Annotated in this window: 54 protein-coding genes, 1 pseudogene and 1 riboswitch (1 of these 56 only partly in view); of the genes and pseudogenes, 32 read left to right on the top strand and 23 right to left on the bottom strand. The window is 71.8% G+C overall.

Going from position 1 to position 56,246, the window contains the following annotated elements; translation table 11 throughout:
• The 3 genes in view from O7631_RS03040 to O7631_RS03030 are tightly spaced (at most 30 nt apart) and all read left to right on the top strand, a layout consistent with a single transcriptional unit that may run on beyond the window.
• On the top strand, window positions 1-1,840 hold the 3' portion of the coding sequence (locus tag O7631_RS03040; RefSeq protein ID WP_278142921.1) for a BTAD domain-containing putative transcriptional regulator. It extends 1,010 nt beyond the left edge of the window; only the last 1,840 of its 2,850 coding nucleotides appear in the window; its start codon lies off the left edge, out of view; it ends in the stop codon at window positions 1,838-1,840.
• Window positions 1,841-1,870: 30 nt separating this feature from the next.
• On the top strand, window positions 1,871-2,860 hold the full coding sequence (locus O7631_RS03035) for an ATP-binding cassette domain-containing protein (RefSeq protein WP_278142920.1): 990 nt from the start codon (window positions 1,871-1,873) through the stop codon (window positions 2,858-2,860).
• Window positions 2,857-3,642: an ABC transporter permease gene (locus O7631_RS03030; RefSeq protein WP_278142919.1), complete on the top strand. Its 786-nt coding sequence runs from the start codon at window positions 2,857-2,859 to the stop codon at window positions 3,640-3,642. The genes O7631_RS03035 and O7631_RS03030 overlap by 4 nt, the downstream gene beginning before the upstream one ends.
• On the opposite strand, the gene O7631_RS03025 is transcribed toward O7631_RS03030, so the two are convergent.
• A complete protein-coding gene (locus O7631_RS03025; RefSeq protein WP_278142918.1) occupies window positions 3,621-4,886 on the bottom strand; it encodes an APC family permease in 1,266 nt (421 codons plus the stop codon). The genes O7631_RS03030 and O7631_RS03025 overlap by 22 nt on opposite strands.
• An 11-nt stretch (window positions 4,887-4,897) precedes the next feature.
• Window positions 4,898-5,635: a phosphatase PAP2 family protein gene (locus O7631_RS03020; protein ID WP_278147822.1), complete on the bottom strand. Its 738-nt coding sequence runs from the start codon at window positions 5,633-5,635 to the stop codon at window positions 4,898-4,900.
• Between the two features lie 120 nt (window positions 5,636-5,755).
• Here O7631_RS03020 and O7631_RS03015 point away from each other — a divergent pair, with 120 nt between their 5' ends.
• Window positions 5,756-6,979, top strand: a complete 1,224-nt coding sequence (locus tag O7631_RS03015; protein ID WP_278142917.1) for a DUF4032 domain-containing protein — start codon at window positions 5,756-5,758, stop codon at window positions 6,977-6,979.
• A gap of 239 nt (window positions 6,980-7,218) precedes the next feature.
• Here O7631_RS03015 and nagA read toward each other — a convergent pair whose 3' ends face one another.
• Genes nagA through O7631_RS03000 form a run of 3 tightly spaced genes read right to left on the bottom strand, consistent with a single transcriptional unit; the run spans window position 7,219 to window position 10,222 of the window.
• Window positions 7,219-8,328, bottom strand: coding sequence for an N-acetylglucosamine-6-phosphate deacetylase (gene nagA, locus O7631_RS03010; RefSeq protein ID WP_278142916.1), 1,110 nt, complete (start codon window positions 8,326-8,328; stop codon window positions 7,219-7,221).
• Entirely contained in the window at window positions 8,325-9,296 is a 972-nt protein-coding gene (locus tag O7631_RS03005) for an ROK family protein (RefSeq protein ID WP_278142915.1), read from the bottom strand. Before O7631_RS03005 ends, nagA begins: the two co-directional genes overlap by 4 nt.
• A complete protein-coding gene (locus O7631_RS03000) occupies window positions 9,293-10,222 on the bottom strand; it encodes an SIS domain-containing protein (RefSeq protein ID WP_278142914.1) in 930 nt (309 codons plus the stop codon). The genes O7631_RS03005 and O7631_RS03000 overlap by 4 nt, the downstream gene beginning before the upstream one ends.
• Window positions 10,223-10,422: 200 nt before the next feature.
• Here O7631_RS03000 and O7631_RS02995 point away from each other — a divergent pair, with 200 nt between their 5' ends.
• The 16 genes and pseudogenes from O7631_RS02995 (at window position 10,423) to O7631_RS02920 (ending at window position 20,906) form a co-directional block, all read left to right on the top strand.
• Entirely contained in the window at window positions 10,423-11,208 is a 786-nt protein-coding gene (locus O7631_RS02995; protein WP_088987368.1) for a DeoR/GlpR family DNA-binding transcription regulator, read from the top strand.
• A 121-nt stretch (window positions 11,209-11,329) separates the two neighbouring features.
• The gene (locus tag O7631_RS02990) at window positions 11,330-12,340 is read left to right on the top strand and encodes an ATP-binding cassette domain-containing protein (protein ID WP_278142913.1); all 1,011 of its coding nucleotides are present in this window, start codon (window positions 11,330-11,332) and stop codon (window positions 12,338-12,340) included.
• Window positions 12,337-13,353, top strand: a complete 1,017-nt coding sequence (locus O7631_RS02985) for an ABC transporter permease subunit (protein ID WP_278142912.1) — start codon at window positions 12,337-12,339, stop codon at window positions 13,351-13,353. The genes O7631_RS02990 and O7631_RS02985 overlap by 4 nt, the downstream gene beginning before the upstream one ends.
• A gap of 105 nt (window positions 13,354-13,458) precedes the next feature.
• Window positions 13,459-13,860, top strand: coding sequence for a DUF3263 domain-containing protein (locus O7631_RS02980; protein WP_278142911.1), 402 nt, complete (start codon window positions 13,459-13,461; stop codon window positions 13,858-13,860).
• 160 nt (window positions 13,861-14,020) lie between these two features.
• Window positions 14,021-14,857, top strand: a complete 837-nt coding sequence (locus O7631_RS02975) for a hypothetical protein (protein WP_278142910.1) — start codon at window positions 14,021-14,023, stop codon at window positions 14,855-14,857.
• Window positions 14,858-14,988: 131 nt separating this feature from the next.
• Window positions 14,989-15,498, top strand: coding sequence for a GNAT family N-acetyltransferase (locus tag O7631_RS02970; RefSeq protein ID WP_278142909.1), 510 nt, complete (start codon window positions 14,989-14,991; stop codon window positions 15,496-15,498).
• Between the two features lie 278 nt (window positions 15,499-15,776).
• Window positions 15,777-16,184, top strand: a complete 408-nt coding sequence (locus O7631_RS02965; RefSeq protein WP_278142908.1) for a hypothetical protein — start codon at window positions 15,777-15,779, stop codon at window positions 16,182-16,184.
• A gap of 2 nt (window positions 16,185-16,186) precedes the next feature.
• A complete protein-coding gene (locus O7631_RS02960; RefSeq protein ID WP_278142907.1) occupies window positions 16,187-17,425 on the top strand; it encodes an SRPBCC family protein in 1,239 nt (412 codons plus the stop codon).
• Window positions 17,422-17,640: pseudogene (gvpJ, locus tag O7631_RS33245) on the top strand (gas vesicle protein GvpJ); the annotation flags it as partial. The gene O7631_RS02960 and the pseudogene gvpJ, both read left to right, overlap by 4 nt.
• Window positions 17,641-17,776: 136 nt before the next feature.
• Window positions 17,777-18,532, top strand: a complete 756-nt coding sequence (locus tag O7631_RS02950) for a GvpL/GvpF family gas vesicle protein (RefSeq protein WP_278142905.1) — start codon at window positions 17,777-17,779, stop codon at window positions 18,530-18,532.
• Between the two features lie 3 nt (window positions 18,533-18,535).
• On the top strand, window positions 18,536-18,847 hold the full coding sequence (locus O7631_RS02945; protein ID WP_278142904.1) for a gas vesicle protein GvpG: 312 nt from the start codon (window positions 18,536-18,538) through the stop codon (window positions 18,845-18,847).
• Window positions 18,813-19,145 (top strand): gas vesicle protein GvpO, encoded by a 333-nt coding sequence (gene gvpO, locus O7631_RS02940; RefSeq protein ID WP_278142903.1) that lies wholly within the window; start codon window positions 18,813-18,815, stop codon window positions 19,143-19,145. The genes O7631_RS02945 and gvpO overlap by 35 nt, the downstream gene beginning before the upstream one ends.
• 1 nt (window position 19,146) lies before the next feature.
• A complete protein-coding gene (locus O7631_RS02935) occupies window positions 19,147-19,530 on the top strand; it encodes a gas vesicle protein (RefSeq protein WP_278142902.1) in 384 nt (127 codons plus the stop codon).
• The gene (locus O7631_RS02930) at window positions 19,514-20,329 is read left to right on the top strand and encodes a GvpL/GvpF family gas vesicle protein (RefSeq protein ID WP_278142901.1); all 816 of its coding nucleotides are present in this window, start codon (window positions 19,514-19,516) and stop codon (window positions 20,327-20,329) included. The genes O7631_RS02935 and O7631_RS02930 overlap by 17 nt, the downstream gene beginning before the upstream one ends.
• Window positions 20,326-20,556 (top strand): gas vesicle protein, encoded by a 231-nt coding sequence (locus O7631_RS02925; RefSeq protein WP_278142900.1) that lies wholly within the window; start codon window positions 20,326-20,328, stop codon window positions 20,554-20,556. Before O7631_RS02930 ends, O7631_RS02925 begins: the two co-directional genes overlap by 4 nt.
• Window positions 20,553-20,906 (top strand): gas vesicle protein K, encoded by a 354-nt coding sequence (locus O7631_RS02920; protein WP_278142899.1) that lies wholly within the window; start codon window positions 20,553-20,555, stop codon window positions 20,904-20,906. The genes O7631_RS02925 and O7631_RS02920 overlap by 4 nt, the downstream gene beginning before the upstream one ends.
• A gap of 47 nt (window positions 20,907-20,953) precedes the next feature.
• Here O7631_RS02920 and O7631_RS02915 read toward each other — a convergent pair whose 3' ends face one another.
• The 8 genes from O7631_RS02915 to O7631_RS02880 form a co-directional block, all read right to left on the bottom strand.
• Window positions 20,954-21,886, bottom strand: coding sequence for a superoxide dismutase (locus tag O7631_RS02915; protein ID WP_278142898.1), 933 nt, complete (start codon window positions 21,884-21,886; stop codon window positions 20,954-20,956).
• 93 nt (window positions 21,887-21,979) lie between these two features.
• Window positions 21,980-24,193, bottom strand: a complete 2,214-nt coding sequence (locus O7631_RS02910; RefSeq protein ID WP_278142897.1) for an AAA family ATPase — start codon at window positions 24,191-24,193, stop codon at window positions 21,980-21,982.
• Between the two features lie 36 nt (window positions 24,194-24,229).
• Complete coding sequence (locus O7631_RS02905) at window positions 24,230-24,736, bottom strand: hypothetical protein (RefSeq protein ID WP_278142896.1); 507 nt, start codon at window positions 24,734-24,736, stop codon at window positions 24,230-24,232.
• A 38-nt stretch (window positions 24,737-24,774) separates the two neighbouring features.
• Window positions 24,775-25,533 carry an ATP/GTP-binding protein gene (locus O7631_RS02900; RefSeq protein WP_278142895.1) on the bottom strand — a complete coding sequence of 253 codons (759 nt, stop codon included), beginning with the start codon at window positions 25,531-25,533 and terminating at the stop codon, window positions 24,775-24,777.
• A complete protein-coding gene (locus O7631_RS02895; protein ID WP_278142894.1) occupies window positions 25,511-25,996 on the bottom strand; it encodes a DUF742 domain-containing protein in 486 nt (161 codons plus the stop codon). The genes O7631_RS02900 and O7631_RS02895 overlap by 23 nt, the downstream gene beginning before the upstream one ends.
• Entirely contained in the window at window positions 25,993-26,469 is a 477-nt protein-coding gene (locus O7631_RS02890) for a roadblock/LC7 domain-containing protein (RefSeq protein WP_278142893.1), read from the bottom strand. The genes O7631_RS02895 and O7631_RS02890 overlap by 4 nt, the downstream gene beginning before the upstream one ends.
• Window positions 26,466-29,045, bottom strand: a complete 2,580-nt coding sequence (locus O7631_RS02885) for a nitrate- and nitrite sensing domain-containing protein (protein WP_278142892.1) — start codon at window positions 29,043-29,045, stop codon at window positions 26,466-26,468. The genes O7631_RS02890 and O7631_RS02885 overlap by 4 nt, the downstream gene beginning before the upstream one ends.
• Window positions 29,032-30,210 carry a hypothetical protein gene (locus tag O7631_RS02880; RefSeq protein ID WP_278142891.1) on the bottom strand — a complete coding sequence of 393 codons (1,179 nt, stop codon included), beginning with the start codon at window positions 30,208-30,210 and terminating at the stop codon, window positions 29,032-29,034. Before O7631_RS02880 ends, O7631_RS02885 begins: the two co-directional genes overlap by 14 nt.
• A 373-nt stretch (window positions 30,211-30,583) precedes the next feature.
• Here O7631_RS02880 and O7631_RS02875 point away from each other — a divergent pair, with 373 nt between their 5' ends.
• Together O7631_RS02875 and O7631_RS02870 are read left to right on the top strand one after the other, a co-directional pair.
• On the top strand, window positions 30,584-33,448 hold the full coding sequence (locus tag O7631_RS02875) for an alpha/beta fold hydrolase (RefSeq protein WP_278142890.1): 2,865 nt from the start codon (window positions 30,584-30,586) through the stop codon (window positions 33,446-33,448).
• Entirely contained in the window at window positions 33,448-34,311 is an 864-nt protein-coding gene (locus O7631_RS02870) for an ABC transporter permease subunit (RefSeq protein WP_278142889.1), read from the top strand. Before O7631_RS02875 ends, O7631_RS02870 begins: the two co-directional genes overlap by 1 nt.
• Here the strand turns inward: O7631_RS02870 and O7631_RS02865 are convergent.
• The 5 genes from O7631_RS02865 to O7631_RS02845 all read right to left on the bottom strand — a co-directional run bounded on the left by O7631_RS02865 (window position 34,301) and on the right by O7631_RS02845 (window position 37,866).
• Window positions 34,301-34,930: a DUF4232 domain-containing protein gene (locus O7631_RS02865; RefSeq protein WP_278142888.1), complete on the bottom strand. Its 630-nt coding sequence runs from the start codon at window positions 34,928-34,930 to the stop codon at window positions 34,301-34,303. The genes O7631_RS02870 and O7631_RS02865 overlap by 11 nt on opposite strands.
• Before the next feature lie 164 nt (window positions 34,931-35,094).
• Window positions 35,095-36,642, bottom strand: a complete 1,548-nt coding sequence (locus tag O7631_RS02860) for a plasmid pRiA4b ORF-3 family protein (RefSeq protein WP_278142887.1) — start codon at window positions 36,640-36,642, stop codon at window positions 35,095-35,097.
• A 56-nt stretch (window positions 36,643-36,698) separates the two neighbouring features.
• A complete protein-coding gene (locus tag O7631_RS02855; protein WP_278142886.1) occupies window positions 36,699-36,953 on the bottom strand; it encodes a hypothetical protein in 255 nt (84 codons plus the stop codon).
• Window positions 36,941-37,204, bottom strand: coding sequence for a hypothetical protein (locus O7631_RS02850; RefSeq protein WP_278142885.1), 264 nt, complete (start codon window positions 37,202-37,204; stop codon window positions 36,941-36,943). Before O7631_RS02850 ends, O7631_RS02855 begins: the two co-directional genes overlap by 13 nt.
• Window positions 37,205-37,311: 107 nt before the next feature.
• Entirely contained in the window at window positions 37,312-37,866 is a 555-nt protein-coding gene (locus tag O7631_RS02845) for a hypothetical protein (RefSeq protein WP_278142884.1), read from the bottom strand.
• 227 nt (window positions 37,867-38,093) lie between these two features.
• On the opposite strand from O7631_RS02845, the gene O7631_RS02840 reads away from it, so the two are divergent.
• Both O7631_RS02840 and O7631_RS02835 read left to right on the top strand, forming a co-directional pair.
• On the top strand, window positions 38,094-38,327 hold the full coding sequence (locus O7631_RS02840; protein ID WP_278142883.1) for a winged helix-turn-helix domain-containing protein: 234 nt from the start codon (window positions 38,094-38,096) through the stop codon (window positions 38,325-38,327).
• 1,069 nt (window positions 38,328-39,396) lie between these two features.
• A complete protein-coding gene (locus O7631_RS02835; protein WP_278142882.1) occupies window positions 39,397-39,846 on the top strand; it encodes a DoxX family protein in 450 nt (149 codons plus the stop codon).
• A 60-nt stretch (window positions 39,847-39,906) separates the two neighbouring features.
• Here O7631_RS02835 and O7631_RS02830 read toward each other — a convergent pair whose 3' ends face one another.
• On the bottom strand, window positions 39,907-40,212 hold the full coding sequence (locus O7631_RS02830; protein ID WP_088987382.1) for a metalloregulator ArsR/SmtB family transcription factor: 306 nt from the start codon (window positions 40,210-40,212) through the stop codon (window positions 39,907-39,909).
• Between the two features lie 91 nt (window positions 40,213-40,303).
• On the opposite strand from O7631_RS02830, the gene O7631_RS02825 reads away from it, so the two are divergent.
• The 4 genes from O7631_RS02825 to paaN all read left to right on the top strand — a co-directional run bounded on the left by O7631_RS02825 (window position 40,304) and on the right by paaN (window position 45,783).
• On the top strand, window positions 40,304-41,272 hold the full coding sequence (locus O7631_RS02825) for a DMT family transporter (RefSeq protein WP_278142881.1): 969 nt from the start codon (window positions 40,304-40,306) through the stop codon (window positions 41,270-41,272).
• Between the two features lie 68 nt (window positions 41,273-41,340).
• Window positions 41,341-41,476, top strand: a riboswitch (SAM riboswitch).
• A 10-nt stretch (window positions 41,477-41,486) separates the two neighbouring features.
• Window positions 41,487-42,773, top strand: a complete 1,287-nt coding sequence (gene thrC, locus O7631_RS02820) for a threonine synthase (RefSeq protein ID WP_278142879.1) — start codon at window positions 41,487-41,489, stop codon at window positions 42,771-42,773.
• 266 nt (window positions 42,774-43,039) lie between these two features.
• Window positions 43,040-44,059 (top strand): GNAT family N-acetyltransferase, encoded by a 1,020-nt coding sequence (locus O7631_RS02815; RefSeq protein WP_278142878.1) that lies wholly within the window; start codon window positions 43,040-43,042, stop codon window positions 44,057-44,059.
• Between the two features lie 50 nt (window positions 44,060-44,109).
• Window positions 44,110-45,783 carry a phenylacetic acid degradation protein PaaN gene (gene paaN / locus O7631_RS02810; protein WP_278142877.1) on the top strand — a complete coding sequence of 558 codons (1,674 nt, stop codon included), beginning with the start codon at window positions 44,110-44,112 and terminating at the stop codon, window positions 45,781-45,783.
• Window positions 45,784-45,890: 107 nt separating this feature from the next.
• On the opposite strand, the gene O7631_RS02805 is transcribed toward paaN, so the two are convergent.
• Window positions 45,891-46,424, bottom strand: a complete 534-nt coding sequence (locus tag O7631_RS02805; protein ID WP_278142876.1) for a GNAT family N-acetyltransferase — start codon at window positions 46,422-46,424, stop codon at window positions 45,891-45,893.
• A 311-nt stretch (window positions 46,425-46,735) separates the two neighbouring features.
• Here O7631_RS02805 and O7631_RS02800 point away from each other — a divergent pair, with 311 nt between their 5' ends.
• From O7631_RS02800 to groL, 3 genes are all read left to right on the top strand, one after another.
• On the top strand, window positions 46,736-46,939 hold the full coding sequence (locus O7631_RS02800; protein ID WP_088991357.1) for a cold-shock protein: 204 nt from the start codon (window positions 46,736-46,738) through the stop codon (window positions 46,937-46,939).
• A 374-nt stretch (window positions 46,940-47,313) separates the two neighbouring features.
• Complete coding sequence (locus tag O7631_RS02795) at window positions 47,314-48,264, top strand: hypothetical protein (protein WP_278142875.1); 951 nt, start codon at window positions 47,314-47,316, stop codon at window positions 48,262-48,264.
• Window positions 48,265-48,536: 272 nt separating this feature from the next.
• The gene (gene groL / locus O7631_RS02790; RefSeq protein ID WP_145778699.1) at window positions 48,537-50,159 is read left to right on the top strand and encodes a chaperonin GroEL; all 1,623 of its coding nucleotides are present in this window, start codon (window positions 48,537-48,539) and stop codon (window positions 50,157-50,159) included.
• A 58-nt stretch (window positions 50,160-50,217) separates the two neighbouring features.
• Here the strand turns inward: groL and O7631_RS02785 are convergent, their stop codons facing one another.
• From O7631_RS02785 to O7631_RS02775, 3 genes are all read right to left on the bottom strand, one after another.
• Window positions 50,218-50,466 (bottom strand): hypothetical protein, encoded by a 249-nt coding sequence (locus O7631_RS02785; RefSeq protein ID WP_278142874.1) that lies wholly within the window; start codon window positions 50,464-50,466, stop codon window positions 50,218-50,220.
• A gap of 79 nt (window positions 50,467-50,545) precedes the next feature.
• On the bottom strand, window positions 50,546-51,478 hold the full coding sequence (locus tag O7631_RS02780) for a GNAT family N-acetyltransferase (protein ID WP_278142873.1): 933 nt from the start codon (window positions 51,476-51,478) through the stop codon (window positions 50,546-50,548).
• A gap of 16 nt (window positions 51,479-51,494) precedes the next feature.
• Window positions 51,495-54,128, bottom strand: a complete 2,634-nt coding sequence (locus O7631_RS02775; RefSeq protein WP_278142872.1) for a S8 family serine peptidase — start codon at window positions 54,126-54,128, stop codon at window positions 51,495-51,497.
• A gap of 281 nt (window positions 54,129-54,409) precedes the next feature.
• On the opposite strand from O7631_RS02775, the gene O7631_RS02770 reads away from it, so the two are divergent.
• The gene (locus O7631_RS02770; protein ID WP_278142871.1) at window positions 54,410-56,239 is read left to right on the top strand and encodes a glycerol-3-phosphate dehydrogenase/oxidase; all 1,830 of its coding nucleotides are present in this window, start codon (window positions 54,410-54,412) and stop codon (window positions 56,237-56,239) included.
• The last annotated feature ends 7 nt before the right edge of the window (window positions 56,240-56,246 follow it).

The raw sequence follows: 56,246 nt of genomic DNA, 5'->3' as shown, positions 1-56,246 counted from the left end.
GCCGGGTCGGCAACCCACCGACCGGCTGGTCGAGGCGCTCGCCGAGCGCCGGCTGCTGTTGGTGCTCGACAACTGCGAGCACGTCATCGCCGACGCTGCCCGGCTGGCCGCCCGGTTGTTGGGCGCGTGCCCGGCGATGCGTGTCCTGGCCACGAGCCGTGAGCCGCTCGGGTTGGCCGGCGAGGCGTTGTGCGCGCTGTCCGGGCTCACCGTGCCACCACCGGGTGCGTCCGCGCGGCACGCCGACGACTTCGCCGCCGTCCGACTCTTCGCCCAGCGGGCCGCCGACGTCGCGCCCGACTTCACCATCACGCCCACCAACGTCGACCTGGTGCTGCGGATCTGCCGCACCCTCGACGGCCTGCCGTTGGCGATCGAGTTGGCCGCCGCCCGGCTGCGTGCGCTGCCGGTCGCCGAGGTGGCCGCCCGCCTCGACGACCGGGTGCGGCTGCTGTCGATGGGCAGCCGGGCCGCGCCGCCGCGACACCGCACTCTCCGGGCGGTGGTCGAGTGGAGCTGGGACCTGCTCGACGACGCCGAACGCAGACTGGCCCGCCGCCTCACCGTCTTCGCCGGCGGCGCGACGCTGGAAGCGGCCGGGCAGGTGTGCGGCATGTCCGGCGAGGACTTCGTGGAGGCGCTGACCGGTCTCGTCGACAAGTCCTTCGTGGAGATGTCAGGTGGTCGCTACCGGATGTTGGAGACGGTCCGTGCGTTCTGCGCCGAGCGTCTCGCCGACGCGGGCGAGGCCGACGACCAGCGTCGCGCGCACGTCGCGTACTTCCTGGAGTTCGCCTGGACCGCCAGCGACCACCTCCGGCGCACGGAGCAGGTGCACTGGTTGCGACGGCTCGACGCCGAACGGGACAACCTCCACGCCGCGCTGCGCCGCGCCACCGTAGCCGGCGACGCGGCCGACGCGGCCGGGATGGTCGCGGCGCTGTCGTTCTACTGGTGGCTGCGCGGCATGCGGGGCGAGGGCGCCCGGCTGGCCGCCGACGTCCTCGATCTGCTCGGCGCCGAAGCGCCCCCGGGGCTACGCGAGGAGTACGCGCTCTGCGTCTACAACGCCTCGCTCGGCGGGTCCGGGCCGCTGGACTCACTGGGTACGCAGCGTTCCGTCATCCGAAGTCTCGACCGACCGCCCCGGCAACCCTTCCTGCTGTATCTGTCGGGAATCTCGGCCGGGCCGCCGTCGGGTGGATCCGAGCACGTCAACGAGCTGATGCGGGAGCTGCGGCGGCTGGTCGGCTCGGACATGTGGATCAACGCGTTGGGCGCGATGGGGAGCGGCTCGGCGCAGATGTGGAGCGGTCGGTGGGACCAGGCCGGGACAGAACTGAAGACCGCGTTCGACGGTTTCCGGCAGACCGGGGACCGCTGGGGATCCATGATCACTCTGGGTGCGCTCGGCGAACTCGCGGCCTGGCGCGACGATCCCGAAGCGGCGGGCGCCTACATGGACCAGGCCATGAGGCTGGCCGAAGAACTCGAATCGGTGGTCGACCAGGCCGACATGCTGCGTACCCGGGGCGAGATCAGGCTGCGCGCCGGTGACCTCCCCGCGGCGCGCGACGACTTCGCCGCGGCCCTGCTCCTCGCGCAACGCAGCGGCGCACCGGAGTTCGTCTCCGCCGCGCGGCTCGGCCTCGCCCAGGTGGCACGACTGAGCGGCGACCTGGTCGAGGCGAGGCGGTTCTGCGAAGCGGCGTTGACCGGCGGCCTCACCGGCTGGTACGTCGGCGAGGCCACGAGGACGGAGGTCATGTTCGTTCTCGAACAGATCGCCGAGGCGGAGAAGGTTGGGCCCGGTGCGCCGCCGTCAGCGGACGGTGCGTGACCCGTCAGCGCACCACCGCACCGTGGGGGCATGACGTCATTCGAAGTGGTCGCCGAGGGCCTGGGCAAGCGGTACGGCCCGACCCGCGCACTGGACTCGTTCGACCTGGCCGTCCCGACCGGCACGGTGTACGGGCTGCTCGGCCCCAACGGTGCGGGCAAGACGACGGCGGTACGGATCCTTGCCACGCTGCTGCGGTTCGACGCGGGCCGGGCCAGCGTGGCCGGGTACGACGTGCTGCGCCAGCCGGACGAGGTGCGCGCCCGGATCGGGCTGACCGGGCAGTACGCGGCGGTCGACGAGACCCTCAGCGGCCGGCAGAACCTGGAGCTGTTCGGCCGGCTGTTCCGGCTCGGGCGCCGGGCGGCCCGTCGACGCGCCGACGAGTTGCTGGAACGGTTCGGACTGGAGGACGCGGCCAGTCGCTCCGCAGTGGAGTACTCGGGCGGGATGCGTCGACGGCTGGACCTCGCCGCCAGTCTGATCCGTACCCCGCGGGTGCTCTTCCTCGACGAACCCACCACCGGCCTGGACCCGCGCAGCCGCAACCAGGTGTGGGACCTGGTTCGCGACCTCGTCGCGGACGGGACCACAGTGCTGCTCACCACGCAGTACCTGGAGGAGGCGGACCAGCTCGCCCACCGCATCTCGGTGATCGACGCCGGGCGGGTGGTGGCCGAGGGCTCACCGGACGAGTTGAAGGCGATGACCGGCGGTGACCGGGTCGAGGTGGTGGTACGCGACGCCGCCGCCCTGACCCGGGCCGCCCGCGTCGTCGCGGCGACCTGCGGCGCTGAACCAGAGGCCGACCCGGAGGTCCGGCGACTGAGCGTCCCGGTGGCCGACCGGGTCGCCGGGCTGGTCGACGTGGTGCGGGCGTTGGACGACGCCGGAATCGCTGTCGAGGACATCGGCCTGCGGCGCGCGACGCTGGACGAGGCGTTCCTGTACCTGACCGGGCACCGACCCGACGAGGCGCGCGAGCCCGTCGGGGTAGGACGAAAGGCGGACCTGGCATGACGGCAGCGGTGGCCGACGGTTGGACGATGACCAGGCGGAACATGATCCACGTGGTCCGCTCGCCGGAGGAGATCATCCTCTACTTCTCGCTGCCGATCATGTTCGTGCTGGTCTTCGGGTACGTGTTCGGCAGCGGCATGCAGGTGGCCGGCGGTGGCAACTATCGCGAGTTCCTGCTGCCCGGTGTCTTCGTGATGACGATGCTGTACGGCCTGGGCGCCACCGCGACCGGCGTGGCTCTGGACCTCAGTCGAGGTGTCGTCGACCGGTTCCGGTCGATGCCGATGGCCCGGTCCGCCCTGATGACCGGCCGCAGTGCTGCCGACCTGCTCCGCGCGCTTCTGGAGATGTCCACCCTGCTGGTCTGTGGTCTGCTCGTCGGGTGGCAGTGGCGGCAGGGTGTGGGCAAGGCGCTGCTCGCCGTCGGGCTGCTCCTGCTGCTCCGCGTCGCGATCACCTGGGCCGGGATCTACCTGGCGCTGCTGGTCCGTAACCCGGACACCGTCGGCGTGATCGTCTTCCCGGCCGCGTTTCCGCTCACCGCGATCTCCAACGTGTTCGTGTCGCCCGAGCTGATGCCGCCGGTCATCGGAACGATCTCGGAGTGGAACCCGTTGTCGGCCACCGTCGCGGCGATGCGTGAGTTGTTCGGCAACCCGGGGCTCGGTGGCGACTCCTGGCCGGCGGAGCACGCCATGCTGTTGGCGGTGCTGTGGCCGGTGCTCCTGATCGCGATCTTCGCCCCGCTGGCGGTGCGCCGCTACCGGCGGTTGAGTCGCTGACCAGGCCGCCGGTGGCCCGCCCTCAGCGCGTACCAGGCGGCCCCGACGGCGAGCACGCCGAACCCGGCGAGGACGCTGCCGAGCGGCAGGTTGACAGCGAGCAGCAGACAGCCGACCAGCCCCAGAGCGGCGACGACCCGGACCGGCAACCGCCGGTCCGGGTCCCGGCCCAACGTGAGCGCCGCAGCGTTGGTGATCGCGTAGTAGACCAGCACCGTGCAGCTGGAGAAGCCGATCGCCTGCCGTACGTCGCCGAGCAGCACCACGACGATCACCACGGCGGCCACCGCCACCTCGGCCCGGTGGGGCACCTGGCGTACCCGGTGCACGGCGGCCAACGCGCCGGGCAGGTCGTGGCGGCGGGCCATGGCGAGGGTGGTCCGGCCCACCCCGGCGACCAGGGACAACAGCACGCCGACGACAGCGATTGTCGCCCCGGCCCGGACCACCCAGGCCAGGCCGGGCAGCCCGGCGGCGGTCACCACGTCGACCAGGGGCGCGGCGGACCCGGCCAGCCGGTCGGCGCCGAGCACGCCGAGCGTGACCACTGCCAGCACCAGGTAGATCGCGAACACCAGCCCGAGGGCCAGCGGCACCGCGCGGGGGATGGTCCGGTGCGGGTCGCGGACCTCCTCGCCGAGGGTGGCGATCCGGGCGTACCCGGCGAAGGCGAAGAACAGCAGCCCTGCCGCGGTGAGCACGCCCCGGGCGGAACCGCCCGGCTCGCCCAACCGGTCCAGGCGCACCGGACCGCCCACCACGCCGACCACAGCGACCACTGTCAGCACCGCGAGCACGAGCACCACCAGCAGCTTCGTGGCGGTGGCCGTCTTGGCGATGCCCCGCAGGTTCACGGCGGTCACCGCGAGCACCGCGCCGACCGCGACGAGCCGGGCCTGCCCCGGCCACAGGTACGCCCCGATGGTCAACGCCATCGCCGCACAGCTCGCCGTCTTGCCGACCACGAACCCCCAACCGGCCACGAACCCGGCAAACGGCCCGAGACGTTCCCGGCCGTAGACGTAGGTGCCGCCGGACTCCGGGTAACGGGCCGCCAGCCGCGCCGAACTGGTCGCGTTGCAGAAGGCGATGACACCGGCGAGCACCAGCGCGGGCAGCAGGCCGGCGCCGCCGGCCGCCGCCGCAGCCGGACCGAAGACCACGAAGACGCCCGCACCGAGCATCGAGCCCAGACCGATGACAACCGCATCGGGTACGCCGAGCCGCCGCGCCAGTTGATCCACGGACCGAAACCTTAGGGGTACGACGTGAACGGCCGGTCCCATTCCCGTAACCGGCCGGGTAGGGGCAGGTTGTCCCAGGGCACCCGGTGCAGCAGCCGGTCCAGGAGCAGGCCCAGCAGCAGCCCGGCCACCGAGTCGGTCAGCCAGTGCCAACCCAGGTAGGTGGTGGTGGTGAGGACCACCAGCGGCGGGACGATGCGGATCACGGCGACCAGCCGGCTCGGGAGTTGTCGACCGAAGCTGCGGGCCAGCGGGGCGAGCAGCAGCGCGATGACGCCGTACCAGACGATGGCGTTGGCGACGTGCCCCGAGGGGTAGGACTGGGCGAATCGCACCGGCAGGTCGTCGTGGAACAGCGGCAGGGTCTGCTCGGGTGTCAGGAACGGCTCCTTGACGCTGGCGCTCGGTGCCGCCCGCGCGGTCCAGACCTTCAGCGGGCCGATCGTGAAGGTGGTGATCACGAACCCGACCACCGGTAGCAGGATCGGCCGCACCGACCGCAGCCGCACGGCCAGCAGCACGCCCAACCCGACGCCGATCAGGGTGAGCGGGGTGCCCTGGCCGAGGAAGTTCAGCACCCGGGCGACCCAGTACGCGGCCGTCGGTCGGTGCGCGTCGGCCCAGTCGGCGACAGCCCGGTCCAACCCGAAGAGTTGATCGGCGGCGAGCGCCACGGTCAACCCGACCAATCCGACCAGCAGCAGCGCGTCGAACCACCAGCCGGCCGGGCGGACTGGCCGTAGCCGCAGGTCACGTCGTACCGCCGTGGGTTTGAGCACGCGACCACGCTACCGGCCCGGTGCGAGGCCGGGGTGTTCGGCGCTGTGGGCCCAACCACGAAGTGAGGCGGATGCGGGGGGCGACCAGTCATGCTTGTGCCCGTGCGGATCACGTCTGCCCTCGTGGACCCGGCGCTGCTCGACCTGCCCTGGTCGACTCCGCTGGAGGAGTGGCCTGCCCAACATCTGGTGGCCCTGCCGCAGGGCATCTCCCGACACATCGTCCGGTTCGTCCGGCTCGGTGACTACGTCTACGCGTTCAAGGAGACCCGCGAGCGGATCGCCGAGCGGGAGTACGACCTGCTCCGGGCCCTGGAGAGGATCGACTTTCCCTCGGTCGAGGCGGTGGCGGTCGTCGCCGACCGGCAGACCGAGGACGGGGAGCCCCTCGAATCGGTGCTGATCACCCGGCACCTTCAGTTCTCGTTGCCGTACCGTGCGCTCTTCTCGCACACGCTGCGACCGGAGACGATGAGCCGGCTGCTCGACGCGCTCGCCGCCCTGATCGTGCGCATGCACCTGACCGGCTTCTTCTGGGGCGACTGCTCGCTGTCGAACACGCTGTTCCGCCGGGACGCGGGCGCGTTCGCCGCCTACCTGGTGGACGCGGAGACCGGCGCGTTGCACAACTCGCTCTCCAACGGTCAGCGCGGTGAGGACCTGGAGATCGCCCGGGTGAACATCTTCGGCGAGGCGTTGGACCTGCAGGCCGCCGGCCTGCTGCACGAGTCCATCGACCCGGAGGTGGTCTGCGAGGAGGTCGTGCAGCGCTACGAGCGGCTGTGGCACGAGATCACCTACGAGCAGGCGATCGAGCGGGAGGCACGGCGCGACATCGAGGGCCGGATCCGCCGCCTCAACGAGTTGGGCTTCGACGTGGCCGAGGTGGCCATGTCGGGTGGCGAGGACGGGCGTTTCCTGGTCCGGCCGAAGGTGGTGGACGCGGGCTACCACACCCGGCGGCTGTTGCGGCTGACCGGTCTCGACGCCGAGGAGAACCAGGCTCGCAAGCTGCTCAACGACCTGGACGCCTACCGGGCGGAGAGCGACCTGATCGACGAGCAGCAGGCCGCGCACCGTTGGCTGACCGAGGTCTTCGAGCCGGTCGTCCGGGCGGTTCCCGCGCACCTGCGTCGCAAGTTGGAGCCGCAGGAGCTGTTCGCGCAGATCATCGAGCACAAGTGGCTGCTCTCCGAGCAGGCCGGCCGGGACGTCGGGATGCGTCACGCGGTCCAGTCGTACCTGGCCGACGTGCTGGTGCACCGCCCCGACGAGCAGGCCATCCTCGGCGTGGAAGTCCCCAGCCTCAGCTGAGATCCAGCCTGGTCGTCTGCCTTCGGAGCTGATGTCGTAGGCGATTCAGCTCCGAAGGCTCTCCAGGTGCCCTGTCGAGCTGCCCCGGATGTGGGGCAGCTCGGCGTGAGCGGCACTGTGGAGACAATCCCCGCGTCAGGCTGCTCGCGCGCCTGGTCTGCCCCAAATCTGGGGCAGCTCGACAGGCGGTGAACCAGGCGCGGTCGGTAGCGCCTGGCGCTCAGCAGGGGCAGTAACGGTCAGTCCACCCAGGAGCCTCCGCGCAGCACCCGCACCACGTTCAGGTCGTCGTCCAGCACCACCAGGTCGGCGCGGAGTCCGACCTGGAGGGCACCGACCCGGTCGCCCAGGCCGATGGCCCGGGCCGGGGTGGTGGCCACCATGCGAGCCGCGTCGGCGATCGGGATTCCGGCATTCACGGCGTGCCGCAGTGCGGCGTCCATGGTCAGGGTGCTTCCGGCGATCGCGCCGTCACGGGCGAGCCGGGCCACCCCGTCGGTCACCGTGACGGCCTGACCGCCCAGTTCGTACTCCCCGTCGGCCATTCCGGCCGCGGCCATCGCGTCGGTGATCAGCGCGGCCCGGTCCGGGCCGGCGGTCGCGGCGACGTAGGTCAGCATGCCGTCGTGCAGGTGCACCCCGTCGGCGACCAGCTCGCAGATGACTGTGGGCGCGTCGAGCAGCGCCACCACCGGGCCCGGCTCGCGGTGGTGCACCGGTCGCATGCCGTTGAACAGGTGGGTGCCGACGCTGGCGCCGGCGGCGACGGCGGCCCGGGTCTGCTCGTACGTGGCGTCGGTGTGGCCGACCGCCGCCACCACCCGCTGCGAGGCGAGCAGCCTGATCGCCTCCAACGCGCCGTCGCGCTCCGGGGCGAGGGTGACCATCCGGACCGCGCCCCGGCCCAGCTTGATCAGTTCGGTCAGCTCGTCGGTCGACGGGTCGCGGAGGTACTCCGGGTTCTGCGCGCCGCAACGCGTCGCGGAGAGGTAGGGCCCCTCGAAGTGGACACCCGCCAGCACGCCCTCCTCCACCAGCGGGCCGAACGCCTCGGTGGCCGAGCGCATCAACTCGAAGGGCGCGCTGACCAGGCTCGCCAACAGGGTGGTCGTGCCGTGCGCGAGGTGGAAGTCGGCAGCCGCCCGGGCCTCCTCGGCGTCCCCGATCGTGAAGGTGTGCCCGCCACCGCCGTGCGTGTGCATGTCGACGAAGCCCGGCAGGATCCAGTGCCCGTCACGGACCGTCGGGTACTCGGCGACGGCGGTGATCCGATCCCCGTCCCACTCGACGCAGCCCTGTCGGATGACACCGGTCGGGGTCACCACGCGGCCGTTCACCCGTACCGTCATCGTTTCTCCTGGTGGTCGTGGCCGCGCACGGCGTCCAATGCGAGCAGGGCGGCACCGAGGCAACCAGCCTCGTCGCCGAGGGCTGCCGCGACCAGTTGCGGCTCCCGGTGGAAGGTCATCCGCTCGTGCAGCGCCGCCCGCAGCGGGGTCAGCAGCAGATCGCCGGCCTGGGCGAGGCCGCCGCCGAGCACTATCGTCGCCACGTCGAACAGCGCCTGCCCGCTGGCCAGGCCGTCGGCGAGCGCCTCGACCGTCTCCTGCCAGACCTGGCTGGCGAGTGGTTCGCCGGTCGCGGCCCGTTCGGCCACCTCGGCCGCTGACACCGGAGCGTCGGCCGCCTCACCGGCCAGTTCGGCGTACCGGCGTCCGACCGCCGCGGCCGAGGCGACCGCCTCCAGGCAGCCGGGGCGGCCGCAGCCGCAGCGCGGGCCGTCCGGCCGGACCAGGATGTGGCCGATCTCCCCGGCGGCGCCGTGCGCGCCCACTGCGGCGTGGCCGTCGACGACATGCGCCGCGGCGATGCCGGTGCCGATCGCCACGAACAGCACGTGCCCGGTGCCGCGACCGGCGCCGAGCCGGGCCTCGGCGAGACCACCGACACGCACGTCGTGGCCGAGCGCCGTCGGCAGGCCGAGCCGCCGCACCGCCAAATCCCGCAGGGGTACGTCCCGGAAGCCCACGTTCGCCGACCAGACCGCGACCCCGCGCGCCTCGTCCACGACACCGGGGACGGCGATGCCGACAGCGATCGGTGTGAGGCCGTCGGCGCGGGCCTTGTCGGCGAGCCCTTCGGCGACGTCCAGGATGGTGGCGACCACTGCCGCCGGACCGCGCGCGGCGTCGGTGGGGTGCCGCTCGGTGCGTACCGCGACGCCGTCCGGCCGGACCAGGGCGCACTTCATGCCGGTGCCACCGACATCCAGCGCGACGACCACCGGGTCGGTAGGCGCGGCGCCGCCGCTGTTCATGCCAGCACCACGGCCCGGGACAGGTGCCGGGGCGCGTCCGGGTCGAGGCCCCGGCTGGTGGCCAACGCGACAGCGAAGCGTTGCGCCAGGATCAGGTCGGCCATCGGGTCGACCGGGGTACGACCGGCGGACCAGCTGCCGAGCACCGTGCGCCAACCGTGGGTGCGGCTGTGTACGAAAGCCGCGCCGGTGGCGGCCACGTCCTCGGGTAGCCCGTCGGGCAGTTCGCCGAACGCCCAGACCAGGCGGCCGGGTGCGGCGACCGAGATGGGCCCGTGTCGGTAGTCCATCGCCGGGTACGCCTCGGCCCAGAAGATCGCCGTTTCGCGGCACTTCAGGGCGGCCTCCTGGGCCAACCCGATCGTCCACCCCCGACCCAGGAAGGTGACCTGCCCGATGGTGGCCGGGTCGATCGGCAGCGGAGAGCGCACCGCCACCTCGGCGTCGGCGGCGAGCGCGGTGACCGGGTCGCCGAGGTGGGCGCGGAGCAGAGCCAGCGCGGTGGTCGCGAAGCGGGTCTGCACCACCGACCGCTCGTCGGCGAAGGGCATGGTCACCGCGGCGGTGGCGAGGTCGACCGCCGGGGACGCCGGGTCGCCGACGATGACAGTGGTGGGTGTCCGTCCACGCAGTGCGGCGAGCAGTTCGAGCACCTCGGTGGTGCAGCCGGAGCGGCTGATGGCGATCAGCCGGTCGTAGTGGCGGCCGGTGGGGAACTCGGACGCCTGGAACGCGTCGGTCTCACCCTGACCGGCCTGCTCGCGGCGGGCCGCGTACGCCATCGCCATGAACCACGACGTGCCGCAACCGACCACCGCGACTCGTTCACCGGGGCGCGGCAGGTCGCCGTGGACGACGCCGGCCAGTTCGGCCGCCTCCCGCCAACAGTCGGGTTGGCTCGCGATCTCCGCGTCCACGTACGCCATGGCAAACTCCTCGCAGGGGCGACCGGTGCGCAATACGGCTCGTTAGACCCGCATTTCGCGCGTTATTCTGCGCGAATGCGGGTGGCCGTGGCAACCGGCCAGCCGATCGCGCAGGTCAGTCTTTTGCGCCCACCTAGTTTCGCGCACTAGTGTGCACGCAATCAATCACCGTCCGTGCAGTTGCTGGGAGGGCCTCCGCGGTGGACCGGTACGCCAGATGGAACGCCCTTCTCGAGATGCTGACCGACAACGGCCGGGTCAGTGTCGAGGCGGCAGCCGAGCGGCTGGACGTCTCCCAGGCCACCATCCGGCGTGACTTCGACCAGCTCGCCCAGCAGCAGATGATCACGAGGACGCGCGGTGGCGCGGTCGCCAACGGCGTCTCGTACGACCTGCCGCTGCGCTACAAGACGGCGAAGCACTCGGCGGAGAAGCAGCGGATCGGCGCTGCCGCCGCCGCGCTGGTCACGCCCGGCACTGTGGTCGGCCTGAACGGTGGCACCACCAGCACCGAGGTGGCGAGGGCCCTCGCCGTCCGGCCGGACCTGAACACCAGCGCCGAGGGTGCCCAGCTCACCGTGGTCACCAACGCGCTGAACATCGCCAACGAGCTGCTGGTGCGGTCCCGGATGAAGGTCGTGGTGGCCGGCGGGGTGGTGCGCCCGAAGTCGTTCGAACTCGTCGGCCCGCTGGGCGGGGCGCTGCTGCGTGAGGTCACCCTGGACGTCGCGTTGCTGGGTGTGGACGCGATCGACCCGCAGCTCGGCGCGGCCGCCCACCACGAGGGTGAGGCGGCGATGAACAACCTGATGGTGGCCCGGGCCAAGCGAGTGGTGATCATCGCCGATTCGTCCAAACTGGGGGGCCACGCCTTCGCCCGGATCTGCCCCGTCGAGCGGGTGGAGACGTTGGTGACCGACTCCGGTGCCGCACCGGAGGTGGTGGAGGCGTTCCGCGCCGCCGGCGTCCAGGTCGTCTGCGCCTGAGCCGTCACGTTCCGTCGATGAAGTAGTCAGTTCGGCGCGTCGATGCATACCGCGTATTGCGTGTGCCTGCATACCGCGTATGGTGTCGGCTGTCACGCCCACCCATCGGGGGAGGTGCAGCTTGCCAGCTGTCCTGGAGATCGAAGGTCTACGTAAGACGTACAAGAGTCGTCGACGCGGCACCCGCAACGCGCTCGACGGCTTCGACATGCGGGTCGACGCGGGGCAGGTGCACGGCTTCCTGGGTCCGAACGGGTCCGGCAAGACCACCACGCTGCGTACCCTGCTCGGCCTGATCCGACCCGACGGCGGCCGGATGGCGCTGCTCGGGCACGAGGTCCCCGACGCGCTGCCCACTGTCGCCGGCCAGGTCGGCGCGATCGTGGAGAGCCCGCAGTTCTTCCCGCACTTCAGCGCACGGGACACGCTGTCCCTGCTGGCCGGGGCGGGCGAGGTGCCGGCCACCCGGGTCGACGAGGTGTTGGAGCTCGTCGGGCTGCGCGACCGGGCGGGGGAGCGGGTCAAGACGTACTCGCTGGGCATGAAGCAGCGGCTCGCCGTCGCCTCGGCCCTCCTGAAGAACCCGAAGCTGCTCATCCTCGACGAGCCCGCCAACGGCCTCGACCCGGGCGGCATCCGGGAGATGCGCACGCTGATGCGCAACCTCGCCGAATCGGGAATGACAGTGTTGCTGTCCAGCCACATCCTCGGCGAGATCCAGCTGATCTGTGACTCGGTCACCATCATCTCGCTGGGTCGGCGGGTCGCGTTCGGCCCGGTCGACGAGGTGCTCGCCCAGCACTCGTCAGGCGCGGTCCGGATCCGGTTGGAGGCGGTCAGCGACCTGCCGGTGGCCACCGAGGCGCTCACCAAGGCCGGGATCCGGGTCACCGGGCACCCCGACCACCTGATGCTGACCGGCGTCGACAAGCCGGCCTCGGTGACGCGGTTGCTCGCCGAGCAGGACCTCTACGTCAGCGAGTTGGCGCCGATCGCGGTCGACCTGGAGAGCGTCTTCCTAGAACTGACCGCCACCGCACCGGTGCCCGGTCAGCACCGGCAGGTCGACGAGTCCATGAAGGTCGGTGGGACGGGTCAGCCCGGCACCGCCGGAGGAGGGTGGGGCGCGTGAGCCTCTATCGTACGGAGCTGCGCCGGCTCGCCAAGCGGCGTTTCACCCGCTACATGACGCTGCTCGGTCTGGTGGTGCTGGCCGCGGTGGTGGTCGGTGTGTTCTTCACCAACCACAAGATCGACGCTGGTCAGCGTGCCAAGGCGGAGCGCGAGGCCCAACAGCAGTACGAGTTCCAGGTGCGCGACAGCGAGCGGGCACGCGTCGAGTGCGAACAGGCGAAGACCGCTGGCACGCCGACCGACGGCCGCTACCCGGATGACTGTTCGATGATCACGGCCCCGCCTCGGGAGGAGATCCGGGCGGAGTGGTACCTGCCGTCGACGTTCAACTTCCGGGAGACGTTCGACGAGACACTGATCCCGTTCGCGGCGATCCTCGCGCTCGTCGGATTCGTGATCGGCGCGTCCTTCGTCGGCGCCGAGTGGAGCACCGGCGGCATGATGAACCTGCTGCTCTGGCGGCCGAAGCGGCTCACCGTACTCCTCACCAAGCTGGCCGCGCTGCTCACCGGCATCCTGGCGGTGACTCTGCCCGCCGCGGTGCTGTGGTTCGCCGGTTTCTGGGGGGTGGCCACCTTCCGGGGCACCACCGAGAAGGTGACCTCCGGCGTCATGCAGTCGGCCATCCTGACCGGGGTACGCGGTGTGGTGCTGGTGCTGGTGCTGACCACCATCGGCTTCGCCCTCGCCTCGCTGGGTCGGCACACCGCGATGGCCCTCGGCGGCGTGGTGGCGGTGATGGTGGTCGGCCAGTTCGGGCTGGGCATCCTGCTGTCGATGGCGAACGTGAAGTTCGCCGAGGCCTGGCTGCTGCCCACGTACGCGCTGGCCTGGATGACGAAGACGGTGACGTTGCAGGACTGGAACTCCTGCAACGCGACCTTCTTCGGGGAGTGCAAACCCGCCACGATGGATATCACGTGGCAGCAGTCGTCAGTCCTGTTCTCGGTCGGCTTGGTGGTGATCCTCGGGGCTGCGGTCTGGGCGATGCGTCGCCGCGACATTTCCTGAGATACCGGCTACTGAGGCCCCCGGCACACGTCGGGGGCCTCAGTGCGTTCGGGTACCGCCGCGCCGGCTGCTGCGACAGGGGTCCTCGCTGGCTAGGCTGAGCGAATGTCCGCCGACGCCACCACCCCAGAGTCGTCCGCCGACGCTCGTCCAGGTGGCGTCGGGCCGACCGTTCCGACTCCCCGGCCGGCGCCGCACATCGAGGCCGCCGACGAGCCGGCGCAGCCGGCCGAGCCGACCGACGAACCGGCGCCCGTCCAGCCTGTCGACCCGGCGGCCCTGTTGACCGAGCGCGAGCGGGCCATCCTCGCCTTCGAGCAGCAGTGGTGGCGGCACGCCGGGGCCAAGGAACAGGCCGTCCGGGACACCTTCGGGGTTTCCTCGACCCGCTACTACCAACTGCTCAACGGGTTGTTGGACAATCCGGCCGCCCTCGCCGCCGACCCCGTGCTGATCGCGCGGCTCCGCCGGTTGCGCTCGTCGCGCGCCCGCAACCGCCGCCGCTGACCGGCTCCGCTGGTCGTTCAACGCGGGAGTGAGTCATCTGGCCAGGAATGTCACCCGACCCACTGGGTACGCGGGCAGCGCTGCGGCATCGCTGGTAGCTGGACCGGAGGCGACGGAGGGAGCGGGCGGTGGCTGGTGCCAACCCTCGGCAGGTGTGTCGATGATGCGGGTGCGATCCGCGTCCGCGCCGGCCCCGGGCCGACCGGTCAACGAGGACCTGGTCTTCCAGATCGGCCCGCTGGTCGGCGTCCTCGACGGCGCGACAGTGCCGGAGGGCTTCGACACCGGCTGCGTGCACGGGCCGGAGTGGTACGTGCGGCACCTGGCCGCCCGGATCGCCGTGGCGGAGGCGGTCCGCCCGGCGGCCCGTCTGACCAGCAACCTGGCCGCCGCCATCCTCGCGGTACGCGCCGACCACGGCGAGCAGTGCGACCTCGACCATCCCGGCACCCCGTCCAGCACGGTCTGCCTCCTGCGTGACTGCGGTGACCAGGTCGACTACCTGGTGCTCTGCGACAGCCCGTTGGTCCTGGACTGCGGCGGTCAGGTGAGCGTGGTGACCGACAACCGGCTGGACGCGGCGATGGCGGAGATGCGGGAGACGGTCGCCGTGCTGCCGGGCGGGGCGGCGGACCCGGTCACTCGGTTCCGGCACGCGGTGAGCGTTCAGCGGGAGCGGATGAACCGCACCCACGGCTACTGGGTAGCGGCGGCCGACCCCGACGCGGCCTTCCACGCCATGACCGGGACGCTGCCCCGGCACGGTCCGACGGCGCTGCGCCGGGCGGCTCTGCTCAGCGACGGCGCATCCAGCGCTGTGGAGCAGTTCGGGTTGACCGACTGGCCCGGTCTGCTGGATCTGCTCAGCGCGGACGGGCCGGGCCGGTTGATCGACCGGGTCCGGGCCGCCGAGCGCGACCACGGTGATCGGTTGCGCCGGCACAAGGCGACCGACGACGCCTCGGTGGTGTTCTGCGAGTTTCAGCCGACCGCGTGACCACCATCGGGTGACGACAGAGCGTGATGAGAAACACCCGGGCCGCCCGACCGGCCGGGACCGGTAGCCGGACCGCCAGTGCATCGCCAATGGGGTGGACTTCGGCCGATGGGGGCGGCAGACTGCGGCACGTGGCGGGTGCGGTCCGGCTGGAGCCGGTGGACGAGGGCAACCTGGAGCCGTTGCTCTCCGTAGCGGCTGCCGAGGCGGAGCCCGGTGACGTCATGCCGCCGGTCGAAGCCCCCGCCGGTTGGTCGCTCGCCCGCCGCGAGGCGTTTCGGGAGTTCCACCGGGCGAGCTTCGGTGGGCTGGACGGCCCGACCGGCTCGCAGATGTACGCGATCCTCGCCGGCGGCGAGGTGGTGGGCATGGTGCGGATGACGCGCTGTGACGAGCCCGCCACGGTGGAGACCGGGATGTGGCTCGGTCGCTCGGCGCGCGGACAGGGGATCGGCGCGGCCGCCCTGCGGGAGTTGTTGAACGCCGCCGCCCGGGCGGGCATGCGGGTCGTGGTGGCGGAGACGACTGCGGACAACGCGGGTGCCGTTGCCGTCCTCAATAAATGCGGCGCGAAACTGTATGAGCAGGACGGAAAGGTGCGCGCCGAAATCTGCCTTGATTCGACGCCCCCCGCACTCTGACGCTCACTTCTGCGTTTCATATCGCCTATCACTCTCCCTGGTGGGAAGCGCCCTGCTGTCCGTTATAGCGTGCGGCGTCCCGCCTTTCCTGATCGGTGTGAGCGCCTTTATCCGAAGGGCGTGGAATCGGTTTCGGCAGAATGCTGCCGGGTACTGCCCGCCGGGTCCACAGACACGGAAAGCCTGATCAGAGGAACAGCGCGCCGTTATTTTTGGTAGCCCTCCTCCGGCCCCCACGGTCAGGCTTCCGGACCCTTTCGGGGAGCGAAGGAGAGCAGATGAAGACCGGCACACGAATCGGATTGGCGGTGGGCTTCGGCTACCTGCTGGGCCGCCGCCGCAAGTTGCGTACCGCGCTCACCCTGGCCGCCGCAGTCGCCGCCGGACGGGCCAGCCGTGACCCCGGCGGGCTGCTCAAGCGCGGCACCGATGTCCTGCACTCGTCCCCCGCCCTGAGCAACCTCAGCCGGCTGGGTGGGCCCCTCGTCAACGCCGGGCGGGCTGCCGCGAACGCGGCTGCCGGCAGCGGCGTGGACGCCCTCAGCGGTCGGCTGCGCAGCTCGGCCGACGCGTTGCGCAGCCGGTCCGGCAACCAGGACGACGGCAGAGGCGCTGACCAGGGCACCGACAACGGTGACGCGGAGAAGAACCACCGGGACGAGTCGACCGGGCAGCGGGGGCGGTGACGGTGGCAGCGAACGCGAACCCCGGCGGTCTGGGTGACAAGGTCCGCGACCAGTTGGTCGGCGAGGTGCGCAACCTGGCCGGAGCCATCGGTGAACGGGCGATGTCGGTGGTGACGGAACGGATCACCGGTGCGACCGGCCGACTCAGCGACTACGCGCGCCAGGGCGGCGGGCCCGGCCTCATCGCTGCGGCGACCGGAGCGCAGAAGCTCGCCGAGGGTGACTCACCGGTGAAGGCGATGGTTCATGCCGGAGTGGCCGGCGGTAAGGAGAAGGTGATGTCGGCTCTCGGCCGCATGGGCGGTAAGGGCGGCGGCAAGGGCGGCAAGAAGCAGAAGGTCACCAACATCGTCGAGACCATCGAGGTCGGTGTGCCGGTGCGGGCCGCGTACAACCAGTGGACCCAGTTCGGCGACTTCCCGAGCTTCATGAAGAAGGTCGAGAACGTCGACGCCGACTCCGACGAGAAGCTGACCTGGAAGGCGCAGGTCTTCTGGTCGCACCGGACGTGGGAGTCGACGATCGTCAAGCAGGTGCCGGACAAGCTCATCCACTGGCGGTCCAAGGGCGAGAAGGGCTCGGTGGACGGCACTGTCAGCTTCCACGAGATCACCCCGGACCTGACCCGCATCCTGGTGGTCCTGGAGTACCACCCGCAGGGTCTCTTCGAGCACACCGGCAACCTGTGGCGTGCCCAGGGGCGGCGGGTCCGGTTGGAGTTGAAGCACTTCGTCCGGCACGTGATGACGGAGGTGGCGCTCGACCCCGACCAGGTCGAGGGCTGGCGCGGCGAGATCCGCGACTCCCAGGTGGTCAGGGACCACGAGACCGCCGTCCGCGAGGAACGCGAGCAGGCCGAGGAGCACGAGCAGGCCGAGGAGCGCGAGCAGGCCGAGGAGCGCGAGGAGCGCGAGCCGGAGGAGCCCTCTCGTCGGCCCGCCGGTCGGCAGCGGCAGCGTCCACCCCGGCGACCGGCCGAGCCGGAGTACGACGATGAGTACGAGGCCTACGAGGACGGCTACGACGAGGGGTACGCGGAAGAGCCCGACGAGGAACCACCGCCCGCGCCGCGCCGCCGTACCGCCGAGCGGGCCCGTCGCCCGGAGCCGCGGGAGGAGCCACAGCGGGCCCGTCGCCCGGAGCCACGGGAGGAACCACAGCGACCTCGGCCGCCGGTCCGGCGCGGGGCCGAGCCGCCGCGTCGCCCGGTGGTACGTCGTCGGCGGGAGGAGGACGAGTGACAGTCGTTTCCGGTGACGGTGCGGCAGGTGGCGCCCTGGAACGTACCGGGTCCACCGCCGGCGGCCTCGCCGACGTCGTGGAGACCGTGCTCGACAAGGGCGTGGTGATCGACGCGCAGGTCACCGTCGGGGTCGTCGGCATCCCGCTGGTGGAGATCAACGCGCGGGTCGTGGTGGCGAGCATCGAGACGTACCTGCGGTTCGCCGATGCGGTCGACCGGCTCGACATCGCCCCGGAGGACGCCGGGGGCCTGGCCGGACTGGTGGGGGGTGTCACCGACGTCGTCTCCGACGTCACCGGCTCGGTGCGGGACGTGACCGGCAACGTGCGGGATCTCGGGAGGAGCTGAGATGGCGGACGAGACGGGACTGTTCATCTACGGGCTGGTGCCGGCCGACGTGGAGGCGACGCCCGACGCGGCCGGGGTCGGCGAGCCGCCGGGCGAGGTGGCGGTGATCCGGCACGGGGATCTCGGGGCCCTGGTCAGCGAGGTGCCGCTGGACGCCGCCCTGGGTCGGCCCGCCGACCTGCGGGCGTACCAGGAACTGCTGGACGGGACGGCGGAGGTGGCACCGGTGCTGCCGGTGCGCTTCGGCACTGTCGTGACCGGCCCGGACGCGGTCGTCGACCTGCTCGAGGCGCATCATGACCGGTTCGCCGCCGCGCTCGCCGAGTTGGAGGGCCGGGTGCAGTACGTCGTGCAGGGGCGCTTCGACGAGCGGACGCTGCTGCGTGGCGTCCTGGACGAGAACCCGGCCGCCGCTGGGCTCGCCGAGCAGATCCGCGGCCGGCCCGAGACGACCAGCCGCGAACTTCGGATCCGGCTGGGCGAGCTGATCAGCCAGGCGGTGGAGCTGCGCCGGGAGGCGGAGAACCGTCGGTTGCTCGACGTCGTCGCCGAGTACGTCGTGTCCACGCAACTGCGACCGCCCAGTCACGAGATGGACGCCGCGCACGTGGCGCTGCTGGTCGACACGGATCAGGAGGCGGCGATGATCGACGTCCTGGAGGAGTACGCCCAGCATCGGAGGGGTCTGCTCCGGTTGCGCCTGCTGGGACCGCTCGCCCCGTACGACTTCGTCGCCGCGCACCAACTGGCGGGCTGACCCGTGGACCTGCTCTGGGCGCTGCTGACCCTGCCGTACGCGCCGGTGCGGGGGCTGACGGCGGTGGTCGGGGTGGTCGCCCGAGAGGCGGAGGCGCGGCAGCGGAATCCGGTCAACGTCCGGCGTGAGCTGGAGGAACTGGATGCCGCTGCCGCCGCCGGTCAGCTGACCCCGGAGGAACGCGACCGGGCCGAGCAGCGGGTGCTGGACCGGCTCACCGGCGGCGTCAGCCGGCAGCGCCCGCCCCAGCGCAGGCCGGCTGGTGAGGGAGGTGTGCGCGATGTCCGACGACGACGTCCGGGCCCGGCGACGTGACCCGGGCACCGAGGACTATCCCGACGACGAGTACGTGGAGCCGGCATCGGCGGCCGAGGCGGCCCGGGCCGGGCTGCGGCAGCTCGTCGAGCTGACCGGCCGGGAGGCGTCCGGGACCGTCTCGTTGGAGGCGACCGACGACGGCTGGCTGGTCGGGGTGGAGGTGGTGGAGGCGCGGCGCGTCCCCTCGTCCATCGACCTGATGGGCCTCGACGAGGTGGAGCTGGACATCGAGGGCGGCCTGCTCGGCTACCGGCGGGTGCGCAGCTACCAGCGCGGGAAGGGCGAGGTGGGCTGACATGACCGCTGGGCAGCAGCCGTCGGTGGTGCAGAACTCGGGCCAGGTCCTGCCCGCCGGCCACGAACCGGCGAACCTTGGCGACATCCTGGAGCGGGTGCTCGACCGCGGCATCGTGATCGCCGGCGACATCCGGGTGAGCCTGCTCGACATCGAGCTGCTGACGCTGAAGCTGCGGCTGGTCATCGCGTCGGTCGACACCGCCCGGCAGATCGGCATCGACTGGTGGGAGCACGACCCGTGGCTCAGTTCCCGGGCCCGGCCGCCGGTGGAGCCGGGGCCCCGTGACCCGGAGGAGGTCGAGGCGGAACGCCGGCCCCGGGTGGAGGCCCGGGCTCGACTCCGGGACGCCGAGCGGGAGGAGTGGGATGAGTTCGACGCGTGAGACGCAGGCCCCGGTGACCGGCGCCTGGTTGCACGGTGTGGTCCGGGACGTCGACCCGAGGGTGCTTGCGGAGATCACCGGGATGGACGGTGGCCCGGTGCGCGGGGTGCCCGCCGCCGACCTCGTGGCCGTGGTCAGCGCGGCCCCACTGGACGAGTACGGCGAAGAACCGCTGCGTCACCACCTGGAGGACCTTGCCTGGCTGGAGCGGGCGGCGCGGGCGCACCACGGCGTCGTCGAGGCGCTGGCCCGGCGGGGGGCGGTGGTGCCGGCCCGCCTCGCCACAGTGCACAGCGACGACAGCAGGGTAGCCGGATCACTGGTCGAGTGCGCTGCCGAGCTGCTCGCCACGTTGGACCGTCTCACCGGGCGCGCCGAGTTGGGCGTCAAGGGTTACCTGGTGCCGGGTGCGGTGGTCCGGGCCGGTGGATCCGACGGTCCCGGCGGGGTGGGGACCGCGTACCTGCGTCGGCGTCGGGCCCAGCTGACCGCCCGCGACGAGGGCCAGCAGGCCGCGATCACGGCGGCGGACGCGGTGCACACCGCCCTCGGTGAGCTGGCCGTCGCCGACCGGCGGCACGCACCGCAGGACCGGCGACTCTCCGGGGCGGCGACCGCGATGGTGCTCAACGGCGCGTACCTGGTGGATCGTTCGGCCCTGCCCCGCTTCACCGGGCTGGTCGCCACGTTGGGCGACCGGCATCCGGGGATCCGGCTGGAGCTGACCGGGCCGTGGCCGGCGTACTCCTTCGTCGCGGAACGGCCCGAGCCGGCTCACGCCGTCCGGGAGGCGCGGTGACGACCGCGCTCGCGCCGAGCAGCGCGGACGACCCGCTGGCCTATCGGCCGGTCGCCCTGGTGGATCTGCTCGACCGGGTGCTCGCCACCGGTGTGGTGATCAGCGGAGACATCACCCTGGCGATCGCCGAGGTGGACCTCGTCCGGATCTCGTTGCGCGCTCTTGTCGCCTCGGTCGGAGCGTTGACGCCGGTGGTGGACGCCGAACCGGCGGCGGGCTCCGGATGACCGGGCGGGACGACGCCGCCGAGCTGGCCGCCGCACTGGGTGCCGAGTCGTGGCGACCGCCCCGGGTCACCCCGCTGGACCGCCGGATCGCTGTGGACCGCGACTCGGTCGAACGAGGGCTGGCGAGCCTGGTGCTCACGATCGTCGAGTTGCTGCGACAACTCATGGAGCGGCAGGCGTTGCGCCGGGTTGACCTCGGCGACCTCACCGAGGAGCAGGTGGAGCGGATCGGGGTGACGCTGATGGCGCTGGAGGAGCAGATGGTCGGCCTGCGCGAGCACTTCGGTCTGGCCCCGGAGGACCTGAATCTGGACCTCGGTCCGCTCGGTCCGCTCCTGCCCACCGACTGAGCCGCCGGTCGGCGGCGACCGGGATGGCCGCCGCCGACCGTCAGGGGTCAGGCCGGTACGCGGACGATGTCGTAGTCGGTGCTCGGCGTGGACTCCACGTCGAAGCGGCCGTTGACCACGTACAACGCGGAGCCGAGCAGGTCGCCGGTGGCCGGGGACCGCAGCTGCGGCCCGGTGATCTCCCGCTGCACCACCCCGGAGTTGTACGAGCCGTTCAGTCGCACCACGGCGATGACGTTGGACAGGTTGCGGATCACGTGCAGGGTGCGCCCCCGCAGCACCAGCCCGTCGGCCCGGTCCACCGAGTAGCCGCCGAGGTCGAAGACACCGCTGCCGCCGGTACGCGGGTCGACGCGGACCAGTTGCCCGGTCAGCATCTGCGCGACCAGCAGGTCTCCGTTTGGCAGCGCCACGATCCCGTTGTTGAACGCGTCCGGCGTCGCCCCCGGGCCGGCGAGCGGCAATACCCGGAACGCGGTGGGATCCGGCAGACGACCGCTCGGGCCCAGCGGCACCACGTACAGCACCGGGCGTACGGAGTCGGTGAAGTAGACCGCCCGTTCGGTGATCACCATGTCGTTGACCAGGGTGTTCGACCCGTCGTTGAACTGGTAGTGGGCCAGGCGGGCACCGGTGCGCGGGTCGTACACGCTGGCCCCGCCGGTGTAGAAGTCGGCGGTCCAGAGCCGGCCCCGCCGGTCGAGTTCGAGGCCCGCCTTGGGCTTACCCGGTGTGCCGGGGATCAGCACCGAACCGCGCCCGGTGCGGAGGTCACCCCGCCACACCGCGCCGTCAAGAACAGAGCCCACGTAGACGGCCGTGCCGTGGCCGATGGTCAACCCCTCGGGCGTGAAGCCGTCGGGCAGGGCGATCCGGGCCGGGAACGGCTTCGACGGGTGGGCGGCCGCCGACGCGCCGACAGTGGACACTGTCGCCGCCGCCAGCAGCGGGACGACGAGGAAGGAGATGAGTCTGTGCAAGGAGCACCGCCTGACGTCGGAGTGGACGACTCCACTCAGGAGCATGACGTTCTACGGACGTCTGGGGCGCGACGAAAGGTTGTGCTGGTCTGCTCACTCCCGGTCAGCGGCGTACGCCGCGAGCCAGGCCACCTGGGCCGGGTCCAGCGACGGGCGTACCCGTGCCCGCGCGGTCGCCACGTGCGCGGCGGTGACCGTCGCGGCGGCGAGCGACTCACGCATGGCGGCCAGCGCCGCCTCCCGCACCAGCGCGGCGCAGTCGGCGGCGGAGAAGCCGGTCAACTCGTCGCCGAGGCTCGACAGGTCCACGTCCGGGGCCAGCGGCACCTGGCGGGACGCGGCCCGCAGGATCTCCGCGCGGGCCGGCCCGTCCGGCGGCGGCACGTAGACCAGCCGCTCCAACCGGCCCGGCCGCAGCAGCGCCGGGTCGACCAGGTCCGGCCGGTTCGTCGCGCCGACCACCACCACGTTGCGCAGCGTCTCCACCCCGTCGAGTTCGGTGAGCAGCGCGGCGACGACCCGGTCCGTGGTGCCCCCGTCGGTGGCCTGCCCGCGTACCGGGGCCAGCGCGTCCACCTCGTCCAGGAAGATCAGGGTCGGGGCCGCCTCCCGGGCCCGGCGGAACAGTTCCCGGACCGCGCGCTCGCTCTCGCCGACCCACTTGGAGAGCAGTTCGGCGCCCTTCACCGACAGCACGTTGGCCCGCCCCGACCCGGCCAGGGCGGTGACCAGGTACGTCTTGCCGCAGCCGGGTGGCCCGTAGAGCAGCACGCCACGCGGCGGTTGGACCCCGAGCCGGGCGAAGGTGTCCGGGTAGGTCAACGGCCACAACACCGACTCGGTGAGTGTCTGCTTGACCTCGTCCAGGCCACCCACGTCGTCGAGGGTCACCGACGCGAGGTCCAGGGTGGACGCGGCCATCGTGGTCGGCCGGACCACCTCCAGGGCGGCGGTGAAATCGGCCATCGACACCGTCGGTGTCTCGGCGGCCTTCTGTCGCAGCGCCGCGCGTACCCCGGCCTCCCGGACCAGCGCGGCCAGGTCCGCCGCGACGAACCCGGGGGTACGCGCGGCCACCTCGTCCAGCCGGACGTCGTCGGCCAGTGGCACCTGCCGGGTCAGCACGGTGAGCTGTTCGCGGCGTAGCGCCTGGTCGGGGAGCGGGACGCTGATCCGCAGCGACAACAGGTCCGGCGTGCGTAGCGCGCTGTCGACCGCCTCCGGTCGGCTGGTGGCGCAGACCACCGCGACGCCGGCCCGGACGCTCTCCACGAGCACCTGCCGGAACACCGTCGCCACCGGGCCGGGCTCGTCCGCCGGTGCGAGCGCCTCGACGTCGCTGACCAGCAGCACCGCGGGGCCGCCGGCGCGGGCAGCTGTCGCCGCGGCGCGCAGTCGATCGGCGGCGGCCTGGTTGGCCAGCGCTGCCACCTCCGGTGCCCAGATCGGGTGGACACGGGCACCGACCCGGGCGGCGACAGCCCGGACCAGCGCCGACTTTCCGGAGCCCGCCGGGCCGACGAGCAGCACCCCCAGGGAGATGGTGGTGCCCAGCCGGCCCAGTACCTCCCGGTGGTGGAAACCGAGGTCGAGCAGTTCGGTCAGCTCCTCGGCCTGGGCCCGCAGCCCGGGTAGCTCGTCCACGTCCGGGGCGTCGTCGTCGGCCGGGGCCGTGTCGGCCGTTGTGCGCGGCTCGGGCGGCGCTGTCCCGACCGGGCCGGGCCCGTGCGTGGTCGCACCGTGCTCCCAGGTGACCGCCGTGTTCATGGTGACCAGAGCGCCGGCGGCCGGCTCGACCGTGACCACTGTCAGCAGGGTGCTGGTCCAGGCGAAACCGACGGTGTTGGCGAGGCTGCGACGAGCCGCCTCGACCAGGCCGCGCACCGACGCGTCCGGCAGCACGTCCTGCGGCAACAGCGACACGTCGTCACCGGCGGTGAGCACCTTGCCCAGCAGGGCGAGCCGGAGCATCTCCGGGCTCACCGCCGCCACCACCCCCGCCGGACCGGCCAGGACGACCCGACCCGCCGGGGTCAGCGGCACCGGGCTGACCCGCACCTGACCGCCGTCGCGTAGGCCCAGGTTGCCCAGGATCAGGTCGTCGGCGTACAGCAGGGCGCTGCTCGCGCCCGGAGCAGCCGCCGCCACGATCCCGGCCGTCTCCCGGCGGCCGGCGAGACGGACCGGGTCACCGGGACGCAGGCCCAGCGCGGTCATCGCCTCCGGGTGCAGCCGCACGATGCCCCGTCGGGCGTCCAGCGCGGCCGGCCGTAGGCTCGCCGTCAAGGTCAGGTCGGGTTGCGCCACCGCCCGACCGTAGCGGTCGTCAGCCACCTCCGCCGGTCAGCGCCGCGGATCCAACTCGTCCAACAACGACGGGTCCCGCCGGATCAGCTCGGCCAGCCGGGCCGCCGGGTCCGGCGTCAACCCGACCGGTCCGGGAGCCCAGGCGGGCACCGTCCGGCCGGACAGCGGCCACGTCGGTGGAGGTTCCACCGGGGCCGCCGCGGGCACCGGCCCGACAGTGACGTCCGACCCGTCCCAGGACACCCGCAACGGGTACGTCCGCCCGTCGTGTTCCACGTGCACGGTCACCACCAGCCCCGGGTGGGCGCCGACGACCTGGCGTACCGCCTCGGCCACCTCCTCGACCGGACCCCACCCGGTCGTGTCGCCCGAGGGATCGGCCCCCGCGTGGCGGGGGTCGTGCCGGCCCGGCCGGGCGTTGCCGCGCCCGAGAACCGGCTGACCCGACGGCGGTGTGGTGTCGTCCTGGTCGTTGACCCGTCGGCGCTGCGCCTCCTCGCGCCGGGCCAGTCGGGCCAGCGTCTCGTCGAGGTCACCCCTCACCGCATCACTCCTTCCCGCCACGGCCGGAGCCGGTCGGCTCAGGCCCTCCGGTCCCGCGTGGCCCGGTCCAGCGCACGGTCCAGGACGACCAGCAGGGCGTCCCGCACCGAGAGCCGGTCCCGGGCGTCGAACTGCACCAGGGGCACGTGGTCGCCGATGGCCAGCGCCCAACGGATCTCGCCGAGCTCCAGGGCCAGCCGCCCGTCGAAGGCGTTGACCCCGACCACGAACGGCAGTCCGGCCCTCTCGAAGAAGTCGATCGCCGGGAAGCAGTCGTCCAGCCGGGAGCTGTCCACCACCACCAGCGCACCCAGCGCCCCCCGCGCCAGGTCGTCCCACATGAAACCGAACCGGGACTGCCCCGGCGTGCCGAACAGGTAGAGCTTGAGACTGCGGTCGATGGTCACACAACCGAAATCCATCGCCACTGTGGTGGTCGTCTTGGTCGACCGGGCACCCGGGTCGTCCACGCCGATCCCGGCGGTGGTCATCTCGGCCTCGGTGGTGAGGGGTGCGATCTCGGAAATCGCGCCGACCGTGGTGGTCTTGCCCACCCCGAAGCCCCCGGCGACCAGGATCTTGACCGGGATCGGCGGCGCGGCCGGCTTACCGACCGGCGGCGTCGGCAGCCCACCCGACGAGGGCTGGTAGGGCGGCGGTGGCGCGGTCGGAGGCGGGCCGGCACGCCCGACTATCGGCCCGGTGCCCGGTGACATGCCGTACCGGGCGGCGGCGCTGTTCGCGGAGGCCCCGCCCAGCGGGGCGACCGGCCATTCAGGAGATCGCACGGAGTCCATCAATCACTCGCAGGATGAGATTGGGATCGAGGGCGTCGTCGCTGTCGGAGACGTGCACGTCCAGGTGCCCGGACGCCCGTAGGTCACCGACCAGGACCCGCGTCACACCGAAGTGCAACCGGGTCCGGGCCGAGATCTCGGCCACCGAGATCGGCTCGGCGCAGAGCGCGATGATCGCCTGGATCTCCGGTGCCATCACCGCGTCCGGTGGGCCGGACCACCAGCCGCTGTCCATCCGGACGGTCACCTGGGTCTCCAGCCCGATCGCCGGGTCCCCGCCCGTCACCCGCCCGGAGGTGAGCACGAACGGACGCGGACCTGCCGGCCCGCCACCGCCCACCCCCGGCTCGGGCAGCGCCGGTGCCGCCGCGCCCTCCCCCGCAGGAGACGGCGTGCGCAGGTACGGGCGGATCCGGACCCGGGGGTCCGGGTCCGCGTCCTCGCCGGCGACCTCCGGGGTCACTGCTGGACGGCGTTCTTCAACTCGACGATCAGACGCGGGGTCAGGGCACCGCCGGCCCGCCCGGCGAAGAGCGTCATCTCGTACGCGACGGTGCCCAGGGTCGCCGACCGGTCGGCGACCACCCCGAGCACGGAACCGCTGCTGATCGCGCTGATCAGCAGGTAGCCGTCGGCCATGTCGACGATCACCCGGTTCAGGCCGCCGAGCGCGTACCAGCTGGCTGCCCCACCGGCCAGGCTGGTCATCCCGGACACGACAGCCGCCAACCGTTCCGCGTTGGACCGGTCCTTGATCGCCGACATGGCCATCAGCAGGCCGTCCGAGGAGACCGCGATCGCCTCCAGGACCCCGGCTGTGCTGGAAGTGAAGGAATCAAGCAGCCAGTTGAACGTACGGGCCTCCGGGCTGAGGTCCCCACTGGCGGCGGGCTGGCTCTGGTGCTCGACGTTGTCGTGCAGGAAGGGGCTGGTCACCGTGATGATCCTTCTTCGTTCCGGTGGTCTGGGCTGACTTCGCGCAGAGCGCGGGCAACGCCCGCCTCGAACTCGCTGATGAGGTTCCGGACCTCGGCCGGGTCACCGAGGTGTGTGCTGGGCGGCTGGCACGCCGGGACGACAGTTAGGTTCGCCCCCGGCACCCGTCGGCTCAGCCGGGGCCGATCCGGAGCGCCGTCCGACGGGCCACCGTTGCCGGCCACCGCCGGGCCGGCGCCGCCCGGTGTGCTCGGCAGGTCGACCGTCGCGCCCAGGTCGGCCACGGTCGCCTCGACACCGGCCGACCTGATACCGGTCGCCTCGGCTCGGCGTACACCGGCTTGGAACGCCTCGACCAACGCGCGGGCCGCGGCGGGGTCCGCCCCGGTGGCGTCCACCGGCCGGGTCGGCGCGGTGGAGGCGCCCAGGCTGGCCCCGGGCACCCGCTGCCGGATCCGCGGCCCGGTCGGCGCGGGCGACGGTTCCGGCGTCGCCGGCGTGGGGGGCGCGGCCTGCTCGGGCTGGCTGTGGCCGAACGCGTTCCAGGACGGGCCGGCCTCCAGGCTGCGGGTGGCCCGGCTGAGGAGGTCCGAGTCGAATCGGGCCGGCGCGGCGACGGCCGCCGCGAGAGAGCGGGCGTCCTGCTCGGTCTCCGCCGCCGCCGTACGCCGGTCTCGTTCCGGCACGGTGGCCCGGGCCACGGCAGCTCCGGCCCGGTCGGCGCGGCGCAGCACCAGTGACGTCGACGGGATCTCCAGGTGTGCGGTCACCCCACCGCCTCCGGTGGCGGCCAGACCCACCTCCCAGCCGTGCCGACGGGCCAGCCGACCGACCACGAAGAGACCGAGCACCTCGGTGGGGGCCAGGTCGAGCCGTTCCCGGCGGGTGAACCGGGCGTTCTCCTCGGCCAGCCGTTGTTCGCTCATGCCGATGCCGTGGTCGACCACTGTGATCCGCGCGCCGAGGCCGGCCGCCTCGGCGGTCACCAGCACCCGGGTGTGCGGCGGCGAGAAGACTGTGGCGTTCTCCATCAGCTCGGCCAACGCGAGGATGAGGTCGCCGACCACCGCCGGCGCGGCCGAGATGCCCGCCGGCACCCGCACCTCGACCCGGGTGTAGTCCTCGATCTCGCCCAGCGCCAACCGGACCAGGTCGGCCAGTGGCACCGGCGCGGTATGGCCGTCGGCCCCGGCTGCGCCGGAGAGCACCACCAGGCTGCCGGCGTTGCGGCGCAGCCGGCTGGAGATGTGGTCGAGACGGTACAGGTGCTCCAGCCGACCCGGGTCGGCCTCCTGCTGCTCCAGCCTGTCGATCAGCGCGATCTGCCGGCCCACCAGGTTCTGGGTGCGCCGCCCGACGTGACCGAACATCTGCGCCACGTTGCGACGGCCGGCGACCTGCCGCTCGACCAGCCGCGCCGCGGTGTTCTGCACCCGGTCGAAGGCCCGCGCCAGGTCGCCGATCTCGTCGTTGGCCCGGATGTCCACCGGTTCCAACCGGACCGGTTGTGGGCTCTCCGACTCGTCGTCGGTGACCCGGACCAGCTCGGCCTCGGCGACCCGGGCGACCCGGTCGGCGGAGCTGGTGAGGCGGGTCAACGGTCGCGCCACCGTCCGCGCGACCGCCACACTGAGCAGCACCACCAGCGTCAGGATCAACGCCGCCGCGGCACCGACCAGGTACGCGGCGGTGAGCGCCCGCCGCTGCTCGGCGGTCGCCTCGGCGAGGACGTCGGCGACCAGCTTCTTCTCGACGAACTGGCCGAGCCGGATCATCGTGCGGACGGCCGGGAAGAGCACCTCCATCGGCACGGGGCGGACCGCGGCGGCCGGGTCCCGGGCGCTGGTGACCAGGAAGTCCGGGCTGGTACGAGCGGCCACAGCCGCGTCGTTGAGCTGGGCCACAGCGAGTTGTTCGGGCGTGATCAGACTGCGGAAGCGTGCGTTGTCGACCTGGAGCGCGGCGATGCACGCCACGTAACCGGCGACGGTGTCCGGGGTGCCGGCGGCCTTGACGAGCAGACTCAACGTGGCGCAGGCGGCCAGGCCCTCGTCGGACCGGAGCAGCCCGTCGAGAGCGAGCACCTGACGACCGGGCAACGTGTCGGTGTCCACACCGAACACCAGCCGCAGGGACTCGATGATCCCCGTGTTGATCGGGCGAAACGCCTCCATCACCTGACCGGGGTTCGCGGCCCGGGTCAGCACGGCGGCCCGCAGGTCGACGAGGCTGGACACCCGGTCCAGGGCGCTGTCCACCCGGTCGGTCAACGCTTCGTTGCGACCGGCTCTCAGGTCGGCCACCCGGTCGTCCACGTCGGCGGACTTGCGGACCAGCTCGCTCCGTTCCACCCGACCGAGCAGGTAACCGATGGAGAGGATGCGTTCCTGCTGCAGCTCCTGGACCAGGCTGCCGACCCGGCTGGCGAGTCGTACCCGTTCGGCGGTGTCGCCGGCCCGCTGCGCTGCGGCGACCCGGTCGAGCATGACCGGCACGGCGAGTCCGACCATGCTGAGCAGCGGGATCACCACGAGCAGGGCGAGCTTGCCGCGGATGCGGAGCCTACCGAGCAGCATCGAACGCCCCCCACTGTGCGGTCTCCGGTTCCCGGACGACGCCGGCGGGTTGCAGGCCGCGGGGCTCGCTGACCGCTGGTTGCCACGGGTCGTCGCGCATCGGAGTGTCCGGGCTGTCGGTGTGGCCGGCGGCGAGGGCGGCCCGGCGTCTTGCCCGGGCCGCGGCGTTGACCAGCAGCGCGGCGAGCCAGCCCAGCAACAGCACAGCCACCACCCCCGCTGCGACGGTCGACCAGCGGTCCCGGTCCAGCTCGTCGATGCGCTCGACCAGCAGGGCGTCGAGTTCGGCGAGGATGACCGGCTGCAGTTGACGCGCCGAGCGGTGCGTGTTGAGCGCGGCGGCTGCCAACTGGGTCTGGTCGACGACACCCGTGCCCTTCGCCGGGGTCGAGTAGGCGGCCAGCGCCTCCACCGAGCGCTGGTAGGTGTCGAGCGGGGTCAGCACGTTCGCGCCGAGGTCGGTGCTCTCCGAGCCGTCCACGGCGGAGCGCAGGTTGTCGACGAGGTCGCCGGCGGGTGCCAGTGCGGCCACCCGCAGGCCGCTCAGCTCCATCAGGCCCCGGGCCTGTTCGGCGGCGGGTCGACGGGAGATCAGCGCACTCAGGTCGGCGAGTCGACCGGCGGCCACCACCGCCTCGGGCAGTTCCTGGCCGGCGCTGTCCTGGAGGAAGAAGGAGTCGGCCACGGGGTCCCGGACCAGTCCGGAGCTCTCCCGGACCTTGCGGTGCAGGGCCAGCAGGAGATCGGAGACCTCCCCGTACGCCGTGTACGCGGACTCCGGGTCGGCGGCGCTGCGTCCGCGCAGTGCCTCCAGCTTGGCCCGTACGCCGGCCCAGCGTTCCTGGCTGAGCAGTTCGACGCCGATGCGGGCGTCCACCTCGGCGGCCTTCTCGACCGCCCGGTCCAACGCCTCGCGGGCGACCGGGCGGCCGTTGACGGTGGCGGACTGGGCCTCGACCAGGGCGTCGGTGACTCCGGCCAGAGCGGTGAGGTACTCCACGCCGAGCCGTTCGCGGGCTGCCAGGGTCCGGTCGTCACTGGTCTGCTGCCAGGCGAACGTGACGAGCAGCCCCACCGGCGCGAGTAGTGCCCCGATGAGCAGCAGGGGCAGCAGACGGCCCATGGTGGACGGCCGTCGACGGGCCCGCGGCGCGGGGACTGTCATGTGTTGTCTCCTCCGGCGTGGGCGCGGATCGGTGCGGTCCCGGGTAGCCGAACAGTCCCGTGCACCGGACCGGAAAACTAATCGAACCCCCCACTCGTCAGGCCTCGGTCGCCGAGTCAGGTTCGCGTCACTTCTAGCGATGTCACCATTTGTCCGCGTCTTGGGCACGCTCTGTTGCGTCGATGGGTGTGACATGGAGGGATCGGTATAGATATCCGGGAAAAGATCGGAATTCACGGAATCCGAAGTCAACTCACTGGGCCGCGTCGGACGTTGCGCGCTCGCACCCCCGTCCGCCACCGATCGGGGCAACCGGACGGACGTACGGCGGATCTCAGCCAACGCTCAGGCTGTGGGCCGTACCGTGTGCCGCATGACACCGCCGTCGCCGGCCGCGTGGTTCCGGCGTGCCCTGCCCACCCGCCGTCGCGCGATCGCCGCAGCGGTGGTCGTCGTGCTCCTGGCCGCCGCCGTGACCTGGGCCGTGTGGCCGCAGGGGTCGGGCGTACGCACCGAGAGCGCGATGCTCACCGTCCGCTCCGGACCCGCCGGCGACCAGCCGGTGGACCTGGACACGACCTTCTACCTGCCGGACGACGCCTCGTCGGGTCGGAAGGTGCCGGCGGTGCTGTTGGCGCACGGGTTCGGCGGTACGAAGGACTCGGTGCGCTCCGACGCGGAGGAGTTCGCCGGGCGCGGCTACGCGGTGCTCACCTGGACCGCGCGGGGCTTCGGCCGCAGCGGCGGCGAGATCCACCTGGACAACCCGGACTACGAGGTGCGGGACGCCCAGCGGCTGCTGGACTGGTTGGCAGCTCGGCCGGAGGTGCGCACCAACGCCGCCGGTGACCCGCAGGTGGGGGTGGTCGGCGGCTCGTACGGCGGCGGGTTGGCGCTGCTGCTGGCCGCCCAGGACACCCGGGTCGACGCGATCGTCCCGATGATCACGTGGAACGACCTGTCCCGGGCGTTCCTGCCGGAGAGCACCGGCGGGGCACCGACCGAGGGCGTGTTCAAGAAGGGCTGGGCCGGCCTCTTCTTCGGTGGTGGGGGCAACGTGGGCTCCGGTCCGGCCGGGCTCTCCGGCGCGACCGCCGCCGCGCCGCAGGGCGCACCGGAGTCGGCCGGTCCGCCCAGCCCCGGGCCGGGCGCGGGCCCGGGTAACGGTCCCGGTGGCGTCCCGGCCGGTGCCGCCGACCCGTCCTGTGGTCGCTTCGCCGCCGACGTGTGCGCCGCGTACCTGCGGATCGCCACCACCGGTCGCGCCGACCAGGCCGCCGTGGACCTGCTGCGTCGGTCCAGCCCGGCGGGCGTACTGGACCGGATCAAGGCGCCCACCCTGCTGGTGCAGGGCGAGGCGGACACGCTCTTCCCCCTCGGCGAGGCCGACGCGAACGCGCGCGGTATCGCCGCCGCCGGCACCCCGGTCCGCGTCGCGTGGTTCACCGGCGGGCACGACGGTGGCAGTGGACCCCGCTCGGATGAGGACCGGGTGAAGTTCCTGACCGTCCAGTGGCTCGACCACTACGTCAAGGGTGAGGGCGACGCGCCCGGTGACGACTTCACCTGGTCCCGGATCGCCGGGTTCGACGCGCTCGACAGGGGTCTCGTCGCCACCGCCTTCCGCCGCGCCGACTACCCGGGCCTGACCGGCAACGCGCGCCGGGAGATCCCGGTCGCCGGTCCGGCCCAGCCGGTCGCGAACCCGCCCAACGGCAACCCGGCCGCCATCTCCTCGATCCCGTTCGCCGGCGGTCTCGCCTCGCTGCTGGACGGCGTCGCCGGCGACGTACCCGGCCAGCACGCCCGGTTCGAGTCGGCACCGCTGACCGAGGCGGTGGACGTCGCCGGCGCGCCGACCGTCACCGTGCGGGCCGCGTCGCCGACCGGCGAGGCGGTGCTCTTCGTCAAGCTCTACGACATCGACCCGGACGGCGCGGCCACCCTGCCGAACGGACTGGTCGCCCCGATCCGGCTCACCGGCCTGCCACAGCAGATGCAGGACGCCCGCCCGGTCACCGTGACGCTGCCCGCGATCGTCCGGCGGGTGGAGGCCGGCCACCGACTGCGCCTCGTGGTGGCCACCTCCGACCAGGCGTACACCACGCCCGCGCAACCGACCGTCTACACGGTGGCGGCGGACGGCGCGGTCACCGTGCCCACGGTCAGCGGCGAACCGATCCCCACCGCCGCGACGTTCTGGCGCTGGGTGCTCGCCGGCCTGCTCGCCGCCATCGCGGTCGGGCTCGTCGTGGTCGTCGCAGTGGTCCGCCGCCGACACCGTCGCCAGGACCGCTCGGTGCATCCGGAGTACGCGGACACCCCGCTGGCCGTGCGCGCACTGCGCAAGGAGTACGCGGACGGCTTCGTCGCCGTGTCGAACGTGGACTTCGAGGTGCACCCGGGTCAGGTGGTGGGTCTGCTCGGGCCGAACGGCGCCGGCAAGACGACCACCCTGCGGGTGTTGATGGGGCTGACCCAGCCGACCGCCGGCGAGATCTACGTCTTCGGTCGCCGGCTGGTCCCCGGCTCGCCGGTGCTGTCGAGGATCGGCGCGCTGGTCGAGGGCCCTGGCTTCCTGCCGCACCTGTCGGGTCTGGAGAACCTGAAGGCGTACTGGCGAGCCACCGGGCGGCCGTGGGAGGACGCGCAGTTCGACGCGGCGTTGGAGATCGCCGGCCTGGGCGACTCGGTGCACCGGAAGATCAAGAACTACAGCCACGGCATGCGTCAGCGCCTGGCCATCGCCCAGGCCATGCTCGGCCTCCCCGAGTTGCTGGTGCTGGACGAGCCCACCGACGGGCTCGACCCGCCGCAGATCGCCGAGATGCGCCGGGTGCTCCAGCGCTACGCCACGGACGGCCGGGCGGTGCTGGTCTCCAGCCACCTGTTGGCCGAGGTCGAGCAGACCTGCACGCACGCGGTGGTGGTGAACAAGGGTCGGATCGTGGCGTCCGGGCCGGTGGAGGAGATCGTGGGCGAGTCGCCGAGCGTGTTGTTCGACGTCAGCGACCGGGTGGCGGCGCGGGCGGTGCTGGACCGGCTGCACGGCGTCCGGGTGCTGCCGGAGAGCGACGGCCAGTTGGTGGTCGACACCAACGGCACGGCCCGCAGCGAGGTGGTGGCCGAGCTGGTTCGCGCCGGCATCGGGGTGGACCGGGTGGTGCCCCGGCGCCGCCTGGAGGACGCGTTCCTCGCCCTGGTGGGCGAGAACTCTCGGGGAAGCGGTGACCGGTGATGGTTGTTTCGGAAGCGGGCGAGGCCCGCGGTTACCGGGCGTCGGCCACCATGCCCTTCGCGGCGGAGTTCCGCCGGCAGGCGTCCCGGCGGCGTACCCAGTTGGCGCTCGGCTTCATGGTGCTCCTGCCGCTGATCATCCTGATCGCCTTCCAGTTCGACTCGGGCGACGACGACAACGGCCGCAACGAGTTCTCCAGCCTGGTCGAGTTGGCCACCTCGGGCGGCCTCAACTTCACCCTGTTCTCGATCTTCGTGTCGGCGTCGTTCCTGCTGGTGGTCGTCGTCGCGCTGTTCTGCGGGGACACGGTGGCCAGCGAGGCGAGCTGGGGGAGCCTGCGCTACCTGCTGGCGGTCCCGGTGCCCCGGGCCCGGCTGCTGACGGTGAAGCTGGTGGTCGCGCTCGCGTACTCGGGACTGGCCCTGCTGTTGTTGGCCGGCACCGCGCTGCTGGTCGGGACCCTGCGGTACGGCTGGTCGCCGCTGCGCAGCACCGTCGCCGCCGAGCTGGAACCCACCGAGGGGCTGCTCCGGTTGCTGGCGGTGCTCGGCTACCTGGCTGTCGTACTCCTGGTGGTGGCCGGGCTGGCGTTCCTGCTGTCGGTGACCACTGACGCCGCGTTGGGCGCGGTGGGTGGGGCGGTGCTGCTGTGGATCCTGTCCAGCATCCTGGACCAGATCACCGCCCTGGGCGCGGTACGCGACTTCCTACCCACCCACTTCAGCACGGCCTGGCTGGGGTTGCTGTCGACCCCGGTGCAGACCGACGACGTGGTACGAGGCTGCGTCTCGGCGATCAGCTACGCGACGCTGTTCTGGGGGCTGGCGTTCTGGCGCTTCACCCGCAAGGACATCACGTCGTAGCCGGGTCGGCCTTCTTCCAGGCGCTGACGCCGATCCGGCCGGTGTTGCCGAGGTCGACCGGTCCGTCCGGGTCGACCTCGGCGGCCGGTTGCCCGGCGGCGGGCGCGACGGTCAGGTACTTCCCGTTCGTGGCGACCACCGTCGAGTCGGTGACGAGGTTGCGCCAGAGCATCACGGCGGTGGCCCGCTCTCCGGGGGCGAGGGGCACCGGCCGGGCCGGCTGGTCGAAGCCCGAGGTGATCTCCCTGGCACCGTTGACCACGCGCACCATGACCGGCTCGCGCTGGTCGTCGAACACGTGCAGGACCGGGTACCCGTTGAGCTGGTAGGGGCGGTCGCCGCAGTTGACCAGCTCAAGGCCGAGGGCGCGCAGGCCCATCGCGGCGTCCGACCCGGTGGACCGGATCCGGACGCCGGAGGCCGGGCACTCGGCCAGCGGCTCGATGCTGGCCGACGGGGTGGGGCTCGACACGGTCGGCGGCGGGCCCGTCGGGTCTCCGCCCTGGCCGCGATGGTCGCCGGGGGTGCAGGCGGCGAGCGCGAGAGGCACCGCGGCCGCTGCGCCGAACCGTCGCCATGCTGCCGTGCAGCAGAAGATCATTTGTCGATCCTCACCCATCGAGGTGTCCCACCGCTGCCCGGCCCTCGCAGCAGCGTTGGTGCAGACCTGCCGTCGGGTGGTCGGAGCCTGTAGACCTGCCCCGGATCCGGGGCAGCGGCACCGCCCGTGGCCGGCTGGTGTGCCGTCCCGGTCCTGAATCGTTCAGGGCATCGCTCGCATGCTCACGCCTGCAGGGCTCGGGTGATCTCGGCGGCGTCGAACCGGGCGGGTTGGAAATCGGCGGCCGAGGCGAGTCCGAGCCATTCCAGTCGACCGCCGTGATGGGGGTGACCGGGATCGCCCAGCACCTCGACAAGTTCGGCGTAACCCCAGACGCCGCCGCAGTCGTCCGGAGGAGCCGCCCGCCGCCCGGCGGTGCATCGGGGGTACGCGATGGCCTGGCGAGGCAGCACCTTCTCCACGACGATCTCGTGCTCCCAGCCGTCGCCGAAGTCGTACGAGTACCTGAACCGGTCACCGACGCCGGACGCGACCTGCTCCAGCGTCACCGGGGCTTCGGCGCGGTAACCCAGTTCCCGGTCGGCGACCCCGAAGTCGCCGTACGCGGTCTCGAAGACGTGCAGGTGGGAGTCGTTCCAGCCGAACGCCACCTGAATGATGTGGTGAAGGGCGGCCAGGCTGGTGTCGGCGGGCAGTTCCAGGCGTCGCCAGATCGGCGGCTTCGCCCCGCGAAGGCCAATCTTGATCTGGTAGATCGGCGCGGGCGGCCCGGACTTCCTCCGCTTCGCCGGCAGCTTCGCGGGGCTGTCGGCCCGTCGCGGGCCACGGCTCTGGATCTGCTGCGCTGCCGCGACGAGCTGCGCCACGTCGTCCAACAGACTGAGAGCGGCCTGGCCGTCGTGGTGCCGGGCGGCTGGCCGGGTCGGTTCGGGCAACGTTCGGATCCAGGCACGCAGGAGCACGGCCAGCAGGTGGTAACCCGGCCCCTCCTCGTCCCCTTCCTCGAACTCGTCGGCCAGCTCGGCCGGGTCGGCCTCGCGGTCGTGGTCCGCGCGGGCGTCGAGGGCACGTTCGACCTGCCAGCGAAGTTCGGCCGGGTCCAGCGACTCCTCGGTGACTGTCACGCCCGCGCGGCGGCTGTTCTCCGCAAGCGAGCTGACGACCTCGTCCAGGACCTCGGCGGGAAACAACACCAGGTTCGCCGCAGCGTCACAGTCGAGATGGTCGATGTGGACCAGGAACCCGTACGAACGCCCGGCCCGGTCGAAGGTGCAGACGAGTACGGAGTTGCTGCCCGCCGGGTCGGCGAACCGTCGAGAGGTGCCGACCTGGAGCGTCTCGCGCACCTCGTCGGCCCAGCTCGGAGCGGGCACACCTGCCGTCATCAGACGCCGGGCGGCGTCGGCGGCGGCCGAGCCGCCGTGCACAGCATCGAGCGCGAGCAGCACCGCGAGAGATTCCGGGGTGGCGATCTCGGCCACGGCCGGCACGATGCCGGCGTCGAGCGCCTCGGCGAACCCGTCGCCGGCGAGGTCGCCGGCGGCCACGAACGAGGCGGCGAACAACTCCGCCTCAATGGGATCGTCCGTCTTGAGGAGGTCAGCGGCCCCGGCGACCAGGGTGTCGATGAGATCCTGCGGGTCGAAGTCCGCATTCGAGCACGCCGGGCAGTCGCACGGCTCCACGTTGACAGGCTCGGCAGGACGCACGACCCGCTGGCCGGACCGACTGGACGTGGCGCGTTTGCGACGACGGCTCACCGGGCTCATCCGAGCTTTCTACACTCTGCTTGGAGTCGATCGCCAACAACCCGCCGAGCGCCGTGTCACCGTGCCAGGCAGGGTCCGTCGTGGTCGGCCGGGCGTCCGCAGCGGCCGGTCCCGGCGAGCCTGGTGTCACACCAGACTCGGGTACGCAGGAACTGTCGGTCCTCCTCGCTGAGCGTCGTCTCGCCGAAGTCGATGGCGAGCACATGGCCGAGGGAATGGCGCAGCGCCATGGCCAGCGCCGCAGCGTCGTCGACCCGGTGCAGGGTGGTCGGCAGGTGGATGATCCAGTGCGGTTCGGTCACCGGGACCACCGGCTGTTCAGGGCTGTCGGGGCGTGCCGACAGTCGGTGTGCCGCGACTGCCACTGCCGCAGGGCCTGGCGGATGCGTTCACCCTCGGTGTGTGCGGTGGCGAGATCGCGGCTCAGCCGTTCCAGTTCGTCGGCGACAAGGGCGAGGTAGCCGTACACCTGGGTGGGGTCGACGCCGCGCCACCGGCGGACGTCGAAGGTGACGCCGCGGACGTGCTGGGGGAGCAGGCGCCCCCTGGCCTGGTAGATCACGGTGGACTGCCTTCCGTTCGATGTGGTTGCTGGGCGGCACCGGGGCGGGCGGGGTCGACCGGCACCCACCCCGGGCCTTCCGTCCCACGAAAGTCCGCGGGCAGGTTTCAGGCGGTGGCGGGCTCCGCGCTGGACAGCCCGCCGGTGTACGACGTGAGCGCGGTGACCGCAGCGGACAGGCTCTCGGTCATGAGCCCGAGCTGGTCGGCGGCCCGGTTCCACTGCCCGGCCGCCGTCTCGGTCGCCGGGTCGCTGGGCCGGTCGTGCGGGTCGGGGCCGAGGAGTTGCTGCCCGGCGGCCGTGATCCGGGCCGGGAGCGCACCGATGCGGGAGGCCGCACCGACCAACTGGTCTCGCACGGTGTCCAGGACCTCGACCAGAGCGCCGATGGTGGACCGATCCTGGTGGCCAGCGTCGGCGCGGAGCAGGTGGATGCCGTCGCTGAGCTGCCGCTCGGCGTCACCGGCCAGGTCGAGCGCGTCCTCACCGCTGCGCCGTGCCAGCCGGATCGCCGGGTGGGCGCAGCCAACGCCGGTCCGTTCCAGCAACACGGCGGCGGCGGCGACGGCGAGGTACGTCTCGCGCAACTCGGCCGTCACCCGCTCCACGGACCAGATTGCGCTCGCCTCCGGCACTTCCGTCTCGGTCTCTGAAGCGGTCACGTCAAACCTCCTGCTCAAAAGCTGTGAAGACGCCGGGGCGGCGCACAGGTGCCGCCCCGGCGAACCGGGCGTACCCGGGGGTGAGTCGCCCCTTGTTTTGCCGACGAGGGCCGCCTCGGCGTCAACATATGATGCCTAGTATCAGTAGTGCAACCCTTGAAATACCAAGAACTTGATGTCATAAGCGAAGAGTCGTCAGATGGTGGTGCCGACGAGGGAGCACCACCATGTCAGTCACGCCGTTCTACGAGCGCATCGCCACCGAGATTCGCGATCGGATCAAGTCGGGCGACCTGAAGCCTGGCGACAAGCTGCCGTCCATCTCTGAACTGTGCGCCCATTACGGGGTCTCTACCCAGGTCATCCGCTCGGCCATGCTGACGCTGCGTGCCGAGGGCCTGGTCGAGGGGCACCAGGGTCGCGGCGTCTTTGTACGAGATCGACCCGACGGCCAGCGGTAGATCTACTGGCTGGTTGGGAGTACCTCGCATGCCCTCGCCGCGAAGTTCGAGCCGTACTACCGGCGGATCATCGCCGACATCAGGAAGCGCATGCCGACGGCGAGTGGCCGCCAGGTCACAAGCTGCCCTCGGCCAAGGAGTTGGCGGATCTCTACGACGTGCGTAGCCAGTCGACGGTCCGGCAGGCCATCACGATCCTGATCGAGGGCTGGCGAGTCGTACGGCCAACAAGGATTCGGCCCGTTTGAAGCACTACATCAAGGGCAACGTCGTCGCGTTAGGTGGGGTCGCTGCTCGTCAACCCACCCACCCGGTCGATCATGGACTTGTGGTGGGTGACAAAGCGCCGGTACAACCTCAACCCGGGCACCACCACTTCATGATCGAGCCAGGGTCGCCACGGCAGCCGATCCCGGGGGTGCCCTCACGCCAGCCCCGCACTCCCCAGCCGGTGCAATCTTGCAGTTCCGGTTGTCGACGTATGGGGGAGCGCCTTCTTGTGTCGGGGCAAGAGGCGCACTACCGGTGGGCGAGGGCTGGTCAACCATCCGCGATCCCGGTTTGCCGTTGTTGTCATGCTTGCCTGTGGATCTGGCAAGGAAGCATCCGTCTGATCGACTCGGGTTTCATGAAGTCGGGGCTAAACGCGCGGCGACAGGCCCCGACTTCATGGAACCCAAGTCGGGCATGCCGCCAGCCCGGCACGGCCAGCGTGTGTCGGGGTTGACGGCCCGAGGTGCAATGCCGACCTCTGCCCTAACACAACAGCGTTGCCATTCAGGATCGAACACGATCTTGACTCGCGGCCCTTCCGCCCCAGATGTGGGGCAGCTCGACAGGTGCCATCCACACTGTGGGAGCGTGCCCACGTGATGCTCGCCGGTGCCGTTCCTGCATTGCTGCAGGTCACTGGCTTGGCGACCTCCGCGCGCTGCCAGGAGCGCTCGACGCGACACGCTCGACGGCGGTACATTCCGGCCGGGGACTTTCCCACTAGCAAGGAATTTATAAGCTTCGATACTTTCATGCCTCACATTGAAGAGATCTGTTTCCTTCGATGGAGGTACCCATGAACGTCACTCGGCTCGGCGGGCCGACCCTGTCCCTGTTCCGCATCGTGATCGGTCTGCTGTTCGCGCTGCATGGTCTGACTTCGGTCTTCGGGTTGTTCGGCGGCAACCCCATGACCGGCCAGGCGATACCGGTCGGCACCTGGCCCGGCTGGTGGGCCGCACTGATCCAGCTGGTGTGCGGCGCACTGGTGCTGGTCGGGCTGTTCACCCGACCCGCCGCAATCCTCGCGTCCGGCTCGATGGCGTACGCCTACTTCGTCGTGCACCAGCCGGACCACCTGCTGCCCCTACAGAACGGTGGCGAGCTGTCGGCCCTCTTCTGCTGGTCGTTCCTGCTGGTCGCCGCGCTCGGCTCCGGCCCGTGGGCGCTCGACTCACTGCTCTTCCGACGCCGCGCCGACGCTCCGCCGTCCTCGGTGGCCGAACCCAGTCCGGTGTCCGTCTGACCGCACCCGTTCCGCGCGTCGCCGGAGCCCCGACGAGGTGGTTCCGGCGACGCGCGCCGGTCAGGCCGGCGGGCGGGAGGTGAGGACCGCGTCCAGGAGACCGGGGTAGAGCTTGTCCACCTCGTCGCGGCGGAGCCGCACCAGGCGGCTGGTGCCGGCAGCGCGGGTGCGGGTCAGGCCCGCCTCGCGCAGCACCTTCAGGTGGTGGCTGCGGGTCGCCTTGGAGATGCCGAAGTCGAAGCTTCCGCAGGCGGCCTCGCCGCCCTCGGCGAGCGCACGGACGATCTGTAGCCGTACGTCGTCGGCGAGTGCGGCCAGCACGGCGGTGACCGGTACGGCGGACAGTTCGGGTTCGTGCGGCTCCATGTGACCAGTGTAACCGTTGTTCGACAATCCTCGAACAAGCTCCTAGGGTCGGTGTCGTTAGTTCGACGATACTCGAACATTGGAGCTGCCGATGCGATCCCGCGCCGCCGCTTACCCGCTGATCGCCGTCCTCGGCTGGGGGGTGATGTTCCCGGTTCTGGCCAGCGCGTTGCACCGGGTCGACCCGCTCAACCTGACCACCGCCCGTTACCTCCTCGCCGCCCTCGTCCTGGTCGCCATCCTGCTGCTCCGCGAGGGTTCCGACGCGCTGCGGCCAGGTGCCCGGACAGCCGAGGTGGTGGTGCTCGGAGTGGTCGGCTTCGCCGGCTTCAACGTGCTCACCAACCTGGCGCTCGAACACGCCGCCCCGCAGCAGGTGTCGCTCTTCGTGGCCACCACCCCGGTGATCACCCAACTGGTCCGGTGGGCCCGGGACGGCGTACGCCCGAAGCCGCTCCTGCTGGGCCTCTCCCTGGTGGCGCTCCTCGGCGTCGGCCTGGTGATCACCCGCGGCAGCCTGGCCGGGCTCGGTCAGTTCGGTGTCGGCGGTCTGATGATGATCGGCGCGGTGCTCGGTTGGGGCATCTACACGCACGGCGCCAGCCGCTTCGGCGGGTGGTCTCCACTGCGCTTCACCACGCTGACCGCGCTCGCCGGCACCGCTGCCATGCTGGCCGCGAGCATCGGCGCGGACGCCGTCGGCTGGCAGCACGCGCCGGCCGCCGCCGACCTCGTGGCGGTCACCCCACAGTTGGCGTACGCCGTGATCGTGGGAGCTGTCATCGCGGTACTGGCCTGGAACACCGGAGTGCAGCGGCTCGGCGCCGCCAACGCCGCGCTGTTCATGAACCTGGTCCCGGTGACCACGTTCGCGGTGCAGATCGCCCGCGGCTACCGCCCGGAGCCGGTCGAACTGGTCGGTGCCGCCGTCACCATCGCCGCGCTGGTCGCCGCGAACCTGGCCAACCGCCCCCGGAACCGGACCTTGTCGCTGCCCGGCGCGAGCGCGGTCACGGACCCGATCGCGGTTACCGACCGCGTGGCGGTCAGCGCCCGCTGACCCACTACCTGGGATCAGCGGTAGCTACTGCCGACAGCGTTGTCCTAGACTCGACGGCACAACTGCATACCTCATCCAGAGGGGCTGAGGGATACGGCCCGACGACGCCCCGGCAACCACCCCGCGCGCTCACCGCTGAGCGACAGGCGGGGCAGGTGCCAATTCCGTCCCCGCCGCACCGTGCGATGCGGGGAAAGATGAGAGGAATCTCGACATGACGTCGACGCTCGTCGCCTCCGGCATCGACACCTCCGCCAGTCCCGCCCGCGCCCTGGTCTGCCGTGCCTGTTCGGCGCGCTACCCGCTCGTGGCCCAGCACGCCTGTTACGAGTGTTTCGGCCCGCTGGAGGTCGACTACGACACCGCCGCGCTGGCGACGGTCACCCGGGAGCAGATCGAGGCCGGGCCGAAGAACATCTGGCGGTACGCCGCACTGCTCCCCGCCGGTCAGGACCCGAGCACCCGGGTCACCCTCGACCCGGGGCTGACCCCGCTGGTGGCGGCCCCGCACCTCGCCGCCGAACTGGGCATCACCGCGCCGCTCTGGGTCAAGGACGACAGCGCCAACCCCACCCACTCCTTCAAGGACCGGGTCGTCTCGGTGGCTCTCACCGCAGCGAGGGCACTCGGCTTCACCCGGTTCGCCTGCGCGTCGACCGGCAACCTGGCCAACTCGGTGGCCGCGCACGGCGCCCGCGCCGGAGTGCCCTCCGTCGTCTTCATCCCCAGCGACCTGGAACAGGGCAAGGTGATCACCACCGCCGTCTACGGCGGCGAGCTGGTCGCGATCGACGGCTCGTACGACGACGTCAACCGGCTCTGCGGCGAACTGGTGGAGACCGACGAGTTCGAGGACACCGCGTTCGTCAACGTCAACGTCCGGCCGTACTACGCGGAGGGCTCCAAGACTCTCGGCTACGAGGTTGCCGAGCAGCTCGGGTGGAGGATCCCCGCGCAGGTGGTCATCCCCATGGCCAGCGGCGAACTGCTCACCAAGATTGACAAGGCGTTCACCGAGTTGGTGGAGATCGGCCTGGTCGAGGCGCCGGCAGGCGGGTGGAAGGTCTTCGGCGCCCAGTCGGCCGGTTGCAACCCGATCGCCGTCGCCCTGCACGGCGACGCCGACTCGATCACCCCGGTCAAGCCCACCGGCATCGCCAAGTCGCTCAACATCGGCGACCCGGCCGCCGGTGTCTACGCCCTGGAGGCGGTCCGCCGCACCGGCGGTTGGATGGAGTACGTCGACGACGACGAGATCCGCGCGGGCATCCGTGATCTGGCCCGCACGACGGGTGTCTTCGCGGAGACCGCCGGCGGTGTGACGGTGGCGGTGCTGCGCAAGCTGGTCGAGTCCGGTCGGCTCGACCCGACCGCGGAGACCGTGGTGTTCAACACCGGCGAGGGCCTGAAGACCATTGACGCGGTGGCCGGTCAGGTCGGGCCGACCCACCACATCAAGCCCTCGCTGCGGGCGGCCCGCGACGCCGGTCTCCTCGGCTGATCCCGCATCGTCCAGACGGAGCCAGGGCGATCCGCCGGGTAACTGGGTTTTCGCTGTGAGTATGGAAAACCCGCCGCTACGGACTTGACGGCAGGAACCGGACGGCGCAAGATGCTCCGTGCGGGAGGGCATTTCGCCGAAGACTTTTGAAGTTCTTACGACCCAACGCCGGAGGCGTTGTGCGAGTGTCCCTTCCGACCACGTTCGATCGGGCCAGCGAGTAATTCGCTGGCCCGATCGCTTTTCCGGGGTGCACGCTCAGCGGCATGAGCATCACCCTCACGTCGTTCGACGGTGCCGACCGGGGTGCGGTCGACGAGGCGTACCGGATCGGGGCGGCGGCCAACGACGTCGACCTGCCCGACTTCCCGCCCTTCTGCCGGCGACGCTTCGACGCGCTGCTCCACACGCCGATGCCCGGCACCCGGTCGCTCTGGGCGCTGGCCCGACTCGACGGTGTGCCAGCCGGATACCTCCAGCTCGACCTGCCCCAGTTGGACAACACCGACAACTCCACGGCCGAGCTGGTGGTGCACCCCGACCTGCGGCGGCGGGGCGTCGGCCGGGCTCTGCACGAGCACGCGGTGCGTCTGCTCCGCGAGCACGGGCGCAAGAGGGTCGTCGCGATGGCCGTCTCCGCGCTGCCCGGCGGGCCGGCGCGGTCGGCGGCTGGTGACGCCTTCGCCGCCGCCGCCGGCGCCACGTCTGCGTTGGCGGAGGTGCGTCGCCGGCTCGACGTCGGCGGGATCGACCGGGTCGCGTTGCGCGCGGCGCTGGCCGAGGCCCGACCCCGAGCCGAGGGCTACCACTCGGTCTGCTGGCAGGGAGCCACCCCGCAGGAGTACGTAGCGGACATCGCCTACCTGGACGGCCGGCTGCTCATGGACGCTCCCATGGGCGACGTGCAGTGGGAGCCGGAGCAGGTGGACGCCGACCGCATCCGTGGCAACGAGCGCGCCCTGGACGCCAGGGGGCGGCGGCGCTACCACCTCGGGATGCGACACGAGGCGTCCGGTCGGCTGGTCGCCTGGACCCTGCTGGACGTCGGTGCCTCCGCCGACTGGCACGCGTTCCAGCAGATCACCATCGTCGACCCGGCCCACCGTGGGCACCGGCTCGGCCTCATCGCCAAGGCCGAGAACCTGCACCATCTGCTCACCCACGAACCGGCGGTCCGCGTGATCGACACCTGGAACGCGGCGAGCAACAGCTACATGGTGGCGATCAACGAGCAGCTCGGCTTCCGCCCGGTGGACGCCTGGACCGACTGGCAGCTCACCCTCTGACGGGTATCGGCGCTACTGCTCGCGGAGGTGTGTCATGCATGATGGCGGGCATGACGGAGACCCCGCATCCCCTGTACGAGAGGCACGCCGACACCCTCAACCGTGCGCTGACCGCGATCACGGAGCGGGGCTACTGGTCCGCCTATCCCGAATCTCCCAGCCCCCGGGTGTACGGCGAGACCGCCGCCGCCGACGGCAAGGCCGCCTTCGAGGCGTACCTCGGTGGTGATTTTCCGCTCGACCAGCCCGGCACCGGCGGGCGGGTCGCCACCGAGACGAGTCCGTTCGGGGTGGAGTTGGCGGTTCGGTACCCGCACGCCGGCCCCGGCGAGCTGGTGAGCGCCGCCTCCGCCGCGCTGCCCGCGTGGCGCGATGCCGGCCCGCAGGCCCGGGTGGGTGTCTGCCTGGAGATCCTCGACCGGCTGCACAAGCACATCTTCGAGCTGGCCAACGCGGTGCAGTTCACCAGCGGGCAGGCGTTCGTGATGGCCTTCCAGGCCGGCGGCGCGCACGCGCTGGATCGTGCCCTGGAGGCGCTGGCGTACGCGTACGCCGAGATGACCCGGCACCCGGGCACCGCCGGTTGGGAGAAGTCCGCGGGCAAGGGCGACCCGCTGCGGATGACCAAGACGTTCCACGTGGTGCCGCGTGGGGTGGCGCTGGTGATCGGCTGCAACACCTTCCCGACCTGGAACTCGTACCCGGGGCTGTTCGCCTCGCTGGTCACCGGCAACCCGGTGATCGTCAAGCCGCACCCGCGCGCGGTGCTGCCGCTCGCCATCACTGTGAAGTACGCCCGGGAGGTGCTCGCCGAGGCCGGCTTCGACCCGAACCTGGTCATGCTGGCGGCCGAGGCCCCCGGTGAGAAGCTCGCCAGCGACCTGGCCCTGCACCAGGCCGTCAAGATCGTCGACTTCACCGGTTCCACCGAGTACGGCGACTGGTTGGAGACGCACGCCCGGCAGGCGTCGGTCTACACCGAGAAGGCCGGTCTGAACACCGTCGTCATCGACTCCACCGACGACTTCGCCGGCATGTGCCGCAACCTCGGTTTCACGCTGACCCTCTACAGCGGTCAGATGTGCACCACTTCGCAGAACATCCTCATCCCGGCCGGCGGCATCGAGACCGACCAGGGGCACAAGAGCTTCGACGAGGTTGCCGGCGGTATCGCCGCCGCGGTCGGCAAGCTCACCGCCGACCCGGCCCGGGGTGTGGAGCTGACCGGCGCCATCGTCAACGACGGGGTGTTGGAGCGGCTGGCCGAGGTCACCAAGGTCGGCGAGCCGGTGTTGGAGTCGCGGACCGTAGACCACCCGGCGTACGCCGACGCGGTGGTGCGTACCCCGACGATCGTGAAGCTGGCCGCGGACGACACGGAGACGTACGGCCGGGAGTGGTTCGGGCCCATCTCGTTCGCCATCGCGACCGACTCGACGGCGCACAGCCTGGAGTTGCTGCGTCGCACGGTCGGCGAGAAGGGCGCGCTCACCGCCGGGGTCTACTCCACCGACGAGTCGGTGCTGGACGCCACCGAGGCGGTCGCGGTCGAGGTGGGGGTGCACCTGTCCTGCAACCTCACCGGCGGTGTCTTCGTGAACCAGTCGGCGGCGTTCTCCGACTTCCACGGCAGTGGTGCCAACGCGGCGGCCAACGCGGCCCTGACCGATGGCGCGTACGTGGCGAACCGTTTCCGGACCGTCCAGTCCCGACGCCCGGCCTGACGCTCAACGGCCGAAGTGATCAAGAGGTTTGCGTCAGCGCGAGGGCGATTCCTGACGCAAACCTCTTGATCACCGGTCGCTGGCGGGAGGGCCCGAAGGGCCGGGGGTCAGGCTGCGCGGCGCATTTGGAGCTCCGTCATCGCGGGGATGTTGGGGTGGGGGACTCGTACGCCGGTGTCCTCGAAACCGAGCCGTTGGTAGGCGCGGTAGGCGCGGTCGTTGCCCACCACGACCTCCAGCAGCAACTCCGGTCGGCCGCAGGACCGCGACCAGGCGGCCACACCGTCGATCAGCTCGCGGAGCAGGCCGCTGCCCCGCCAGGTCGGCGTGACGTACACGGCGTAGATCACGGTCAGCCCCGCCTCGGCCGGAGCGATGGTGCCGCCGGCGTGCCCGACCAGCCGTCCACGGCCCGGGTCCGCGACGAACTGCGCGTTGTTCGGGCCGGCGGAGGTGTACGCGACCCGCGCGGCGTACTCGGCGTGGGATCGGGCCGCCGCGTCCGCGATCGTCTCCAGGAAGGCCAACGGCGCGTCGGCGAGCATCTCCAGGCGCAGCGCCCGCATCCGGGCGGCGTCCATCGGCCGAACCCGGCGGATCTCCGCCTGCCGCAGGCCGGGCGAACCGGTGTCGATGGTCATGTCCGCATGCCTACCACAGGGGCGGACCCGGTTTCCGGTCCGCCTCTTCCGCCGGCGGTATCCCATGCGCCCTGACCGGGATCCACCATCCTGGATCCCGGTGGATCGGAAAACCGGTCCGCCGACATGATCCAGCCGCACTGAAATATGCCCGATTTGTGGTCGTGCACGGCTGTCACTCCTCGTGTAGCGTGCGATTTCGGTCACCGCTTTCAATGGCCGTCATCGATTGCTGAGGCGGTGCTCCGATGGCGTCCGGCTGTGCCGTGCGCCGGGCAGGCAACGCCGCGCAGAGTGAGGGAAGTGGCACCGTGGCACAGGGTTCCGTGAAGTGGTTCAACGCCGAAAAGGGTTACGGCTTCATCGCCGTCGACGGCGGTCAGGACGTGTTCGTCCACTTCTCCGCGATCGAGATGGACGGCTACAAGGCGTTGGAGGACGGCCAGCGGGTGGAGTTCGAGATCGCGCAGGGCCAGAAGGGTCCGCAGGCGGAACACGTACGCGTCATCGGCTGAATGTCGCGCACCCGCAGCCCCGCGCGTCGGGGCAGCGGCACGGGCGCGCAACCGGGAAGATCGTGAACCGTTCCAGCCGATGCTGAGGAGCGTTCATGACCGACCAGCCACCCTCGTCCATCCCACCCTCCGGGCCGGCTGAGCCGGGCCCGTCCGACCCGACCCAGAGCCAACCCGGCCCTGCCGGTCCGCCGCCAGCTGGGGAGCCAGGCGTGCCGCCGGGCAGTCCTCCTCCGGGGTCGGACCCGGCGCAGGGTGCCTGGGGTGCGGGCGGGCCGGGCCCGGATCCCGCGCAGGCTTCCTGGGCTGCGGGCGGTCCCCCGCCGGGTGCGGATCCGGGGCAGGGCGCCTGGGGTCCGCCCCCGCAGGGCTGGGTGTTTCCGCCCACCGGGGGCTACCCACCCGGGGCCGGTCCCTACGGCGGGCAGCAGTGGCAGCCTGGGCCGCCGGTCGGGTGGTACCCGCCCGGTTACGGCTTCGACCCGAACGATCCCCTGGTCACCCCGCCCGGTTTCGGCATCGGTGGCTGGTTCAACAGGTGCGGGGGAGCCCTGCGCCGGGGCTGGCGGCAGTTGGTGCCCATCATGCTGCTCACCCAGGTGTTGCCCGCGGCGGTGCTGTCGGTGATCTCTCTCGGGTTGGACCCGTCGGCCACCTGGGCTGCCGAGGTCGAGACGAGTTCGACAGCGGCGCTGCCGGACAACTTCGTCGCGGAGCTGGCGGGTCTCCTGGCCGTGCTGGTCGGCGGGAGTCTGGTGATCGGCCTGGTGCAGGCCGTCGGGTGGGCCGCCGGCAGCTGGGTGATCACCCGGCAGGCCATCGGTCAGCCGGCCGGCCTCGACTCCGCGCTGCGCTACGGCCTCCGTCGGGCGCTCGGGCTGTGGGGCTGGACCCTGCTGGTCAGTCTGCTCATCGGCATCGGAGTCTGCTTCTGCGTCCTACCGGGCATCTACCTGGCGTTCGCGCTGAGCATGGCCGGCCCGGTCTACCTCTTCGAGCGCCACAACCCGATCGGCCGATCCTTCCGGATGTTCCACGACCGGCTCGGCCTGCTGCTCGGTCGGGTGGCGCTGGTGGCCCTCGCGGTGATCGTCGTCAGTTTCGTCGCCAGCGCCCTGGAGGGGGTCGCCACCTCCGGCTTCGGTCCGGATCCCTTCGCCTCGGCGGGCACCGCGATCGGCGCGGTGGTGGTGATCGGAGTCACCGCGGTGCTGGCCCTGCCGGCCCACCTCGCCCAGTTGATCGGTCTGCTGCTGACGTACACCGAGCAGCGCGCCCATGAGGCGCCGGTGAACGCTGCCGGACTGGCCACGGAACTCGGCTGAGCGGCCTCATCGTGCTTGCACTCGGCAGGGGAGAGTGCTAAACAAGTCATTGGCACTCGCATACCGTGAGTGCCAATGGTCGGGACGGTGGGGCCAGGTTGCACCGGCGTGGAGACGCCGGGGCGGCACATGGCCGGTCGTCGCGGGCTATCCGGCCCGGCCGAAGGACGTCGTCGTCGCCAGGTGGCGACGTCCCAAGGTGCGTACACCAGGCGGCCCATCCGAGGCACACATCTCGGGTGGCCCGTGAGTGTCCAGGAGGACAACGCCGTATGGCCAAGATGATCGCGTTCGACGAAGAGGCGCGCCGCGGCCTCGAGCGGGGCATGAACCAGCTCGCCGACGCCGTAAAGGTGACCCTCGGCCCCAAGGGCCGCAACGTCGTGCTCGAGAAGAAGTGGGGTGCCCCCACCATCACCAACGATGGTGTGAGCATCGCCAAGGAGATCGAGCTCGAGGACCCGTACGAGAAGATCGGCGCTGAGCTGGTCAAGGAGGTCGCCAAGAAGACCGACGACGTTGCCGGTGACGGCACGACGACGGCGACCGTCCTGGCCCAGGCCCTGGTTCGCGAGGGCCTGCGCAACGTGGCCGCCGGCGCCAACCCGATGGCCCTGAAGCGGGGCATCGAGGCCGCGGTCGCGAGCGTCTCGGAGGAGCTGTCCAAGCTCGCCAAGGACGTCGAGACCAAGGAGCAGATCGCCTCCACCGCCTCCATCTCCGCTGGCGACAGCACCGTCGGCGAGATCATCGCCGAGGCGATGGACAAGGTCGGCAAGGAAGGCGTCATCACGGTCGAGGAGAGCAACACCTTCGGACTGGAGCTGGAGCTCACCGAGGGTATGCGCTTCGACAAGGGCTACATCTCGGCCTACTTCATGACCGACCCGGAGCGTATGGAGGCCGTCTTCGACGACCCGTACATCCTGATCGCCAACAGCAAGATCTCGTCGGTGAAGGACCTGCTCCCGATCCTGGAGAAGGTCATGCAGTCGGGCAAGCCGCTGCTGATCATCGCCGAGGACCTGGAGGGCGAGGCTCTCGCCACCCTGGTGGTCAACAAGGTCCGTGGCACCTTCAAGTCGGTCGCCGTCAAGGCGCCGGGCTTCGGTGACCGCCGCAAGGCCATGCTGACCGACATCGCCATCCTCGCCGGTGGCCAGGTCATCAGCGAGGAGGTCGGCCTCAAGCTCGACGCCGCCAGCCTCGACATGCTGGGCCGCGCCCGCAAGGTCGTGGTGACCAAGGACGAGACCACCATCGTCGACGGTGCCGGTGACGCCGAGCAGATCCAGGGTCGGGTCAACCAGATCCGGGCCGAGATCGACAAGAGCGACTCCGACTACGACCGGGAGAAGCTGCAGGAGCGGCTGGCCAAGCTGGCCGGCGGCGTTGCGGTCATCAAGGTCGGCGCGGCCACCGAGGTCGAGCTCAAGGAGCGCAAGCACCGCATCGAGGACGCCGTTCGCAACGCGAAGGCCGCCGTCGAGGAGGGCATCGTCCCGGGTGGTGGCGTCGCGCTGGTCCAGGCCGGCAAGACCGCCTTCGACAAGCTCGACCTGGTCGGCGACGAGGCGACCGGTGCGAACATCGTCAAGGTCGCGCTGGACGCCCCGCTGCGGCAGATCGCCGTCAACGCCGGCCTCGAGGGCGGCGTCGTGGTGGAGAAGGTCCGTAACCTCGAGTCGGGTCACGGCCTCAACGCCGCCAACGGCGAGTACGTCGACCTGCTGGCCGCGGGCATCATCGACCCGGCCAAGGTGACGCGCTCCGCGCTGCAGAACGCCGCTTCCATCGCGGCGCTGTTCCTCACCACCGAGGCAGTTGTCGCGGACAAGCCGGAGAAGACCCCGGCTGCCCCGGCTGGCCCGGGTGGCGGGGACATGGACTTCTGAGTCCAGTTCCGACACACCGAACGGGGCGGGCCGCTGACGCGGTCCGCCCCGTTCGTCGTCAGGTCGGTAGGGGGCGCTGGTTGCGCCGTTTCTGCGTCCGGTCGTACGGCGGCAGCAGCTGGATCGGGGCGTCCACCATCTCGCGTGGCTCCTCGACCACCGGCGGCTCCCCGTCGGTGGTCATCTCGGCGAGTTGCTCGGCATCGCCGTAGTCGAGCCGGTCGAACGGCAGTTGGCCGGGGAGCTCGCCGACCGGTTTCCAGGTGATCGGCGGGCCGTCCTCGGTCTGGTCGTCATCCGTGGTCATGGCTGCCTCCTCTACCGAAACGGTAGGGGGCGTCGATGCCCCGATGCGGGCGAATGGATCCATGTCCCGTTTGACGTGTTTATTCCGTCAACGTCCGTCGGTACAGGAAGAAGACCCGCTCGATCCAGGCGCCCGCGCTGCCCGAGTAGAACGGCACCGGGCCCACCCAGCCGATCTGCGCCCGATCCAGCCCGGCCGCCTGCTGATCCCGGAGGCAGCGCCGCAGCAGCACTCCACCGATGCCCGAGCCCTCGGCCGCCGGCGCGGTGCCCATCGGCCCGAACCAGCTCGGCCGCGACGACCCGTACGCGGCGAAGCCGAGCACCTCGCCATCCCGCTCCGCCAGGTGGCAGCCGGCACCGTCACGACCCACGGACCCGGTCAACTCGCCGTCCCACGTACCGCCGAAGGTGGACCGGGCGAACGCGGTGAGCGCCGCCAAGTCCCTCGGCCCCGCCCGGCGTACTGTCACGCCCTGGTCGGCCAGCCGACGCTCCGCCGCCTCCGTGGACCGCAGTGCCGGCGACTCGTCGTACGACAGGTCGGCGGTCATGTTCCAGGCGGTCCGGTCCTGCTGGTAGCCCAGCGCGAGGGCGGCGCACACCGCCGGCGTGTAGCGGACGTCGATGCCCGGCCACGCGTAGTACGGCGGGTTCCCGGCCAGCAGCACCTCGGTCACACCGCGCTCGGCGAGCACCTGCTCGGCCCGGCGCAGCAACGAACGGCCGACGCCCCGGCGGCGGTGCTGCGGGAGGACCGCGACCAGGTCGACGTGCCCGATGCCCGGCTCGGACGACGACTCCGAGCAGATCAACGCCCCGACCAAGTCCGCACCCCGGTACGCGCCCAGCCCCACCACCCGCCGGTCGCGGGCGGCCCGAGGCCAGAGCACGTCCACGACGGGTGCCGCCTCGGCGGCGTCCTCGGGCAGGTCGAGAGCCTGCTCGCAGAGCCGCACCACGGCGGGGATCAGGTCGGCGCTCAGCTCGGTGACGGTGATCTCGGCGTCCATGGTCGCCGACCCTAGATCACCGGGTATTGGGTCGCACCCCCGCGGCGGCGCTGACCGCGGCGAACGCGTCGACCTGGCCGGCGCCGGTGACGTTCGACGGAGTGCCGCAGTCGTCGGACGGGTTGCGGGAGCGGTACGTCGGCGTGGCCGCCGTGGCGGTGTCCCGCAGGATCTGCCGGGTCCGGGACAGGTCGCCGACCAGAGCCGGGTTCGCCGACCACATCAGTGCGACCACCCCCGCCACCTGCGGGGTCGCCATCGAGGTGCCGTCCAGCGCCGCGTACGTGCCACCCGGCATGGCCGACACCACACCCACACCCGGTGCCAGCACGTCCGGCTTACCCACGCCCGGAACCGGCCCCCGCGAGGAGAACTCGGCGACCCGTCCCTGCGGGTCCACCGCGCCCACGGTCAGCACGTCGGGGAACGGGGCCGGCGGGTCGTCGATCGACGCGCACCACGGGCCGGTGTTGCCGGCCGCGGCGACCACGAAGATCCCGGCGGCGTCCAGCGCCGCGGTGGCCGGTCGCAGCACACGCCGGTCGCACCCCTCGATGGGTGGGCAGCCCCAGGAGTTCGTCAGCACCTGCGGCGCGCGCTCCGGGCGGCCGTCCGTGAACGGGTCACCACCGGTCGGGAAGGGTGCCAGCATGAACTGGAGGCAGTCCAGGTAGTGCCCGGGGCTGCCGAGGTTGCGGTCCAGGTTGACGCAGCCCACCCACTGCGCGTCCGGGGCCACCCCGATGCCGTCCCGCCCGACCGCGCTGCCGACCGTGTGGGTGCCGTGCCCGCCCTGGTCGGTGGGGCTGCGGGTGCCGTCCCACGGGTCGTACCAGGAGTCGTCGCCACCGCGGAACTGCGCTCGCAGCGCCGGGTGGGTGCCGTCCACCCCCGAGTCGGAGCTGCCGACCACGATGCCCGACCCGGTCACCCCGAGCTGGGACCAGACCTTGTCGGCACCGATCTGGCTGATGTTCCACTCCGGACCGGTGGGCTTGGGCGCGGTGCCCCGGCTCTGCCCGGCCGGGGCCGGCAGTGGGCGGAGGCGTTGGCTGACCAGCACCCGGTCCACCTCCGGCCGGCGGGCGAGCCACGCGCGCACCGCCGGGCCGCCGTCCACCTCGACGGCGTTCACAAGGTAGTACGACACCGGGTCGAGTCGGAGTCGGTTCAGCTCCCGGACCAGGTCGGCCTGGCTCTGCTCGGCGGTCGCCACCAGCCGCCGGTAGACCTCCGTCGCCCGGGCGTCCCGCCCGGCCCGACCCGCCGCGCCGGTCGGCAGACCGGTCAGGTCCGCCTGCGCGCGTAGCACCACGAGCAGGCGCTCGCCGTAGAGGCCGGGCTGGCCGGGGCCGAGGTCGACCACGCCGAACGCCACCACCAGCACCACGGCGGCCACCGCGGCGACCCGACGGTTCGGGGTACGCGCCGACCGCCGGGCGAGCAGCACCGCGTACCCGATGGCCACCAGGACGGCGACGACGAGCCCGGCGCCGGTGGCGGCCGCCACCCAGAACGGAACGTCCCGGGTACCGATCAGCAGCAGGCTGATCTCTTCCGGGTCGGTGAAGGCGAGCGGGCCGAGCGCGGTCAGGCCCACGAGCCAACCGGTCGCCGTCCGGCCGGCGCGTGCGGCGTCGACCGGGTCGACAGTGGGCCGCCAGGCCGCAGCCCACAGAGCGGCCAGTGCGAAACCCACCGGCGGCAGGGTCCACAACGCGGGCAACTGCGCGCCGGACTGACCGGTGCCGGCCGCGAGCAGCAGCAGCGTCACCCCGGCGACCAGCCCTCCGACCAGCACCAACCGGCCCGGGCGAGGTGGTCGGCCGACCGCGAACCGGGACCAGAACGCGGCGTCCAACAGGGTCGCGGCCAACACTCCGAGCGCGGCGGACGCCAGCAGCGCGAGCAACGTCTCCAGGAGCCCGCCGAGCGCACCCAGCCAGGCCCACGGCAGCAGCGTCGCCAACCCGGCCGCGACCGCGAGCAGCGGCACCGGCCCGGGTCGGCGTGCACGCCCGGCCGGCTCTGCCCCGACCTCGGCCTCGGTCCGCGCGGTGTCGTGGGCTTGGGTCCGCGCGGTGTCGTGGGCTTCGGCCTGCGCGGTGTCGGTCCCGGTCCGCGCGGTGTCGTGGGCTTGGGTCCGCGCGGTGTCGTCGGCCTCGGTCCGTGTGGCCTCGCTGTTGTCGGTGGGTGCCGTGCCGCTGACCGCTTCGGCTGGTCCCTGGTACGCCTGCCGGCCTGTCGACCGGCGAACGACGAGCGCGGTGAGCGTGGCCACGGCGGCCAGCGCGGCGAGGTACGCCTCGTGGTGCACCGGCGGCACGACCCGCAGCGCGGTGAGCACCCCCAGTGCGACGGCCCCGACGAACCAGACCCGCCCGATGGCCCGGACCGTTGTCGACCGGGGCACGACGGCCAGTAGCAGGGCGGGCGTGCCCACCAGCACGACGGCGGCCAGGCCGAGGACCGGCCAGAGCCAGCCGACCCGATCCCGTCCGAAGCCGAGCAACACCTGGTCGGTGACCCAGCCGCCGGACTGGACGGCCACGGTGACGGCGACGGTCCAACAGCCGACGAACACTGCCGCCACCGCGGGCCAGGGGGAGCTGCGGCGGTTGAGTCCGGGGTACGAAGGCTGACCGTGCATCCGAGAACCTTACGACCACGACGAAGGGTTTCGACCCGACCGCCGGTTCGTGGGGTACCAGAGCCGTGCAGATCTTGGACAGTTTCCGTCAGCCGCGGACGGAAACTGTCCAAGATCTCCGGTCGGGCGGCCTGCCACGAAGGCGGACGGGTTGATCATGGGCAGGCTCGGGGCGGGGCGGGGCGCGGCGGGGCGCGGCGGCGGGAGGCGTCGGGGCGGCCGGGCGCGCTTCGGGTCGGGCGACGAATGTCGACAGGCTGGCACGGGGTTACCGTGGACGGGTGCGTGACCCGAATGTCTCCCGATCCGTCGCCGGCCAGCTGTCGCCGGTCCGCCGTGCGTCCGACCTGCGTCGACTGCGCGCCGAGCGCTTCGACGTGCTGGTCATCGGGGGCGGGGTGACCGGTGCCGGCGCGGCCCTGGACGCTGCGTCCCGGGGCCTCAAGGTGGCCCTCGTCGAGGCGCGCGACCTCGCCGCCGGCACCTCCAGCCGGTCCAGCAAACTCATCCACGGCGGCCTGCGCTACCTGGAGCAGTTGGAGTTCCACCTGGTGCACGAGGCTCTCACCGAGCGCGGCCTGCTCGCCACCCGGCTCGCGCCGCACCTGGTGCGTCCCGTGCCGTTCCTGGTGCCGCTGCCGGCCGGGCGGGGCCTGCGCGACCTGCCGGCCCGGATCTTCCGCCGCTCGTACTACGGCGCGGGCGTGGCCACCTACGACGCCTTCGCCGGACTCTTCGGCGGCGGCCGGGGGATGCCGCTGCACCGGCACCTGACCCGGGAGGGCGCCCGCCGGATCTTCCCGAGTCTGCGGGCCGACGCGCTGGCCGGGGCGATCCGCTACTACGACGGGCAGGTCGACGACGCCCGCCTGGTGGTCACCCTGGCCCGCACCGCGGCCAGCCTCGGCGCGACAGTGGTGAGCAGCGCCCGTGCCGTCGGGCTGATCCGGCAGGCGCGTGAGGTGACAGGTGTGCGCGTACGCGACCTGGAGGCGCCGGCCGGCTCACCGGACGCGGAGTTCGAGGTGCACGCCCGCACGGTCATCGCCGCCACCGGCGTGTGGAGCGACGACATGTCCCGGATGCTCAACGACGTGGGCCTGCGGCCCGGCATCCGGGTGCGCGCGTCCAAGGGGGTGCACCTGGTGGTGCCCCGGTCGGCGATCACCGGTGAGACGGGGCTCATCCTGCGTACGGCGAAGTCGGTGCTCTTCGTCATCCCGTGGGGCGGGCACTGGATCATCGGCACCACGGACACCGACTGGCGGCTGGACCGGTCCCACCCGGCGGCCTCCGCGAGCGACATCGACTACCTCCTCGAACAGGTCAACACCGTGCTGGACCGTCCGTTGACCACCGCCGACATCGAGGGCGTCTACGCGGGGCTGCGGCCGCTGCTGGCCGGCGAGGCCGACTCGACCTCGAAGCTCTCCCGCGAGCACGCGGTCTTCGAGCCGATGCTCGGGTTGCTGCTGGTCGCCGGTGGCAAGTACACGACGTACCGGGTGATGGCCTCCGACGTGGTCGACCGTGCGGCCCGCAGGCTCGGTGGGACCCGCCCGTCCCGTACCGCCGACCTGCCGCTGCTGGGCGCCGACGGGTACCCGGCGATGTGGCGGGACCGGGCCGACCTGGCTCGCCGGCACGGCGTGCCGGTGGGTGTGGTGGAGCACCTGCTGGAGCGGTACGGCAGCCTCACCCTGGACCTGCTGGCGCTTGTCGACGCCGATCCGCTGCTCGCGTCTCCGCTGGCGGGTGCTCCGGAGTATCTGGCGGCCGAGGTCGCGTACGCGGCGCGGGCCGAGGGTGCGCTGCACCTGGAGGACGTGCTGACCCGACGGACGCGGATCTCGTTCGAGACCAGTCATCGGGGGTTGGAGTCGGCGGAGCACGCCGCCGAGCTGATGGGCGCGGTGCTCGGGTGGGACGCGGCGACCCGGGCCCGCGAGGTGGAGCACTACCGCGTCCGGGTGGAGGCGGAGCGGCAGTCTCAGCTGATGCCGGACGACGCGGCGGCGGACGCGGCCCGGCTCGGTGCTCCGGACGTTCGGGGTTACGCGGCCGACCGGGGCGACGACGACCAGGCGGAGCTGCGATCGTCCGCTCGATGACGAATTG

Origin of the sequence: Micromonospora sp. WMMD967, assembly GCF_029626165.1 — a bacterium.
GTDB classification, from domain to species: Bacteria; Actinomycetota; Actinomycetes; order Mycobacteriales; family Micromonosporaceae; genus Micromonospora; species Micromonospora taraxaci.
This window is presented reverse-complemented; position numbering and strand designations above follow the sequence as displayed.

What these genes read in the sequence shown, in the direction of transcription:
- O7631_RS02835 (WP_278142882.1), top strand. Translation starts at nt 39,397, where the DNA reads ATGAACGTCACTCGGCTCGGCGGGCCGACCCTGTCCCTGTTCCGCATC.
- O7631_RS02930 (WP_278142901.1), top strand. Translation starts at nt 19,514, where the DNA reads ATGAGTTCGACGCGTGAGACGCAGGCCCCGGTGACCGGCGCCTGGTTG.
- O7631_RS02950 (WP_278142905.1), top strand. Translation starts at nt 17,777, where the DNA reads ATGGCGGACGAGACGGGACTGTTCATCTACGGGCTGGTGCCGGCCGAC.
- O7631_RS03035 (WP_278142920.1), top strand. Translation starts at nt 1,871, where the DNA reads ATGACGTCATTCGAAGTGGTCGCCGAGGGCCTGGGCAAGCGGTACGGC.
- O7631_RS02785 (WP_278142874.1), bottom strand. Translation starts at nt 50,466, where the DNA reads ATGACCACGGATGACGACCAGACCGAGGACGGCCCGCCGATCACCTGG.
- paaN (WP_278142877.1), top strand. Translation starts at nt 44,110, where the DNA reads ATGACGGAGACCCCGCATCCCCTGTACGAGAGGCACGCCGACACCCTC.
- thrC (WP_278142879.1), top strand. Translation starts at nt 41,487, where the DNA reads ATGACGTCGACGCTCGTCGCCTCCGGCATCGACACCTCCGCCAGTCCC.
- nagA (WP_278142916.1), bottom strand. Translation starts at nt 8,328, where the DNA reads ATGACGGTACGGGTGAACGGCCGCGTGGTGACCCCGACCGGTGTCATC.
- O7631_RS02885 (WP_278142892.1), bottom strand. Translation starts at nt 29,045, where the DNA reads ATGCTGCTCGGTAGGCTCCGCATCCGCGGCAAGCTCGCCCTGCTCGTG.
- O7631_RS03005 (WP_278142915.1), bottom strand. Translation starts at nt 9,296, where the DNA reads ATGAACAGCGGCGGCGCCGCGCCTACCGACCCGGTGGTCGTCGCGCTG.
- O7631_RS03015 (WP_278142917.1), top strand. Translation starts at nt 5,756, where the DNA reads ATGCTTGTGCCCGTGCGGATCACGTCTGCCCTCGTGGACCCGGCGCTG.
- O7631_RS02980 (WP_278142911.1), top strand. Translation starts at nt 13,459, where the DNA reads ATGTCCGCCGACGCCACCACCCCAGAGTCGTCCGCCGACGCTCGTCCA.
- O7631_RS02860 (WP_278142887.1), bottom strand. Translation starts at nt 36,642, where the DNA reads ATGAGCCCGGTGAGCCGTCGTCGCAAACGCGCCACGTCCAGTCGGTCC.
- O7631_RS03000 (WP_278142914.1), bottom strand. Translation starts at nt 10,222, where the DNA reads ATGGCGTACGTGGACGCGGAGATCGCGAGCCAACCCGACTGTTGGCGG.
- gvpO (WP_278142903.1), top strand. Translation starts at nt 18,813, where the DNA reads ATGTCCGACGACGACGTCCGGGCCCGGCGACGTGACCCGGGCACCGAG.
- O7631_RS02975 (WP_278142910.1), top strand. Translation starts at nt 14,021, where the DNA reads ATGATGCGGGTGCGATCCGCGTCCGCGCCGGCCCCGGGCCGACCGGTC.
- O7631_RS02780 (WP_278142873.1), bottom strand. Translation starts at nt 51,478, where the DNA reads ATGGACGCCGAGATCACCGTCACCGAGCTGAGCGCCGACCTGATCCCC.
- O7631_RS02965 (WP_278142908.1), top strand. Translation starts at nt 15,777, where the DNA reads ATGAAGACCGGCACACGAATCGGATTGGCGGTGGGCTTCGGCTACCTG.
- O7631_RS02870 (WP_278142889.1), top strand. Translation starts at nt 33,448, where the DNA reads ATGGTTGTTTCGGAAGCGGGCGAGGCCCGCGGTTACCGGGCGTCGGCC.
- groL (WP_145778699.1), top strand. Translation starts at nt 48,537, where the DNA reads ATGGCCAAGATGATCGCGTTCGACGAAGAGGCGCGCCGCGGCCTCGAG.
- O7631_RS02825 (WP_278142881.1), top strand. Translation starts at nt 40,304, where the DNA reads ATGCGATCCCGCGCCGCCGCTTACCCGCTGATCGCCGTCCTCGGCTGG.
- O7631_RS02875 (WP_278142890.1), top strand. Translation starts at nt 30,584, where the DNA reads ATGACACCGCCGTCGCCGGCCGCGTGGTTCCGGCGTGCCCTGCCCACC.
- O7631_RS02900 (WP_278142895.1), bottom strand. Translation starts at nt 25,533, where the DNA reads ATGGACTCCGTGCGATCTCCTGAATGGCCGGTCGCCCCGCTGGGCGGG.
- O7631_RS02815 (WP_278142878.1), top strand. Translation starts at nt 43,040, where the DNA reads ATGAGCATCACCCTCACGTCGTTCGACGGTGCCGACCGGGGTGCGGTC.
- O7631_RS03030 (WP_278142919.1), top strand. Translation starts at nt 2,857, where the DNA reads ATGACGGCAGCGGTGGCCGACGGTTGGACGATGACCAGGCGGAACATG.
- O7631_RS02775 (WP_278142872.1), bottom strand. Translation starts at nt 54,128, where the DNA reads ATGCACGGTCAGCCTTCGTACCCCGGACTCAACCGCCGCAGCTCCCCC.
- O7631_RS02935 (WP_278142902.1), top strand. Translation starts at nt 19,147, where the DNA reads ATGACCGCTGGGCAGCAGCCGTCGGTGGTGCAGAACTCGGGCCAGGTC.
- O7631_RS02840 (WP_278142883.1), top strand. Translation starts at nt 38,094, where the DNA reads ATGTCAGTCACGCCGTTCTACGAGCGCATCGCCACCGAGATTCGCGAT.
- O7631_RS02805 (WP_278142876.1), bottom strand. Translation starts at nt 46,424, where the DNA reads ATGACCATCGACACCGGTTCGCCCGGCCTGCGGCAGGCGGAGATCCGC.
- O7631_RS02920 (WP_278142899.1), top strand. Translation starts at nt 20,553, where the DNA reads ATGACCGGGCGGGACGACGCCGCCGAGCTGGCCGCCGCACTGGGTGCC.
- O7631_RS02830 (WP_088987382.1), bottom strand. Translation starts at nt 40,212, where the DNA reads ATGGAGCCGCACGAACCCGAACTGTCCGCCGTACCGGTCACCGCCGTG.
- O7631_RS02865 (WP_278142888.1), bottom strand. Translation starts at nt 34,930, where the DNA reads ATGGGTGAGGATCGACAAATGATCTTCTGCTGCACGGCAGCATGGCGA.
- O7631_RS02880 (WP_278142891.1), bottom strand. Translation starts at nt 30,210, where the DNA reads ATGACAGTCCCCGCGCCGCGGGCCCGTCGACGGCCGTCCACCATGGGC.